The sequence below is a fragment of the Phragmitibacter flavus genome, from assembly GCF_005780165.1.
Lineage (GTDB): Bacteria > Verrucomicrobiota > Verrucomicrobiia > Verrucomicrobiales > Verrucomicrobiaceae > Phragmitibacter > Phragmitibacter flavus.
Window position 1 is genome coordinate 288,357 of the sequence record NZ_VAUV01000004.1, and the last position, 57,671, is coordinate 346,027.

Genomic DNA, 57,671 nt, shown 5'->3' on the forward strand with positions numbered 1-57,671 from the left:
GGTGGCGGTGCGTGGTAGTAGTCATCGTAGACATAGCTGCTGCGATAATAACGACGGCGCGGTGGTGGCGGTGCATCGCCGTAGTAGCGGTCATTGGCATTGCCGACGACGGAACCAGCGATGGCACCAAGAACCCCACCGATGGCGGCACCTTCAAGGCCACGACCGCTCTGGTGTCCGATGATCCCACCAGCAGCAGCTCCAGCTAGTGCCCCGCCGACACCGCCAGCGGATTCATTGGGTCCGGCATATCCGGGACCGGAAACACAGGAGCTGAGCCCCAGGGCAAGCACCAGGGAGGCGAGACAAATGGTGGAGAGGGAATTTTTCATGGCAGAAAGTCTGGGCGGAAAGAGTCAATCAAAGCTTTCGATGCCACTGACGCCAGCAGTGTTCAATCTACGACTTCAGATGCTGGATGTGAGGGCGGGCGGGATCGTGACAGAAGATTTCTGAAAAAAATCAGAAACTCCCATCACTCGGTCACGTCGTAGACTTCGATCTTCGCAGGGTGGCCCTTCACCTCAAAATGACCACACGGTGTGAACGCGCTGCGATCCCCCTCCCATCCGGCCAGGAAGGCCCCGCTGACGAGAATAGGCTTGTCCACAATGCGTGTGAGACCTTCCAGACGGAAGGCCAGATTGACGGCATCGCCAAGCGCGGTGTTAATGCCACGACCCATGGCACCGATCGCCACTTCACCAACATGCAGTCCAATGCGGCAATCGAGGGTGATGTTTTTCTGCTCTTTGAGCAATCGACGCGTCGGAGACTCAGCGTCGCGTTCGGCTTTGCGCAAGGCACGGGCGGCCTCAAGGGCACGGGCGAGGGCATCGTGTTCGACGCTGGTCCAGTAGGCAAACACGCAGTCACCAATAAATTTGTCCACCATGGCACCGGAGCGTTTCATGATGGTGTTGCAGTCGGCATACCATTCGCGCAAAAGGTCGGCCACCTCAGCAGCCCCGAGAAGGGAACTCATCGCGGTGAATCCTTTCAAATCGCCCACAAAAAGCGTGGCGGGCTGGGTGCGCATCGGCACCGGCGTGCGTTTGAGAACCTGGGTTTTGAGTCCAATGGCGGTCAGATCCTGCGTGATGGGCTTGCCGCCTTGGTCGAACAGGAAGATCGCACTGCCGAACTGGAGCCGGTCACCGGTGCGCAGGGCGCAGGCATTGGTGAGGGCGACATCGTTGACGTAGCTGCCGTTGGCGCTGCCGAGGTCGACGAGCCAGAAATGGGCACCTTCGCGACGGATGGTGGCGTGTTGACGTGAAATTCCTGCGTCGCCAAGACGGATGCTGGCCTCCTCGCTTCTGCCGATGAGGTTAAAATCGCCAAGCGGATAGGTTTCTCCGCCGGTGAGTGCTTTTAAAAGGGCTGGCATATGATGGTGACGCCTACCTTTGAACCGAAAGCGGGAGGTGAAGTCAAGACTTGGTTTTGGCTTTCTGAAATGATGGGCAAAAAGCAGGCTTCCATGCCCGCCAAATCTTGCTCGATCAATTGGCTCAAGCTCCAGGCGAGGGAGCGGCCACGGCGGGAGGATTGCCCCCTTCACCGGGCATGCCGAATCCAAGCAGCATGGCGACTTCCTCCTGCACGGCTTCGATTTCATCGAGACGCAGCTCGGGATCACGAATGATGTAAATTTCGCCACTGCGGCGATGTTCGTAAATCAGCAGGGTGCCGTCTTCGACGTATTTCACCTCTTTCTGCACCAGTTGCTTTTTGCGCTCAAGCATCAAGGCGAGGATGTAGCGCGCATGGGTGGTGTGCGGTTCATCTTCTTCGGTGAGGCGGCGTAGCAGATCCTCGGCCCCTTCACGGTTGGCAAATTCGGCCTTGGCCTTGGCTCCGGAATCCGGCTTTACATAATCGGTCTTCCAGGAGGAAAAGGGCTGACGCTCGGCCACTTCTTCGTCCCATGCTTCGAGACTGATGTCGCGACGGATAAAATCGCCGCTGGCTTTGTCGAAGTAGATGGCGGTGTGAAACGTTTCGCCCTCTTCAAAGGGGCGTTCGGTGCGGGCACAGGCGTGTGCTCGTGACTTGAGGTTCCAGGCTTGCTGCATGATGGGATGGGCGGGTTTAGTTGCTCAACGTGCCAGCAGAGATTTGAGGGAGAGCTTTGGCAGCTCGCGGTTTTGGGAACGCATCGCGAACAGCAAAATTCCGACCGTGCTAAGCAGAACGTGGGGAAGCCAAACGGCGACAACAGCAGGAAGGTGCTGGGTCTTGCCGAGATTGAGGAACAGGTTGTCAAAGAACAGCATCACAAAGAAGAACAATACGGCGCTCGTCATGCCGCCCACCAGGCCACGCCGAGAAAACACCACGGACAGAGGCGCAGCAAACAGCACCACCACAAGACACTGCCAAGGCAGCGCAAACCGGTAGAAGAAATGCGTCCAGTAAGGGGACAACTTTTCCGCCGGCTGATTCTTGTTGGCGCTCAGGTAGGAGAGCAATTCCGGAACTCCCAGGAAATCTGGCGTCAGCGCCCCGCTCATCAACATCCAGGGCGTTTCATCGATGGTCGCGGGGAGGTCTTCACGTCCGAAATTGATGCCTTCGGTGGCGAGAGGTCGCATGCCGACCAGCTTGCCATCTTTGTAGGTCGCATGAGCCCCCACATACATGGTCCACGTGCGGCTTCCCGGCCACCAGAAGGCATTGCCCCACCAGCTTTCCACCAGGTTGCCGTTGCCATCTTCCTGTCGAACTTCCACCCGGCGCAGCTTGTTGGGCGGGGTAAGATCGCGCGGGACCGTGCCCACAAACCAGGTGCGGTGCGCTTCATTGTTGCGATACATCAATCCGCGGATGCGCGCATCCTTGTTTTTGCCGCCTTCACTTTCCGCCAGCAATTGCTCCATATCCCCGGCCGCAGTGGGAGCCCACTGGTAATTGGACGCCATGCTCAGAAACGCCATGAACCCACCCACCAGATAGATCGGGCGCAGCACCTGGAGCATGCTTTTGCCGGTGCCGAGCATGGAGATCAACTCGTTGGTGCGCGACATCCGCCCCAGCACGTAAAGGGTGGACAGCAGCAGGGTGATGGGTGCCACCGTCACAAAAATCGTCGGACCAAGGCGGAGGTAATACATCAACATGTCCGTGGTGCCGATTTTGCTGTCCTGAAAATTCTGCATGTTGTCCAGAAGGTCCATCACCACCCAAAGGGTGAAAAAGGCGACCAAACAAAACACCAGCGGCTGCAGAAAGGACCGCAGCACGTAGCGCTCCATGATCTTGCAACTGGCGTAGTAGGTCATCGCCACCGGCGGTGCCAACACCAGACCGATCATCATCAGCAAATGTGCTACCGAAGCCAATCCAGAAAACTCTTCTCCAGAAACGGAGGTCACCCTCGTCTCCCACTGGGCAAAAAGCATGCTGCCCAGCACCACCGCCGCGAGATAGCCACACATCCACCAGGTGGGTCGGATCATGGCCCCCAGGTTCGGGTAAACTTGAATGATTCTGATATGGTAGATAATCCCGGCCAGCAGCGCAAAAAGCCTCAAATAGGAAAGCAGGTAGGTGGCAACCTCTGGAACCAACGATCGATCGGGTGCCCATTCCATGCCAAAAGTCGCCAGGGGATCATCCGGCGGCGGAGGCACATACGCCATGTGATAACCGCCCGCCTGCGCCAAAGCCACCATGGCCAGGGCGACCAGCATCGCATACGCCCACAACTGGGGGGAGCGACGCAGCCAGCGCACCACATGATTGCACAAATTCTGAATAAGGTTGAGAAAACGGCGCATCGAGATCAAGACAGCCGCCTTCCATAAAACCATCTGCCCCAAAAAGCAAATGGGGCTCCGGGGACCCCTCAAAAATCGCTTCATTAACAACATCTCCCGACCCGACATTCTACTGGTCATCAAACCCGCCTGCGCTTTAATGATTGAAACGAATCTCCACCCCGCTTCATGACGTTCCGCTTCCGCCTGTCTTCCATCACCATGCCCCGTTGGGAGGCGATCCTCACCCGCTGCCTGCTCGCCTGGTTGTTGTGGAATGCGCTGCCCTACGCCATTCCGCCATGGACCAGTCAGCCGCATCCCACCGGTCTCGGCCACTTTTTCGACTTCACCTGGCTGTCCACCCCCGCCAACTACGAACTGGCAAATCTTGTCTCCCGCTCCGGCATCATCCTTTTCGCCCTCGGGGTGCTGCCCGTGTTTGGCCTTTGCGGCTTTCTCGTCCTCGACATCTCGCTTCACAGCCTCGCTTCATCCCAAGGCTTTCAAGGACACGGTGCCCAAGTCAACGGCCTGCTCGCCCTCGGCCTGCTCGGCGGATACCTCTGGCACGCCGCCCAACGCTGGAAAGTCTGGAACCCGCTGCACCAGCCCCTGCTCTTCGACGCCGGAAGCGCCGCCGCCTCCGCCCTGCAAGGCGCACGGATCATGCTCGCCGCCACCTATGTGGTCTCCGGATTGAGCAAAGTCACCAAAGGCGGGATCGACTGGCCCCTGCGCGGCGATTCCTTCGTCTTGCAAATCCTCAAGGCACAGGATGAAATGCGCGCCACCCACATCCACACCGAACTTACTTCTTCAGCCGTGGCATTCGGTGAATTCCTCGCGGCCCATCCCGCCCTAGCCAGCCTCATGCTCTGCGGGGCCCTCGCTCTCGAACTCGGCGCCTTTCTCGCCCTGCTCGGACGCCGCTGGGCACTCGCCATCGGCATCGGCCTTCTTGTTTTTCACAAAAGCAACCACTGGCTCATGGGCCTCCCCTTCAAAGCCAATCAATGGGCTCTCTGGTTCCTTTTCATCATGCCCCTCCACTGGCTGGTGCAGATCCCCAAATCGCTCTATTATAAAAACAAAACCATCAGCGACCAGCACGCACCTTCCTTACTTCCCATTTGGAAGCGACTCGCCAAACATCCCGTCACCATCGCCCTTTTACTTGCCTTTTTCCTGCTCTGGCGTGGCGACTGGTATCCGTTCTCCAACTTTCCCATGTATTCAAGCCTCAAAGCCTCCACCAACTCGCTGCTGGCAACGGATCTGAATGGCAACCTCATCCCTTTCCAATCCCTCGGAACCAATGCCCCCACCGTCAAAAAAATGCTGCGCACCGAGCTCAAACTGCGGCGCGACGCCGGCGAATTCAAAAGTTACGACGACGTGCAGCCCGGCACCTACCGCGCCGCCATCGAAAAAGTCGTCGCCGCCATGATGGCCGTCCCCGGCAGTGAGTTCCAATCCCATCAAGCTTTCCGCATCGTCCGAAAAGACTATGTCGCCAAGGATGGCGAGGTCATCATCAACTCCCAGATCCTCGGCGAATTCCCGGCCGTCACCACTCCTCCCCCGCCCCAGGCCCCTGCTGCGGCACTGCCATGATCCAGTTCGCCTCCGACACCGACAGCCCACCTGACCGACCCAGCCTCGCCGCACGCATGGCCGAGGCATTCTCAGCAGACGGACTCTTCTCTGCCTCGCCGGACTTCGAATTCCGTCCGCAGCAACAACGCATGGCCAAAATCATCGGCAAAGCCCTCGAAAAATCCAAACCCGTCGTCATCGAAGCCGCCACCGGCGTCGGCAAGTCGCTCGCCTATCTGCTTCCCTCCATCATCCACGCCTTGGAGCACCACAAAAAGGCCATCATCAGCACCCACACCATCAACCTCCAGGAGCAGCTCCTCCACAAAGACCTTCCCATCCTCGCCAAGCTGCTCGACGGCAAACCCTTTCGCGCCGAACTGCTCAAAGGACGCGGCAACTACCTCTGCCCCCAGCGACTCGAACGCGCCTTCCAGGGCACACCCGACCTCTTCACCACCGCTGAACAGGCCGATCTCAAACGCATCTGGGAATGGAGTCAAACCACCAAGGACGGCACCCTCAGCGACCTCGACTTCAGCCCCAGCCCCAAAGTCTGGAGCCAGTGCTGCTCCGAAGCCCATCTCTGCACCCCCCGGCGCTGTGGTCAATCCCGCTGCTTCTACCAGGCCGCCCGCAAACGCCTCATCGAAGCTGACGTCATCGTTCTTAACCACACGCTGTTCTTCTCCCTCCTCTCCTCCTCCGAAGATCTGCTCCCCGAAGACGCCAACTTCCTCCTGCCCAACGACTTCCTCATCGTCGACGAAGCCCACACGATTGAAAACGTTGCCGCCCGGGCCTTTGGACTCCACCTCTCCGAATCCCAGCTGCGCTTCGAACTCCAGCGACTCTTCAATCCCCGCACCCGCAAAGGTTATTTCCCCCACCAAGGAGACGGACCCGGTGCCCTCGCCGTGCGTGATGCACTCGACGCCTCAGAAAACTTCTTCGGTGCCCTCCAGGCCAGCTCGCACTTTCCGCACCCCTTCTCCCGCGAGTTTCGCGTGCGCGAGCCTAATCTCATCGAAGACACCCTCTCCGTTCCCCTCGACCGCGTCATCAACCACGCCAAACATGCGGGCGATGCCGCCAAAAACGAAGCCACCCGGCTCGAACTCCACGATCTCGCCCGCCGCCTCGCCGCCGCCAAAGGCACCGTCACCACGTTTCTCGACCAAAGCGAAGAGGAAGAACACGTCTACTGGACAGAACGCCACCAAGGCAGCGAGTTTTCCAACGTCAGCATGCACAGCGCCCCCATCGACGTCAGTCCCCAGTTAAAAAACCTTTTTTTCCGTGGCGACCGGCCCTGCATCCTCACCAGCGCCACCCTCGGCACCGGCGAGAAAGAAGACCTCAGCTACTTCCGCAATCGCGTCGGCGCCGAACGCACCGTTGCCGTGAAAATCGACAGCCCCTTCGATTTCGCCAAGCAGATGCGCCTCTACCTCGCCAAAAACATCCCGCCCCCTGGCACCAAGGAACACGAAGCCGCCCTGCCCGAATGGATTGAGCACTTCCTGCACATGTCCCAAGGTCGCGCCTTCGTTCTTTTCACCAGCAACGCCCAGATGACCCGCATCGCGGAAGAAATCGAACCCTTCTGCACCAAACAAGGCTGGCAGCTCCTCGTTCAGGGCCGCGGCCTCCCCCGCCATCAGCTCCTCGCCGAATTCCGACGCGACACCCACAGCGTCCTGTTCGGCACCGAAAGCTTCTGGACCGGCGTCGACGTCCCCGGCGAAGCCCTCAGCAACGTGATCATCACCAAACTCCCCTTCGCCGTCCCCGACCATCCCCTCACCGCCGCCCGCATGGAACACATCGAGGACTCCGGCGGCAATGCCTTTGCCCAATACTCGGTTCCCGAAGCCATCCTCAAGCTCCGTCAAGGAGTGGGTCGACTCATCCGCAGCAACAAGGATCAAGGCATCTGCGCCATTCTCGACAACCGCATTCTTACCAAGCCTTATGGCCGCACCTTTCTCGCCGCCATGCCAAACTGTCCAGTCGAAGTCGTTATATTGTAAATATTTCCCGCCAAAAAACCATTAGCCTCATTGCTATAAGTTGAATCAAAAATTAACTCGACGACATTCGGGGCCTCACTCCTCCTTCGATGAAACCGTCGCTGTTTTCCGCCATCACTCTTGCTGCGGCGTTTTCCGCTCCGGCCTGTTTCGGTTTCACTATTGAACTCGATTACAGCCTCACCGACACCACCAGCGGCTTTTTCAGCAATGCCGCTGCAAAAGCTGCGGTCGATGCCGCCGCAGCCGACATCAGCGCCCTTCTCGCCCCGACCCTCCTCACCGCCATTTCCCCTGCCGGCACTCCCAACGTCGACAACATCACCGGAACTGCCGGGGGGTCATCAGCGACCGCCAACTGGTCATACGACTTCACGGATCCCGATCTCGGCGGCACCGTCACCATCGCCAGTCCCTCCCTCGCCGCCAACACCATTCGCATCTACGTCGGTGCCCAACCCCTTTCCGGCACCACCCTTGGCATGGGAGGCCCAAGCGGGGCAGGCATCGGCTTGTCGGCCTCCATATCGGGGGGCACTTTTGGGACTGCCGTCGACAATATGGAGACCCTCTCCAACACCTACATGGGTCGCGGTGCCGGGCCCACCATCGGAAGCCTGTCCGGCAGCATCGGCAGCGAATCATACACCCTTTCCTACGGCATGGCCATCGGCCAGTTGTGGTTCGACAACGATGGCAGCACCACTTGGAATTTCGACCACACCGCCACCACCTTCACTGGATCCGACCTCTACAGCGTCGCCCTTCATGAAATCCTTCACGCCATCGGCTTTGGTGAGTCCGAGACCTGGGAAGAGAATGTCATCGGAAACGAATGGCAGGGAGTCACCGTCTCCGGCATCCTGGGTGGCTCCACGGCAATCATCGACGGCAGCGGATCGCATTTGATTGAAAACCTCATGAGTTGGACCCTGGGCATCGGGGCGGGTGCCCCATCAACCTCAACCCTGCAGGAGGTGGTTATGGACCCTACCCTCACCCAGGGAACCCGCAAATACCTTACCCTGCTGGACGCCGCCATTCTTACCGACTTGGGTTATGCGACAGTCATTCCCGAACCCTCCCGTGCGCTGCTTCTTCTGTTCGGTTTTGCCCTTCTGCACACCCGCCGCCGCCGCTGAGCGTGTCTCGTCACATAGGCCTTGAGGTAAAACTTCGCGATCCGTCTTTCCGGCCGAACTAAAGTTCCAGCTGAATCCCAAGCTCGATCACCTGTCTCGAAGGCAGCTCAAAATAACCCGTTGCCGGTCTCGCCATGCGCGACAGCAACACAAACACTTTCTTCCGCCAACGCGCCATCGCCCCGCGCCCATCCGTCAGCAACAACTCGCGACTCTGGTAATAACTCACCCCACCGCGCTTGGTGATCTTTCGTTCCTGAAACACCGCAGACAGATCGCGCATCACGTTCGGCGATTCCGCGAAGCCATAGTTGAGGATCACCCGGAAGAACGACCCATGCAGTTCCACAATTTCCGTTCGTCGTTCCGCCGGAATGTAGGGTTCCTCAGCAAACTTCACGGTCAACAGCACTGCCGTGTCATGCAACACCTTGTTGTGCTTGAGATGATGCAACAACACCAGCGGCAACCCCTCGGCTGACGACGACAAAAACACCCCGATCCCCGCCACTCTTACGATACGGTCCGCCTTCAACTCGTCCACCACGTGCGACACCGGCACCAAGGCCCGCAGCACCCGCTTCATCAAAATGGCCCGTCCATCCCGCCACGTTTTCATGATCACCACCAACACCAGTGTGATCACCAGCGGGATCCACGCCCCATGCAGCAGCTTGGTCAAGCTCCCTGCCAGATACCCCAATTCCAACGTCAAAAACAGCGCCACCGGCAGCGCCGCCTTCCAAATTGGCCACAACCACAGCTTGCGCATGATCATGAACAGCAGCCCGCTCGTCAACACCATCACCGATGACACCGAAAGCCCGTAAGCTGCCGCCAGTGCCGACGACTTCTGAAACACCGCCACCAACGCCAGACAGGCTACCAGCAGCAGGAAATTCACCTGCGGCATGTAAATCTGTCCACGCACATCCGACGAGGTATGCACAATTTTCAACCTCGGCACAAACCCCAGCTGCACCGCCTGCTGCGTCAGCGAAAACACCCCAGTGATCATCGCCTGAGAAGCAATCGCCGTCGCCATCGTCGCCAGTAACACCAGCGGGATCGTCATCGACTCCGGTGCCAGCCGGAAAAACGGATGCTCAATCGCCGAAGCATCATGCAGGAGCAGCGCGCCTTGGCCCAGATAGTTCAACATCAACGCCGGATAGGCCGCAAAAAACCACGACCGGTTCATCGCCCTCCGCCCAAAATGACCAATGTCCGCAAACAATGCCTCACACCCCGTTACCGCCAGCAACACCGTCCCCATCACATGCAGCGCCTCGCCCCGTTCATAGATCAAATAGCTGACCCCATAATGCGGCGAAAACGCCCGCAATACATCTGGATGCTCCGCCACATGCACCACTCCCAAAGTGGCCAGCGTCGCAAACCACACCATCATGATCGGCCCGAAACTCACTCCAATTTTCGCGGTGCCAAACTTCTGCACCCAAAAAATCCCGATGATGATCACCGACGCCATCGCCGGAATCGCCCAATCCGGAAAATCCACCTTCAACTGCTCCAACCCCTCCACCGCCGACAATACCGAGATCGCCGGCGTGATCATCCCATCCCCATACATCATCGCCGCCGCCACCAGCACAATCATCCCCAAAATCGACACCGCCTTCCGATCCAACCCCACCTTTGACTGACGCAACAGCCCATACAACGCAAAAGTTCCGCCCTCCCCGTGAAAATCTGCCCGCGTTAAAATCAGCAGATACTTTACCGTAACGATCACCGTCAACGACCAGATCATCAACGAAACCGGCCCCAGCACCGTCAGCTCATTCCCCGGCTCAAACCGACCGTGCGCCAGACACTCCCGCAACGCATACAGCGGACTTGTGCCAATGTCCCCATACACCACACCGAGCGCAAGAAGCGCCATCGTCCAATTGGAAGCTTTGGGGTTAGACATCAGACCGCACCGCAATGGTGAGGCGCGCCATGTATGCCCTGACTACGCCAATTGGCAAGCGAATCCACATCGCGGCCACAATCTCCATTCTTCCTTCCCCGGGAGAAAGGCACCCTTTCTCCCGGTCAGTTGACGCCGTTTATCAAATTAAACCATGCTGTGCAGTCCCACCACATTGCCCTCCGTATCTTCAAAAATCCCGATGAAGCCATGTGGCGCAATGTCCATGCGACCTCGAATCACCTTGCCCCCTGCCGCCGTGATGCGCTCCAGCACGGCGTCCAGTTCGCCTTCCACATTCAGATAAATGATCGTGCCACCTGGACCCGGTTTGCATCCCTCCATCAGCGTGATCGCCCCACCGACTCCCTTGTCCTGCTCATACGCAAAAATGCCCATTCGGCAACCCTCCATCTCGGCAGGCGTCAACGACTCCGCCAGGATCGTCTCGTAAAAAGCCTTGGCGCGTTCAAAGTCGGCCACGTAAATTTCAAACCAGTTCAGTGCGTTGTTTTTCATAAGATTGAATAAGGATGTGTTTTGTTGTTTAAAGCCGCCGCGAAGAATGAACTCGCTGGCATGTCCCCATCCAACCACCCCCTGCTGACAACCCTATGTCAGGAGTGAATCAAAATTTTTTCATCCACCGGCTCGTGCCCCTCCGCCATCGATTGCGCAACCTCGCGCACCGACTCCCGCAAACCCAGCGGCCCCACCACCTCCATCCCCCTTCCAAAACTCAGCAGCCACCCCACCGTCCACTCCAGCGAATACGTCAGCATCTCCACCTGAACCCTTCCTCCGCGAATCTCCACCACCTGCAACGGCGTCCCCGGCATCTCCCGATACACGCGGTCCATCACCTGACGCTCAAAAACCACCGTCACCGGCAACGTATCCAAACCCTCCAGCACACTCTTCAGGAACTCCTTCAGCGAAAACTCCTCATGTCCCGCAAAACACTGCGGCATTACCTCCCAGCCCACCATCCGGTCCAGCCGGAAATCCCGAAAATCCTTCCGTAGCCGGCAAAACGCCACCAGATGCCAGTGATGGCCATAAAACGTCAACCCCAGCGGCTCCACCGTCCTTGAACTGATCTCCCCACGTCCTCCTGCGTCATACCTCAGCTCCACTTCCTGCCGCCGCACCACCGCCTGCTGCAACGGCATCAACGCACGATGCTCATCTTCCCGCCGCTGCGACCGCGCTCCCTGCCCCACCTGCACCACATGCTTCAGCCGGTTGAGATACTCCCTTCGCTCCCTCGGCATCACCGACTTCACCTTTAACAAAGCCGACCGCAAAGCCCCCCTCAACGACTCATCCGCCACCTGCTCCGTCACCTCGCCACTGAGAAACAGCGCCGCCGCCTCATCCTCCGTAAACATCACCGGCGGCACATGATACCCCTTCATGAGGCTGTATCCCACCCCCGCCTCCGCCACAATCGGCACCCCCGCCTCCCCCAGCGCCGCCAGATCCCGGTAAACCGTGCGCACACTGATCTCAAAATGCGCCGCCACTTGTTCCGCCGTGATGACCCGCTGCCCTTGCAGCAACAAAATCATCCCCGTCAGCCGGTCAATGCGGTTCATGTCTCCATCATCCAGCGCCAGGCTTCATTGGCAACTATTTCAGCTGACCCCGCCCTCCGAGCAGTTGCGCAGAACATCAACCCATGGCATGCTTCGTCATGAGCACGCTCACCGCCATTCTGGAACCCGATCCAGACGGAACCCTGCATCTTCCCCTTCCCGAAGACATGCGCTCTGGAAAAATTAAAATCGTGGCGACTCTCGAAATCGCCGAGCTGCAATCAAAACCATCTCCACTGGGAATGTGGAAAGGAAAGCTGGAACTTCTTCCTGGTTGGAATGAACCCCTCGAAGATCTTAAAGACTATACCAAGTGAAGCTCCTTCTGGACACCAATGCATTCCTCTGGATGACCTTGGACGCTCCAGAGCTAACCGCCCGAGCTCGCCAAACTATCGCTAACCCAGACGCTATTCACTTGATCAGCGTCGCCACCCTCTGGGAAATCGCGATCAAAGACGGATTGGGAAAGCTACGTCTTCATTCTCCCCTAGAATTAATGCTCCGCGACATCAGCCCCGCCTATGGCCTTCTGCGACTGCCCATCGAAGACGATCATTTGATCGCCTATCGCAACCTGCCGCTTCATCACCGCGACCCATTTGACCGGATCATCATCGCCCAAGCCCTCAGTGAAAACCTCGTAGTGATCAGCAGCGACGCTGCATTTGATGCCTATGGAATCACGCGGATCTGGTGAGCTATCTGAAGGTAAGATCTATCCCTTTCTCTTCGATTTCGGTTTCACCATCCCCCAAACCTTCCAAAGCACCGCCAGCGCCGCCACACTCCCCGCCACCAGCATCAACCACGGCAAATGATGTTCCACCGTGGTGCTCATCATCGGCTGCTGCTGCATCAACTCACTCAGCTGATACCGATACCGCACCTCGTTGCCATGGGCATTGAGCTGCCTGGAATTGGTCGCCACAATCGGACTCGCATACTTGGTGGTGTAATTCACAAAATTGAAATCCGGCAACCCGTTTGGCAGCGCCATTCCTCCCCCCAGCTGCCGCTCAATCACCATCCCCTTCTCGGTCTTCTCCTTCGTGAATTTCCCCGCCAGCACCACCGCCTGCGGATGCAAGGCCACCGCCTCGTTCCACGCTTCCAGCGAATCAAAACTCAAAACCATCTTCACCACCGGCTGCCGCCCCTGCCTCAACTCATGGCTCAACAGCCGCACCCCGCTCACCTTGTCGAGATGCTCCTTGATCTTCGCCGCCGTCACCTGCCCTTGGACCTCCGAAAACTTTCCGACCAACGAATCCGGCAACGTCAAAGTAATCCGCGCCTCACCGGACAAGTTCTCCTTGATCGTCATCTCCTCCTCGTAATCCAAACAGCCGCTCAGCAGCAGCACCGCAGCCAGCGAACCCAAACATGATTTTAGCGAAAAGGACATCGCCAATGGAAAAGCCGGAAACTTCGCACTTGGCAAGCCACAAATTCAGCGGACATGCGTAGAAAATCAGACAGTCCCGTCACTTTCCGCTCATGCCCACCCCGTCCTACGACGCCCAACAACGCATTACCGCCATCCGCAACGCCATGCCTGAAGGCGGCATGTTCGAGGGCAAAGAATGGGTGACCTCCCCCGAAGCGTTCCCCATCCAACCCGAGCTTCTGCAAAAAATCGAAGACCTCGGCGACGCCACCCTCGCCTTCCAACGCGCCTGCAACGACCTCTACCTCGACGGCACCGATGGCGGCACCCACGCCTGGGTCACCCAACTTCTCGACCAAGGCAAACCCGCGTCCCTCATCAAACTCGGCCGCGATCCCCTCTGGCGCAACGCCCTCCCGCGCGTCATCCGACCCGACCTCATCCTCTCCGAAACCGGCGTCAGCATCGCCGAACTCGACTCCCTCCCCGGCGGCATTGGCCTCACCGGCTGGCTAGGCCAGACCTACACCGACCTCGGCGAAGAAAACATCATCGGCGGCCCCGATGGCATGATCGAAGGTTTCAGCCGCGCCTTCCCCGGTCACGACTTCCTCATCTCGCGCGAATCCATCGGCTACCAGCCCGAAATGGCATGGCTCGCCGAACAACTCAATCAACTGGAAGGCAGCGAACGCCGTGTCCTCAACCCCTGGGAAATCGAACCCCACGAAGTCGCCGGAGCCGACCTCTACCGCTTCTTTGAGCTCTGGGACCTCGACCACGTCGAACACAGCCCCGCCCTCCTCCAAATGGCCCGAAGTGGCGAACTCCACTTCACCCCGCCTCTCAAACCTTACCTCGAAGAAAAACTCTGGCTCGCTCTCTTCTGGTCACCTGCATTGCGCGATTGGTGGTCCACCCACCTCACCCCCGCCCACCTAACCCTGCTCCAGGAATGCATCCCCTACGGCTGGGTTTTTGATCCCGTCCAACTACCACTCCACGCCGAATGGCCCCAGCTCGGCATCCAGTCCTGGAACGAACTCAAAAAATTCGGCAACAAGGAACGCGAACTCGTCCTCAAAATCAGCGGCTTCGCCGAAACCGCCTGGGGCAGCCGCGGTGTCAGCATCGGCCACGACCTCTCCGGCACCGAATGGAGCGCCGCCATCGACGATGCCCTCGCCCGTTTTCCGCAAACCCCCCACGTCCTGCAACGCTTCACCCGCGCCCGCGTCATCGCCCATCCCATGTGGAACGACGCCACCAACCAGCCCGCCAATCTGCAAGGTCGCGTCCGACTCTGCCCCTACTACTTCGTCTCCCCAGATCAGCAATCCACCTCCCTCGGCGGCATCCTCGCCACTGCCGTTCCCGCCGACAAAAAGATCCTCCACGGCATGCGCGACGCCGTCATCGTCCCCTGCAAAACCGCCTAAACGGCGTGCGAGTGCTCTTTTTCGCACAAAACACGCCCGATCAACGCAACTCCATGCTGGACGACGTTGCGCTTTTCCCCTTACAATTTATTTTCTGCGATTATGCGCCTGTTTACACGACTTTTGTGGATCTCCACCTTCCTGCTCGCCACCTACTCTTGGATGGTGGCCTTCGAGCATGGCTTTGCCTGGAACGGATTCCGCGACGGTTTCAAAACGGAATGGCGCAACGTCAGCGCCCTCATCATGGCGCAACCGCAGAGCGTGCCCGCCCCCCAGGCGCCCGCCAACCTCTGATCTGACGTTCAATCAAACTCCTCTCCACACCCATCCCCACCCTACCCATCCACTCGTAGAAACCTACCAGCCGTTTTTCTTTCCATGACCGAATCCGAACTAGCCCAGCAACAGAAAAACCTCTGGCTCAAAGGCGTCAGTGCCCTCCAGCTTAAGAACTACGACTACGCCATCAGTCTGATCCTCTCCGTCGTCAAACAGTCGCCTGAATTCCTCGAAGGCCGCAAAGTTCTGCGTCGTGCCGAAGGCGAAAAAATGCGCACCCAGAAAAAAGGCCTCTTCGGCGGCGGTCTCAGTCTGGGCGGATTCAAACTACCCACCGGCGGCAAAAAAGACCCTTGGGGTGCCATTGCTGAACTCGAAGAGGCGGTCTTCCAAAAAGATCCCTACAACATCAACGCCAACCAGGCCCTCTACGATCACGCGATGCGCCTGAACCAGACCGATCTGGCCGCGTTCGCCCTCGAAACCATCCGCGAAGGCCACCCCACCAACACCCGCAACATGCACGTGCTTGCCCAGCACTACATGGCCCACGAAGTTCCCGAAAAAGCCAGCGACGTCTACCGCAGCATCCTGAAGGTCACCCCGTCCGACATGGACGCCATCAAAGGCGAAAAAGATTCCGCCGCGAAAACTTCCATGATGCGCCAGGGCTGGCAGCAGGAAGGTGGCATGAAGAGCGCGATGAAGGACTCCAAAGAGGCCCAGCAGCTCGAAATGCTCAACCGTCAGGGCATGACCCCCGAGCAGATGGAAGCCCTTCTCGCCCAGCTCTTCGAAGAATACGAAAAAGACCAAAACAACGTCGTTGTCGTCAAACGCATTGCCGACCTCTACGACAAGATGGAGCACCACGAACACGCGCTCAGCTACTATGAATGGGCTGTCCAGCTTAACCCTGGCGACGTCACCCTCCAGGCCCGCGTCGATCAAGTCCGCAACCGCGTCGCCGACATCCAGATCCAGGCCCTGCAGACCGAAATCGACAGCAACCCTGATGCTCCTGACATCGAAGAAAAGCGTGCCAACATCCTCGCCATCAAACGCGACCGTATCGCCTCCCTCCTTGCCGAAGCCAAAAGCAAAGTCGACCGCAACCCGACCGACAAACAATACCGCTTCGACTATGCCGCCGTCCTTTATCAGGGCGAAATGTTCCGCGAAGCCATCCCTGAGCTTCAGCAGGCCAAAAGCAACCCGCACATCCGCAACAAGGCTCTCCTCATGCTCGGCAAATGTTTTGCCGCCCTCAACATGAACGACCTTGCCATCGGCGCCATGCTCGAAGCCGTCAAAGAGATCCCTGCGTTTAACAACGAGAAGAAGAACCTCCTCTACTCCCTCGGCCTCGTTTACGAAAAAGTCGGCAACGCCACCGAATACCTCAACTGCATGAAGGAAATCTACAACAACGACTACGGCTACCTCGACGTCGCCGCCCGCGTTGAATCCTCCTACGCCGCCGGTTAAGTTACATCATTAAAAGCTTTTGTTCAGCGGCTGGTGCACTGCATCAGCCGCTTTTTCGTGCCCGCACGGCACCAAAAACTTTTCTCTTCTTTACAAACAACAAAATCTTGTGAATTTTCACAAGTGCACAAAACCGAGATCCCGCGCAAAACCGTTTACCGCCTGTCGATCTACCAGCGTTGTCTCCAACAACTCAAAGACAACCATATCGACACCGTCTCGTCCGACGCTCTTGCCAAAGCCGCCGGCGTCAAATCCACCCAACTGCGCAAAGACCTCACCTACTTCGGCCAGTTCGGCACCCGCGGCCTCGGCTACAACGTCGCCGCTCTCAGCAGCGCCATCAGTGAAGTTCTCGGCAGTTCCCGACTCCAGCCCGTCATCCTCATCGGCGTCGGCAACCTCGGTTCCGCCCTGCTGCGCTACAGTGGATTTCAGAAAGAAGGATTCGAAATCGTCGCCGCGTTCGACGCCAAACCCGATCCCAAACGCCTGCACGATCCCAAGATTCCGTTGCTCGACGCCCATCGCCTCACCGGCTACATCCGTCAGCATCAAATCAAAATGGCCATCCTTACCGTCCCTGCCCAGCACGCCCAGGAAGTCGTCAACGGCATGGTTGAAGCCGGCATCCAGGCCGTCCTGAATTTCTCCCCCGTCATTCTCGAAGTCCCCAAAAGCGTCATCGTCAACAACGTCGACCTCGCCGTCGAACTTGAGAACCTCAGCTATTTCATCCGTTAATTCCTCCTTATGGACCGCCCAGCCGCCATCGCCCAAATCCGTGAAGCCGCCAAAAACATCGCCCTTCAATTCATGAAAATCCATCCCGCCCTGCGTGCCTTGGACGATGAAACCACCACCGGCGAATGCCTCAAGGCCATCCATGAAATGACCGTCCAGCTCGAACTCATCAAAAAGAAAGTCGGCAAACTCGAACGCACCGACGACAGCACCGACCTCTAACCCCAAGAAACGCGGACACTCTTGTCCGCTTCAGTGGGGAGCACACGCATCCTGCGTGTCGTTCTCGGCATCTTGCAGAGAACCCGGAGCCACCGCCCGCAGCGCCCCCATCGTCCACACGACCGGATACAACCGCTCGTGATACCACAAACGCGCAAAATACAGCCCAATCGGTGCCGCCGGAAAAACCGTCCCCCCCTCGGTGTTCTGCACCAACCACCGCGCCCCGCGCTCCACCGCCTCACCCGTCTCACCAACCGTCACTAACGCCATCACCGCATTCGCCGTCTCTTCAATCGAAGTCACCACGCCCTTCGCGCCGCCCCATCCTCCATCCGCCCCCTGAGCCGCCAGAAGAAACTCCGCCCCGCGACGCAATACCGCCATGCTCTCCGCGCTCAGCTCCACCCGACCCGCACCCGCCCCCTGCAGCACCATCGCCGTCCCATGCACCGGATTCTCCTCCTCCGGCGCGTGCTCATTGCCAAACCACAACGGCACCCACGACCCATCCGCCCGCTGCTCCCTCTGCAAATACTCCCACGCCCGATCCGTCGCCCTTCCCACCCGCTCTCTCAACTTCTCAGACAACATCCCGCCCCACAAACCCCACGCCCACAACGCATGCGAGGTCAGCTCCGGCGTGCTACGATCAAACGGCAAGGCCCCCCAACCCCGGCAAAAGGTCGGCATTCCACCATCCCGATTCTGCAGATCCAGCAACCATCCCACCGCCGCCTCCACCTTCGGCAACATCCCGCGCCTCACCTCATCCGACCCCGCCAGCTCCCAAAGCGCCACCAACGCCCCCGGCGTATCATCCGCATCCGGCACCCCCCCCGGCAAATCCGTCCAAGCCCATCCTCCCGGGGCCGCATTCGTAAACGGATGCACCACCTCATACTGCTGCCCCAACAACCAATCTTTCACCCTCTCATCCCCCTCTCCCATCGACTTCACCGCCAGCGTCGTTCCCCACGTCGCAAGATTGGTATCAATTGGCCAACTTCCATCCGCCCTCTGCGACCCGACCAAAAACCGCACCGCCTCCGGCACACACGCATGCTTCTTCTGACCCGCTGAAGCCAGCGCCATCGTCACAAAACTCGTCAACGGCGTCGCCTCCAAATAACCCCCCGTTTCCGGCTGCAATTCCTTCAACATCGGCCCCACCCGCCGCCACAAAACCGACCGCAACCATCGCAACGGATTCCACCACGCAAACGGCGCGTTCACATGCCGCGCATAGCCGATCGCAATCAACGCTGGCAACGCATAACTCACCACCGGCAACCCCACTGCCCCAAACCAGGTCCTTGGCAGTGCCGCCAGCTCAAACGGCAACGGCAACACCATCCTCCAGCCATCTCTTCCCAGCGTCCCACCAATCGCACACAACATCAAAATCGGCACCGAAAACGTCTTGTCCTTCCCATACCGAGCCACCACCGCCCTCTGGATCTCCCCCGGCTCCAACGACCCCACCCGCCCTTCAATCCAAGCACTCCCCCGCGCAATCGTCGGCCCCAACGGCCTCACCGGCTGACTCACCAACGTCTCCCCACACAGCCCCAACCGGTTCTTCATCACCAACTGCAACGCCGACCAACACAACAACGTCGTCGACAAATTGCTCCCGCTCAACGTCGTGTCCCCCCATCCCCCATCCTCGTTCTGAAACTTCATCAACCAGTCCACTCCACTTCGAATCACCGCATCGTGCGATTCCTCATCGACCAATGAAAGCGCCACCACCGCCGTTGCCGTCGCCAATGCACTGCTTGCCAGTTCCCCCTCCCAAAACCCCGCCTCATTGCGCAGCGATAGAAGATGTTCACGGGTATTAAAAATCGCCTGATCCAGCATCCCAAGACCCTAGCCCAACTCAAAAGGACCGCGAAGTTTTACTTCGCCTGATCCCCACAACCTCAGCCCCCAATTTCACCTCTCACCCTTGCGGGAGTGAGCATTGAGACTGGATGACGGGTTAAAGCTACGTAAAACATGGCCGACAGAGCAACCCCAGCGGTTGTGCAACCGCACTTTGTTCGGCCTTGGTGGTGTATCCCTGCAGTTCATTCGGGTAAAGTAAGCATACGAATCAAGCTGTGGCTACTCCAGTGCTTCCGGTCGGAAACCTGCCCGTCTCCAAGCTCGATGACTCGCCAGACGCCATCACAACGAAGCGCCACATCAACCGTAAAAAATGGACTCGCTACCCTGTTGGCTGCTTCAGTGACAATCTGCGGCACCTCACCTGCGTCCGAGTGAACCAGTCCCTGCCAAACAAAGTAGCGCCGCTCAGTGGAAGTATCATATTCCTCAAAGCGTCTGGCACACAAACCACCCTCAATCTGCCCACGATACTTCGACATTTTGGCAATGACGGCGGGAATTACCGAAAGGTCTCGAACCACGGAGCCGCCATCGGTAGAAAGAGACTTCACATAGTCCTTCAAAAAGCAACTGTCCCAACCGTGGGCTGCCAGTGCTGCAGCGACGTCGTCCGTCTCCGAAAAAATCATCGTCTCTGCGGTGAACTCCGTCAAAAGCGGATACCAACAAGGCAAGTGATGGCAAAGGGTGTATGCGGCAACGTCCGTAACGAGAGTGCCGCCAGCAGCGACAATGGCCTCGAACAGCCGAGTGTATTCTGTGGGAGTCAGCATCCAGCCTCGATACAAAACTGTCTCTCCGCTCTGAATCGCAGGCCGTGGCCGAAACGTCCCACCTTGGAAGTCCTCGAAACTGAAAATGGAAACGGGAAACCCTTCCGCCTGTGCCGCAGCAAACTCGTCTGCATAGACCTCATCGGCTACCTTCGGGCTAAACGTGTCTGCTGGATAGATGAGTCTCATTGGGATACGGTTGGTTTGCCGAATGTCGATTCCTCCCACGCCTGACCGGATTTGATCACCGGAATGACACAAAGAAGAGAGCGCCAAAGGCAATCGCCGCAGCAATCAGACCGATACCGGATGCAAAAAGGAAGGCATGCATACAACCGAGGATTCCAGTAATCAGCAATCCAATGATGGCAAGACCGGGAATGGCTGATAAATTAGGCGGTTTCTGTGGAGTCATTGTCGGTGTTGGTTAATTAAAGCCGAACGTCAAGCGTGAGGAACTGAAAAAGGCTTTAGCGACTGAAGGTTTACTCGACTCTATCGTTGACCTGCATCTGAATTCTGGAATAGCGTAACGACAGTATAAGACCAATCAGAGCAGTTAGCGCAACTATGACCGGAAGCTGAGTAACTGCGAAAACGTAAAAAGGCTCTGTCTGTGGTCCAATTCTGGATGAGTCGAAAAACGGAAGGCTTACTCCAACGATAATTACACATATCCAACTGACCTTTTGGAAGAGGCATGCTTTACATGTCGCGAATAGTGTCCCACATAGCCCCAAAACAGCCCAGACTCCCGACGCATAGAGAAGTAACGCAAGAATCAGCCGTAGAAATCTTGCATTCCTATCAGCCATGTAATCAGGAGTTCCACTAGCTCCGAGTTCTCGTAGAGCGTCGCAAAATTCCAGAATAGTTGCTGGGAGCCAAGGTAGCTTCAACAGCGCGATTGGGACCGCGAGAAGAAGCGTGAGAAGAGCGAAAAGTCGTATAGTTATCATGGCTAACGTCGAGTCCTCCTACGCCTGACCGGGGGCGAGGCTTCGATTGCGGGTTGAGGTTGTAGCGATCATGACGGCTGGAACTGAAGGCGGGTCAGGCGTTAGGAGTGACGTCTTGCTCGGCTTTGTGATCTTTGGCAACCGGGAGTTCTTCAAACGAAAGCTCAAGTCCCCAAAAACCTCCAAGTCGGTGATCTAGTGGCCTGATTCGAAGGATGGACTCATCTAGCCGAATTGCCAATGGACCGGCCAGCACAGCGATACCCCTAGGTTCTGCCTCACACATAAACCTACCCTGCCGAGATCCCGCTTCTCCGGTGACATAACCTCTTCCAGACAAGGTGCCATCGTCTGTGAATAGTTCCATTGGATGCATTGTCTTCTTTCTGCCGAACAGTTATTCTTCGACAAGTCGTAAAGCATCACGACTCGTCGGTTTACGCTTATCAATTTTAGCTGCCGCGCAGTGCGTATGCACGGAAAAACTTGCCCAGTTTTTGATTTTGTGGAAGGCCGATTGTTGAGGGCTTGGTCGATGGCGCGTGCTGGCAAGCCCTTTCCCCATTCATCCATCTCTCTACCGGAATCCCCAACTCGTAGGACCAACCCTTACCTCGTCAAATTCAGCACCTTCTCCGTTGTCCGGCAGACCACCCACCCACCATCAGCGAAACTCCCGACGCCCGCACTTCAAACAAGTCTGCAACCGATCACCCCCTTGAACCGCCACAATGATCCACACGATCAACCACAATCCCGTCATCAACGTCAGTCCAAAGTGCAGCCAATGTCGCACCGCCGGTTTTCCATGCAATGTCACATCCTCACAACCCTGACATAACCGCAGCCTCACCTGCAACGGCTTGTCAATGATCTCAAAAGGGAACCGCATATACCGTCAGCTCAACGCCTCCAGCATCCCCACCAGCTTCGCTTTCTTCTCCAGCCAGTCGGTCTCACGCTGACGATGCTCCTCCAGCACCTTCGCCGGCACCTTCGCGGCAAAATTTTCATCCGCCAGCTTCGCCTGCACCTTCGCCAGTTCGCTCTCCACTTTGGCGAGCTCCTTCGTCAAACGTTCACGCTCCGCCGACGCATCGATCAGCCCCTCCAGCGGCAAAAACAGCTCTCCCATCGTCGTGATCGCCACCGGCGTGCCTTTGCCTGGCTCGAACTTCGGATCCACGTCCAGCGGCTCCGCGTTCAACAAAATCCGCAGCACCTCCACATCATGCGCCGCCAGATCCACCGACGGCTTCAGCACAAAACGCACCTTCTTGTTGATGTTGAAGCTGCTCTTCAAACCACGCCCAAGGTTCACCACCTCATACTTGTTCGCCGCAATCTGCTCGTCTTCCGGCAACAACCCCATGTGTGCCAGCTCATCCTCATCAAACGGCTTCGGCCACGGCGCAAACATGATGCTCCTGCCGCCCTGCTCTTCCGGCATGTCTTCGGCAAACCCCATCCCATGCCAAAGCTCTTCCGTGATGAACGGCATGAACGGATGAAACAACCGCAAAGTCTGCCCAAGCACATGATCGATCACCGACAACGTGTTCGCCTTGCGCTTCGCATCCGATCCCTGCAACACCGCCTTGCTCGCCTCCACATACCAGTCGCAATACTCGCTCCAGAAGAACCGGTAAAGCGTCTGCGTCGCGTCGCTAAAACGATACTCCTCCAGCGCCAGCGTCACTTCGCGAATCGCCGCGTTCAAGCGCAACAAGATCCACTTGTCGTCGCTCGACAACAACGCGCTGTTGATCTCGCCCTCCATCTCCCCGCCCTGCATCTGACGGAAGCGCGCCGCGTTCCACAGCTTCGTGCAAAAATTCCGACCCAGCTCCACATTCTTCTCATCAAACAGAATGTCCTGCCCCAGCGGCGCACTGCGCATGATCCCAAACCGCAGCGCATCCGCCCCAAAGTTCGCGATCAAATCCAGCGGATCAGGCGAATTGCCCAGCGACTTCGACATCTTGCGACCCTGCTTGTCGCGGATGATCCCCGTGTAATACACGTTTTTGAAAGGCATCTCGCCCATGTATTCATACCCCGCCATGATCATCCGGGCCACCCAGAAAAAGATGATGTCCGGACCCGTCACCAAATCCGTCGTCGGATAAAACGCCTTCAAAGTAGGAGTTGCATCCTCCTTGGCGGATTCCATCTCCCAACCCATCGTCGCAAACGGCCACAACCAGGAACTGAACCACGTGTCCAGCACATCCGCATCCTGCACAAAACCATGATGCTCCAGATGGATCGCCTGATCCTCCTCGGTCGTCGCCACAAACAAGGTGAACGCCTGCTCCTCTTCCACCCCGCCCTTCGTTTCAAAACCAAAGCTTGGATGCGACACCTCCTCGCGATCACTCTCCCGAATCACCCGCACCACACGACCTGCCTTGGCATGACCTTCCGGCGTCCAATCCAGACCGCTCCACGCAAACAACTCGGCAGCCGTCTCAGCCGGCTTCAGCACGATCCTCTTCGACCACACCGGCACCCGATGCCCCCACCACAACTGACGCGAAATGCACCAGTCCTGCAAATTGCCCATCCAATGGTCGTAAACCTTCGCCCAGCGATCCGGATAAAACTTCATCTCGCCCTTCGCCACCACCTCACGCGACGCCTCCTGACTCGGATACTTCAAAAACCACTGCTCGCTCAATCGCGGCTCGATCGGCACCCCGCCACGCTCCGAATACCCCACCTTGTTCTGATACGGCTCTTCCTTGTCGAGCGACCCCAACTCACGCAGCATCTCCACCGCCTTCTTGCGCGCCTCAAACCGCTCCATCCCCGCGAGGTCCATGCCCGCAAGCTCATTCATCACGCCATTCGGATGCATGATGTCGATCACCTCCAACCCATGCCGGAGACCAATCTCAAAATCGTTCTTGTCATGCGCCGGCGTCACCTTCAACACCCCCGTGCCGAATTCAAAATCCACATGCTCATCACCCACAATCGGAATCGCTGCCTGATTCTCCAACGGCAACAGCCGCCGCACATGCTTCCCAATCAACTGCGCATAACGCGGATCCTTCGGATTCACCGCAATCGCCGTATCCCCTGGAATCGTCTCCGGCCGTGTGGTCGCAATCGTCAAAAACGTCCCCGGCTCCTCCACCACCTCCACTTTAAAATAATACAGGAATCCCCGCTGCTCACGCATCTCCACCTCTTCATCACTGATCGCCGTCAACGAAGCCGGACACCAGTTCACCATGCGTTTGCCACGATAAATCAGACCTTTTTTATACAGGTCCACAAACACCTTCTGCACTCCACGGGAATACTCCTCATCCATCGTGAACCGCTCCCGACTCCAGTCGCAGGACGCCCCCAGTTTTTTCAACTGCTGGATGATGATCCCGCCCTTGTCGTTCTTCCATTCCCAAATCTTCTCCACCAGTTTCTCCCGACCCAAATCATCGCGATGTTTGATCTCCCCCAGTTTTTTGAGGTTCTTCTCCACCACGTTCTGCGTCGCAATTCCCGCATGATCCGTCCCCGGCAGCCAAAGCACCTCCTTGCCCAGCATCCGCGCCCGACGCGACAAAATGTCCTGAATCGTGTTGTTCAGCACATGCCCCAAAGTGAGAATTCCCGTCACATTAGGCGGCGGAATCACGATCGAATAAGCCGGACGCTTCTCACTGACCCTCGCTGGATCCGCTTCAAAGCACTTGTCATCAAGCCAGCGTAGATACCAGCGTTCCTCCGCCTCGGCGGGTGTGTAAGTTTTGCTTAGCTCAGGCATAAAAGGGCCGCCAACATGCACTCAATCTCCACAAAAAGCAAACCCCTCAACCTTCCGTCACGATCCGGCTCCCGCGAAGTTTCACACCGCCCCCATGAACCTTCCATCACTCCACGCAACTTCCTCCCCTCCCGCGCGTTTAACGATTCATCACCATGAACCATCACCCGTTCGCCTCCTCCCTTCTCCGCGCTGCCTTGAATCGTCGCCGGTTCCTATCCCGACTCGCCCTCGGCACCGCCTTCTTCACCACCCCCGGTGCCTTTGCTGAGGCCCTCACCCTGACCCCGCGTCAAACCGAGGGCCCCTTTTATCCCGACAAACTGCCGCTCGATACCGACAACGACCTCGTCATCCTCAAAGATTCCACCACCCCCGCCATCGGTGAAATCACCTGGCTCAGCGGCCGCGTCCTCAACGAAAAAGGCCAGCCCATCAACAACGCCCTCGTTGAAATCTGGCAGTGCGACAACAACGGCGTCTACCTCCACAGCCGCAGCGGCGGCGGCACCGCCCCGCAGGACAAAAACTTCCAGGGCTACGGCAAATTCCAAACCAACAAAAACGGCGAATATCTCTTTCGCACCATCAAACCCGTCCCCTACACCGGCCGCACCCCGCACATTCATATCAAAGTCAAAAGTGCTGCGGACAAGGAACTTCTCACCACCCAATGCTACGTCAAAGGGGTTGCCCAGAACGAACGCGACGGCATTTGGAAACGCCTCGACAAAGCCCAGCGCGATTCCGTGACCGTCGATTTCTTTCCCAAACCCGAATCCAAAACCGGCGAACTGCTCGCCAGCTTTAACATCGTCCTCGGCCAAACCCCCGCCGAGTAAACCACCTCACGACCCTTTCAAATACTGCACCCAGGCTTTGGCCGTCGCTTCACCGGGAAGCCAGGTGGCATCCCGTTTCTTGCCATGAAAACTGCCCATCGCATTCGTTTCAAAAGTTTCAGGATCACCCAACCAACCATCCGCGAGCGACATCTTCTGCAGGCCCGATCCTGATCCCGATCTGGCCGCACTACCAAATCCCAACCCACCGCCGGACGCAGGCAGACGCAACGCGATCACATCCTGCAGAAACGCGATCGCCAGAGGTTTGGTGTTGCCGGTCGAATGCCCCTCCGTCGGATGCAAAGCCAGTGTCCAGGCCGCCCGATTGGACTTGCCTTCTTCAAAATACTTCACGGCGGTATCCACCCAATCTGGCTTGTCCGTTTTGCCCACGCAAACCAGCCAGGGAATGTCCGCCTTCTCACGCATCCAGCTCCCCGGACCCCACGTGCCTTTGATCGACGCAATGGCCACCACGCGCTTATGGTGGAACTGACTGTATCGCTCCGCCGTGTTGGACCCCGCCGACGTTCCCCAAAACGCCAGTGGAGGATCTTTCAAATAAGCATGCCCATTGGCCGCAGCCAGCGCATTCACCGCTTCATTAAGGACCTTGGCCGTCGACCCGTCTGGATCGCCTTGATATTTGCCACCGGGATCCTGCTGAAGCTGGCAACCCACCAGCGCAAAGCCTGTGCGAGCCGCAAACGCCTGCCATTCCGCATCCGCCACACTGTTCCGCGCATCCCCGTTGCGACCCGGAATGATCACCAACACACCCCGCAACGTTTTCGTTTCAGGCGGTGACCACCAGCGAAAAGTGGCAACGTCCAGATGAGGATTCGGCTTGGGACCAGCGTCCCATTCAGGACTTTGCGCCCTAACTTCGAATGACGCAGCCAAAACAAGGCCGGCAAAGATGATGGTTGGAACCTTCATAAAAATCGATGCGGAAAACTATGACCCTCTCAACAAACACTCGTGCTGACTGAATAGGCCGATTCATTTGCATGCTAGATTCGCCAAATAAGTTTGGACAGGTTTTTCTTGTCAGCTCCCTAAAAAACAATGCCCATCACCTCATGCCCCCACCGGATGCCACACCGTCTTGAACTCAATCCCCTGACGGATCGCATCCACCGATTGCATCCCCACATCCCCCCAATCAATCCCCTCTTCAGCCTTCTTCAAAAACACCCGCTTCACACTTTCCGCCGCTCCCATGCGTATGGCCTCACGTTCCGTCGCGATCACCGCCCCGCTCAACACCCGCAAGTGCTCATGCATGGCAAACGTCGGAATCAACTCAGGTCGGAAACCCGTCAACAGATTCACCACCCCGCCGGGTAGATCGCTCGTCGCCAGCATTTCCCCCAACACAATCGCCGGATAAGGCCGTGCTGACGAAGCCAAAGCCACCGCCGTATTGCCACTGACGATCATTGGCACTACCAGGGACACCAACGCCAGCAACGGCGATTCATCCGGCGCAATGATCCCCACTACCCCGGTCGGCTCCGTCACGGTGAAATTGAAGTGCGATGAAGCGACCGGATTCACACTGCCCAACACCTGCTCATACTTGTCCGTCCAACCCGCATAATAAACGATCCGATCAATCGACACCTGCACCTCTTCCTTCGCCAGCTCGAGCGACGATCCATCCAACGCAATCGCCGCCGCCAGTTCCCCTGATCTCGCCTCCATCATCTCCGCAAGCCGATACAAGATCTGCCCCCGATTGTAGCCACTGCGTTTCGCCCATCCAGGACCCGCCTTCGCCGCCGCCTCCACCGCATTGCGCAGATCCTTGCGCGTGCACTGCGGGATGTTGGCGATAAATCCCCCCTCCTTGTCATGCAATGGAAACACCCGCCCGCTCTCCGAACGAATAAAAGCTCCACCGACATAACACTTCGGCGTTTTGGTAATAGGTAAACGGGACATAGAAAAGTTTGGCGAATTTTTAACCACAGATGGACACAGATAAACACAGATAAGAGAGGGTTAACATGACTCGCTCCCACTCCAGTTTGGGTTTGTAGAAATTAATGATCAAACCCACCCGTAACTTGGTAATGCGCAGGTAATTCAACATCTGCCCTCGTTCGTGGTTGGTGATGCGATCAATTACCGTGGTGTCTACCACCACAGAGTTATCTACAATCAGGTCAGGGATAAACTCCCCCACGGTGAAACCCTTGTAGATCAAATCAAATTTTCGCTGCTGATCAATGGCCGCCTCCTTCAACCTCAACTCCACGATCATCGCCCTCTCATAGGGTTTCTCATGCAACCCGTGCCCCATCTCATTCAACACCTCAAATGCACAACCAATGATCAGATGCGTCAACTCCTTGTGCTCACCGTCATTAAATCTGTGTTTATCTGTGTCCATCTGTGGTTGAAAAAATTCACTCACCCAACCACCAAATAGTCCAACAACCCTTGTTTCCCGCCCTCTCTGCCGAACCCGCTCTCCTTATACCCACCAAACGGCGATCCCGGATCGAACTTGTTATACGTATTCGCCCACACCACCCCAGCTTTCAGCTCCGAGGCCAGCTTCAATATTTTCGAACCTTTGTCCGTCCACACCCCCGCCGACAAACCATAACTCGAATTGTTCGCTTTCTCCACCGCCTCATCCACCGTTCGAAACGTCAACACACTCAAGACCGGCCCAAAGATCTCCTCGTTCGCGACCCGATGACTCTGTGTCACTCCCGTCAGCAAAGTCGGCTTGAAATAAAACCCCTGCTCCGGAAGCGCACACTCTGGCTGATACATCCCTGCCCCTTCTTCCACTCCACTTTCCACTAACGCTTTGATCCTCTCCAGTTGCTCACTCGAATTGATCGCTCCCACATCGGTGTTCTTGTCCATCGGATCTCCCACCCGCAACGTCGCCAGTCTCCGCTTCAACTTTTCCACCACCACCTCTGCGACGCCCTCCTGCACCAGTAAACGCGATCCCGCGCAACAGACGTGCCCCTGATTAAAAAAGATCCCGTTCACAATCCCCTCCACCGCCTGATCCAACGGCGCATCATCCAAAACGATATTCGCCCCCTTGCCACCCAACTCCATCGTCATTTTTTTGTCCGTCGCCGCCAGCGACTTCATGATCCCCTTGCCCACCTCGGTCGACCCGGTAAATGCCACCTTCTTCGTCAACTTGTGCGTCATGATCGCCGACCCCGCATCGCCAAATCCGCTGACGATGTTCACCACCCCGGGCGGTAATTCCGCCTCCTGCAAAAGCGTGGCAAACTTCATTGCGGTGATGCTTGTTGTCTCCGCCGGCTTGATCACCACACAATTTCCCGCCGCCAATGCCGGAGCGATCTTCCATGCCAGCATCAACAAGGGGAAATTCCAAGGAATGACCTGTCCGACAACACCATGCGGCGTCACCTTTCTTCCTGGCGCCAGATACTCCAGCTTGTCCGTCCAACCCGCATGATAAAAAAAATGCGCCGCCGCCATCGGCACATCAAAGTCCCGCGATTCCTTGATCGGCTTTCCCCCATCCATCGTTTCCGCCACCGCAAACTCCCGCGACCGATCCTGCAACAACCTCGCGATGCGATAGAGATACTTTCCCCGCTCCGCCGCAGCGAGCTTGCTCCATGTCTTGTCATAAGCCCCTTGCGCCGCTTCACAAGCCTCATCCACATCCCGCGCATCCGCCTGCGCAATCGAAGCCAGTTTCAACCCCGTCGCCGGATTGATGGAATCAAAATATTGTTTGGAACGCGGTTTAACAGACTTGCCACCAATGAACAAATCATAACTCTCCTGTAACTTCGGGCTCGCCGTTTCTGGCGCCGGATCATACTCCCATAAATTACCAAAGATCAGTTCACGAGCACCCTTAGTTTTGGATTTGGTCGCAGTGGACATAAGAATAAACAAATACAATCAACCACAGATGGACACAGATACACACAGATGAGTTTCTACTAACTTCATCATTCCCTCATATCTGTGTTTATCTGTGTCCATCTGTGGTTTTCTTCAGTAACCCTCCGTCGCATCACTAAACGCATAGGGTGCCTGATACGCTCCCGTTCTCTGCGCCTCAAGCTGCCTCAACAAATCATTCAACAACGACGACGCCCCAAAACGATACCTCGTGTTGCTCAGCCACGCATCGCCGAGCGTCTCTTTCACCGCCACCAAAAACTGCAGCGCCTGTTTCGCTGAACGAATCCCCCCCGCCGGTTTCATCGCAATCTCCACGCCGGTTGCCAGATAGAAATCACGGATCGCCTCAATCATCACCTGATTGTTTCCCAAGGTCGCATTCGCTGAGGTCTTGCCCGTGCTGGTCTTGATAAAATCGCCATCACGCAAAACCCGCATCGCCAGGAAACTTGCCGCGCGGATGTTGTCATAAGTCTCCAGCTCGCTCGTCTCCAAAATCACCTTCAACGTTGCCGCTCCGCAAGCCTCACGCACTTTGCCAATCTCATCCTGCACCAGGTCCAGCTCTCCACACAAAAACGCGCCACGATTGATCACCATGTCAATCTCATCCGCCCCATCCTCCACCGCCGTCCTCACCTCCTCCAACCTTGTCTTGAGCGGTGCCTGACCCGACGGAAACGCCGTCGCCACCGATGCCACCTTTACCGACGTTCCGCTCACGATTTTCTTCGCGTGCCTCACCATCGATGGATACACACACACCGCTGCCGTCGCAGGAACATCCTCCCGATCCATCGGTCGCAAAGCTTTGCGACACAATGACTCCACCTTCCCGGGGGTGTCTTTTCCTTCCAGCGTGGTGAGATCGATCATCGTCACCGCCAGATTCAACCCGAATAACTTTGCTCCTTTCTTCAGACTCCGCGTCGTGAACTTCGCCACCCGTTCCTCCACGCCCACCGCGTCGACCGTGCCAACTTCACTCAGCAGTTTTTGAATCGCAGTCATCGGAGTGGAAATGGAATTGATCACTTAACCCACCCAGAGAATTCCCACGGCATCGACCGTGATGTTCTTCTTCAGTGGCACCAACTTGGCCGTCTCCAGCACCAGCGTGTTGGTGTCATAGGTATCAATGATCTTTTGTTTCTCCTCGCTAAACTGTTTGTCCAACGCCCGGATTTGTTCTTCGAGCTGGGCTGCCTCTTCTTCCGCACTGCCCACATCCTTCGACTCACGCCAGGCACTGCCCACCTTGTTCATCGTGGTCGCACTCACCAATCCCCCTCGACTTTTGCGACCAAACAGCGATCCCAGCACCGTCGCCCCGACCGTCATAACGGTCGACCAGCGCGCGCTGCTTGCCTGTGACTTCTGCGTCTCCACTTTCTGCATCGCGCGCGTGTATTTGGTTTTTAATGCCTCCACCTGCTTGCCCATCTTCGTGCGCAACTCCTCCACCGCCTGATCCCTCAACTCCCGTGCCGTCTGCGACACGCGAATCCGGAAATCATTCGCTGCTTCTCCAAAATTCGAGTAGGCATTCAACAGCGGGCTATAAGTCACCTCCGCCTGGTAGTTTGCATAAACCCAATCCACAAATGGACGCGATTGCGCCTTGTAGACCTGATCTTTCAACAACGCATTCGGCAGCGTTTCAAAACTCGCATCCTCTACCGGATCTTTGTCCAGTTTTGCCAGTTCGGTTTCGCGATTCAACTCCACAGACGTGTCCCAGTCGATCTTCGCATCTGCCGTATCAATGGGATTCGCCACGGTCACATTGACCCGCGAATTGATCTTCTTCTTTTCATCAATGAAGAGAACGGTCGCCGAGCGCAACAACGCCGGTCGATAAGTTACCCTGCGTGAGTCGGTCGGAAGAAAATACTCCACGGCTGAAGCTGGTAGCTTTGGCCGGAATGCCGCACCGCCCGCTGCGATTTCTTCCTCATCTTCGGAACGGGTCCCCGGTGGCAGAAACGCCGCGTCTTCTTCATCAACCTCGACTTCGTCCGCTACCACCTTCGACTTCCTCCTGCGCGTCGATTTCGCCGCCCCACTCGACGCCTTGGCTTTGGCGAACTTGAACTGATCCCGCTTCGGATCCATCACCTCTTTGATCTGATTGCGGCTCAGCGGGCCCCTCAAATAAGTCATGATCCAGCGCACACTGAACACCACCGGACCATCCTCATGCACGTTGTTCATCAGAAACACCCGGCTGCCCAAGTTCGCCAGCAATCGCTCGATGTCCGCGCGTTTGAAACTCACATTCTGACTGCTTGCCGCCCCTTCCAGACCATCCAGCACGCGCATCTTGTCGCGTTCCGTCTGCAAACGACCCAGCCACCAGGTGCCAATGTTCGACAGCGCCTTGTAATCTAGATCCACCGGGTTCTGCGTCGCCAGCAAAACGCCCAAGCCGAACGCACGCGCCTGCTTCAAAAGAATCATCATTGGCTTCTTGCTCGGCGGATTCGCGGTTGGCGGCAGATAGCCGAAAATCTCGTCCATATACAGAATGGCCCGCAAACTGGTCGTGCCACTCTGTGCGCGCATCCAGCTCAAGACCTGGTTCAGCAGCAGGCTCACAAAAAACATGCGCTGCTCATCGCTCAAATGAGCGATGGAAAAAATGCTCACCCGGGGTTTGCCTTCGGGCGTGTAAAGCATCTGCTGCATGTCCAGCGGCACCCCTTCCAGCCAGCTCGAAAAACTCGGCGACGCAATCAGGTTGTTCAGCTTCATCGCCAGCTCGATGCGCTTCTTCTCCGAGAGAAACTCATCCACCGCCACCACCCCGATTTTGTTGAACGGCGGCTGCTGCACCATCTGCACCAGCGACTCCAAAGTCACCCCGCGCCCTTTGCTCCAGCACGCACTAAAAATGTTCGCCAGCAAGATGTGCTCCGGCGACTGCATCGGATCCCCATCCACCCCGGCAAGACTCAACAAACTCGTCGCACAGCTCTCCACGCGCTCGTGAAAAATTTCGGCATCTTCCAACACCTCTTCGGATGGTGCATCCAGCGATGCCACAATGCTCACCGGAATGCCCGCACTGCTGCCCGGCGTGAACACATTGACATCAATCCGGTCGCGCAACTTACGAATCCGCTCCGCCGACTGACCCCAATCGCCCAATCCCTTGCTCCACATCGCCGCCTGTCCCGCGGCAAATTCGTCCACCGTTTTGCCTTTCTTGCGGGCATCCTCCTCATTCACCCATGGCTTGAACTCCTCAGCGCTCAGATTGGGAAACTGCAGCAGAAAGTTGGCGATGTCCCCTTTTGGATCGATTGCGATGACCGGAATCCCGTCCATCGCCGCTTCCTCAAGCAGCGCCATGCACAGGCCCGTCTTGCCGGAGCCTGTCATTCCAAGAACCACGCCGTGGGTCACCAGATCTTTTGAATCATACAGGATCAGATCATCCTGAAGCTTTTTCGTTTCGATGTCGTAGCCACGACCGAGATAAAATGAACCTGGCAGCTCGTAGGATTCCGGGGTGATTTCCATGGGTAATCAAGAATGGTTGGCCTGGAGCAATGAACTGACCTCGCCCGCAGTTCTGACTGTTTACCCATAAACTCACCCAAACACAAGAAAAGGCGCGTGAAGAATCCACGCGCCTTTAAAATCTGAATTTAGCGACCTGACTGGCAGTCTTTGAGTCGATATGTCCCGCGCCTTAAATTACAGCGCCTGGACTTTGCTCAGGATGGCACCTTTCGACTGCACACCCACGATCGTGTCTTTCTGCACACCGTCCTTAAAGAACACCAGCATCGGGATCGAACGCACATTGAACTGGGCGGCAAGATTGGAAGCCTCGTCGACATTCACCTTGGCGATCTTGACCTTGCCCGCCTGTTCGGTGGCGAGCTCTTCAAGGATTGGGGTAAGCATCCGACAGGGTCCGCACCATTCGGCCCAAAAATCGACCACCACAGGAATGGTGGAGTTCGTGACTTCCTCGGCAAAATTTTCTTCAGTGAGGGTAATGAGATTTTCGCTGGCCATAGATGCTTTCTAGTTGTGAAGAATGATTACGTGACACCGTGGCAGCCGGACGTGCGGAATCAACCAAAATCCTCGCCCCTTCTTCATCGGAATTGACATGGGTTCATCCCCATTCCCCGCACAAAAAAAGCCACACAGCCCGGGGCTGTGTGACTTTTTAGAAATGATTCGGATGAGGTTACCTGCTCAGCAGCCAAGCTGCACAAGCCGGTTACGCCTTTGACCGGCCTTCTTAGGCAATCTCAGCACCGCCTTCGGCTCTTTCGCCGGCAGCAGGCTTGTTCATCGAGAAACGGAAACGGATTTTACCACGTTTGGCAGCAGCACGGGCCTTGCGACGGGTTTTTTCAACCGGGGTCTCGAAAGCGCGCAGACGACGAACTTCTTCAAGAATACCTTCTGACTCAAGTTTGGTTTTGAGGCGTTTGAGGGCGCGGTCGACGGGCTCTCCTTTTTTGACTTGAATCTCTGGCATGGTGGCTTGGGTTGACTTTGGTTGGGCTTGAAACGAAAGGAAAAATTGAAAATTGGGCTGGTAAAGTTGCCCATCAATTGGCTTCGTCAACTAAAATTGCAGTTTCCCTTCTTTTCCCATCCATGCGTCTTGTTTTTCTCGCCACCGGTGACATCGGACTTCCCTCCCTTGAAGCCCTCATCGCCTCCAAAGATCACGAACTGGTGGCCGTTGTCACCCAGCCCGACAAACCGGTGGGACGCAAACTGGTGCTCACGCCGCCTCAAATCAAAGTGCGCGCGCTCGAAGCCGGACTCCCCGTTCTCCAACCCGAAAAGATCCGCCTCGAACTCGACGCCCTCAAAGCTCTCAACGCCGATGTTTTTGTGGTCGTCGCCTATGGACAACTGCTGCCTGCGAGCGTGTTGAACATCCCCCGGTTGGCCTGCCTGAACATCCATGCCTCTCTTCTGCCGCGGCATCGCGGTGCCTCACCCATCCAGGCCGCCATCCGCGAAGGAGATTTCGCCTCCGGCATCACCATCATGTGGATGGATGAAGGCCTCGACACGGGCCCCATTCTTCTTCAACACGAAACCGTGCTGCAGCCCGATGACACCGGAGGTAGCTTGCACGACCGCCTCGCCGCCATGGCCCCAGCCGCCCTCGCCGAGGCCCTCGCACTCATCAGCAGTGGCAACGCTCCGAAGATTGCCCAAGACCACGATCTCTCCACCCACAGTCGCAAACTCGAACGCGCCCACGGGAAAATCGACTGGTCGCTCGATGCCCTCCGACTAGAGCGGCTCATCCGAGCTTATCAACCCTGGCCCGGCACTTATTGTCTCATTCCGACCAAAAACGGCGTTCAGGCCACTTTGAAAATCCACAGTGCCCACGTCGTCGAACACAGCGACGCCTGCCCCATCGGCGGCACCATCCTTTCCACCGACGGTCATCTTCTCATGGCCTGCGGCAGCGGCGTCCTAGAACTCAGGGAAGTGCAACTTGAAGGCCGCAAACGCATGCCCGCCGCCGAATTCGTCCGTGGTCAAGGCTTGCGCGCCGGTGACGTGTTGAGTTGAAGCAATTCCGGAAAGGGACCGCGAAGTTTCACTTCGCTTAACTCACCAACTTCAGAGCGAAGTAAAACTTCGCGGTCCTTTCAGCGTCTCCACAACCCCCTTCACACTGACTCGCATACACAAAAAAAGCCCGCTTTCATCAAGCAGGCCTTTTCTAAAATGAGTCTTCTCGAACGAGTCGAAAGAGAATTAAGCGGTCACCACTTCAGCAGCGTCCACATTGATGCGACGTCCACCTTTGTCGAAACGCACCTGACCGTCCACCAAGGAGTAGATCGTGAAGTCTTTTCCGAGGCCGACGTTCTTGCCTGGGGTCCATTTGGTGCCACGCTGACGGCAAATGATGTTGCCGGCGATGACGATTTCAGAACCGAATTTTTTGATGCCGAGGCGTTTGCTTTGGCTGTCGCGACCGTTTTTAACGGAACCTTGTCCTTTTTTGTGAGCCATGAGGAGATCTCCTTAAAAAATATGTGCAGTAGCTGCTTTGCGCTGCGGGTTAGGCGTTGATGCTGGTGATTCGGATGTGCGTCAATTGCTGACGGTGACCTTTGGTCTTGTGGTAGCCTTTGCGGCGTTTGAATTTGAAAGCGGTCACTTTAGGAGCGCGGAATTGTTTCAACACTTCAGCCACCACGGTCGCGCCACTGATGAAAGGAGCGCCAATGTTGAGGGTGTCGCCTTCGCCAGCTGCCAGAACTTGGTCAAAAGTCAAAGAAGCACCCTGCTCACCTTCGAGCTTTTCGATTTCCAAATGTTCGCCCACGGAAACTTTGTATTGTTTCCCGCCGGTTTTGATGACTGCGTATGCCATAAGACTAAAAATTGATCGGTTAAGATGCCCTGCCTTGGTAAGAAAGGGCCGGTAAACTGACACAGTGTTGGGGGAGAGCAACCTATTTTTAAAATAATTGCCTCTGCCCCAGCTTAACCGAAGGCAAACCTACTATTTTGCACCCGCCAGGACTGGCTCAACCGCCGCTTTCACCGGCTGCACAGGCGCGGCGGCGGTCGGTGATAGTTTTTTGTAAACGCCGAAGTCCTGATAAAAAAACCGCTTGGCGATCCAATACATCCAGTGTTTTTCCGGCACCTGCTCCTCCTCGACCCATTGACTCGGACGCGGGCTCATCCGATCCAGCTCGGCCACCGCACTCTGACGAATCGTCGTATCTTTCGCGCCATGCTTCTGCGCCAGTTCCTTCACCAAATCCGGACGCTCCAACACGATGCAACCGCGCGTGTGTCTCGCCGCCGTCTCACGAAAATCGGCGAGGAAGGCACTATTCGTGAAGGTCTCATACAAACCGCGCTTGTCCTTGATGTCCTCCGTCGCGAATTGAATGATCGGACAAGGCTCGATGTGCCCGCCCGGACTGACGTGGTGACTGATCCCCGTCGCCATCGGACACAAGGCCTGCCCCGCATGATCGTAATAGGCGTCGACAATCGCAATCGGCTTTTTCGCCCGCATGTTGACCACAAACCGGCGCACTTTTTTGATCTGTTCAGGACTCAGCGCCAGGTTGGCATTGATCTTCGGTCCCACCGGACGGTAGGTGTGAAACCAAGTGTAATGCACGCCCATGTCGATGAGCTTGTCGAGCCACGACTCCGTCAGCAAATCATCCACATTGCTCTGACAAAGACTGGTCGCCACGCCAGTGAGGAGCTTCTCGTCGAGGCAATTCTGCAATCCCCGCAACGTGCGGTTCAGAACATTTTTATTGCCGCGCCGTTCATCGCTCACCGTCGAAGTGCCTTCAATGCTCACCAGCGGCGTCGCATTGCCAAGCTGCCGCAGCGATTTCGCGGTTTTCTCGGTAATCATCTGCCCATTGGTAAAGACTTGGAAATAACAATCCGGATGCTGCGCCAGCAAATCGAGCAATTCCGGGTGCATGAACGGTTCTCCGCCAAGAATGCCAAAAAACGAATTCCCATGTTCACGGGCGTCATTGATCGTGCGATTTAATGTATCGAGATCAATCGCCGTGCGCGGTGCCTCGACATCCACCCAGCACCCCTGGCATCGCAAATTGCAGGAGTTCAGGATGCTCACATAAAGAAACGGCGGAAAATAAATCCCCTTTTTCATGCGCTGCCGAAACAGCAAAACCGACCGCGCCCCTTTGAATCCAAAGTTCCAAGCGACTTTCGCCAGGCACTGCGGGTCCACTGTCGTCAGCATTCGGTTGGTGAGGGAAAAAATCATAAAGCGACTCTAAACAATAACGCCGCCCGGCGTGAAGTGATACAGCAGATTTGTGATGTCGCCGGAATCGACTGAATTCTCATCTGTGTTCATTTGCGGCCCTTAACCTCTTCAAATTGCAGACAAATTCGCATTCGCCATTCCCCAAAGTAGAAGGCTCGTCCCGAGCCTTTCATCCAAACGGCAAGGGCCGGGACGGCCCTTCTAATTTCAACCACGCATAGTCTCAATGCCCCTCATCATCGCCATAACCCGCTTCCTGCATCTTCCGAATCGTCTCCTCCAGCAGCGCCAAATACCCCTGCCCATCCATCGATTCCTCCTCCGGTTCTCCCCGCGCCGCATACAACCAGCCCACCACATACGGATCCTTTTTCACAATGCACGCGTCCGCCTGCAGCTCCGGATTGGTGCTCGCAAAGCTCCCATTCATCACACAATACACATCGCTCGCGGCCTTGAACCCTTCGACGCTGCCGATATTTTGACCCGACTCAATCGTGTCGCCTTCCTTCACCGAAAACTCACTGTCCACCAATTCACCCAACATCCGCGTGGCAAATTTGGTGAACCCCACCCGCCACAGCCCCGGTTCGCCTTCCACCGGTGCCATCCAATAATGACTCGGCGAATAACGGTAGTGCTCCGGAAAACGGGCGGAAAAGCGGGCGTGTTTGAAGCGAAGAAAATTCATGGAGGAGACAAAAGACAAAAGACTTGAAGACACAAGAAACGGATCACAAAGTCACCGTTTCAGGTCTTTTGTCATTTGTCTTCAAGTCTTCTGTCCATTTTTTATTTTATGCAAATCATCGCCACTCCTCTCGCTCCGGCCGCTGTGGGTCCCTATTCCCAAGCCGTTCGCACCGGCAATTTGTTGTTCTGCTCCGGCCAGATCCCGATCAATCCGACCTCCGGCAAGATCGAAGCCGAAGACGTGGAAGCCCAGGCACGCCAGGTGATCTCCAACATCAAAGGTCTGCTCGGCAGCGAAGGATTGAGCATCCAGAACGTGGTGAAATCCACCATGTTCCTTCAGGACATGGGCGACTTCGCCAAAGTGAACGCCATCTACGAAGAAGGCTACGAAGGCCACAAGCCCGCGCGTTCCACCATCCAGGTTGCCAAACTTCCCCTCGGTGCCCTCGTCGAAATCGAAGTGATCGCCGAATACCCTTGATCGGAATCGCAGCGCGGAAGCTCTCGTCCGCATCGTCTGCCACTCCAGCGGGCAAGTTGCCCGCGGTCTCTGCTCACTCCAGGATATTGTCGCGCACCACCAAATCCGGTGACGTGTCCTCGGTCCCGATCCCGGTCAGATGATTCCCGCTCACCGTATTGCCGGTGATGGTCCCCGCGCAACCTTCCGCCACGAAAATGCCGTGCTGGGCGTTCATCGTGCAGGTGTTTGAGGTGACCTCCGGTTTAAATCCTTTGCCGAAGACCGTGATGCCATGACCGCCATTGGCAGAACTCTTGTTGTCGCTCAACCGCAAAACTCCATCCGCAGCGCCTGTGGCAAAGATGCCAAACAGCTTGTTTTTTTCGACGATATTGGCTTCCGCCACACTGTCATTCGACGCTCCGTCAAACACCAGACCCGCCTCCTTGCACTCGCGCAATGTCGACCCGCGAATGCTGCCCAAGGCACCGTTCAAAACGGAAATGCCCACCAGATTGTTTTCACAAGTCGCGCCTTGAACCGTGATCGAAACCCCGTCCCCATCCGCAGCAAGACCCGCTTCCACGTTGCCTTTCGCCACCGTGCCATCACCAAAAGTGGCCGAGGCTGCATCCACCACAATCGCGCCGGAACCGCCGTTGCCCTCAAATACACACTGCGCAAACGTCGGTGCCGTGCCGATGAATCGCACCGCCGCTCCGCTGCCGCCGTTCTTGCGCAACTCACAACCCGTCACCTGCGCCGTGGCACCGCTCTCCAGCACCAGCCCATGACCCACGTTGTTGCGGAACACACATTTTTTTAGCTCCACCTGCCCGGTGCCAGTCACGACCACTCCGTCGCCCACGCCCTTCTCTACGGTGCAGTCGCTCAACACCACACTGCTCGCTTTCAGATAAACGACCGGCCAGGTTTTCTCATCGGACACCTCCAACCCGGTATGCTGAAACACCAAACCGCTGATGCTGACATCGCGACACCCTTCCGCCAACAGTGCAGGGCCACTCTCGCCATCCGCCTGCACAATCACCTTGCCAGCGGTGGCCGCCTTCAGTTTCACGCCATTCTGGAGGCGCACCTGCTCATCGTAAATTCCGTCGGGTATGGAGATCGTCTCGCCCGGCTTGGCCGTTCTTATGGCGTTTTGAATGGTGGTGAAAACAGGCGCAGCGGGCGCTGGCTCGGGCTCGGGCACCGGGTCCGGCGTTGGTTTCGGCGGTGTGGGCACGTCAGGCTTGGTTTCCACCATCGGTTTCGGATCAACTGGAACCGGAACTGGCTCTGGGTCAGGGGTTGGCTCAGGCTCAGGCGTCGGTTGGGGATCTTCCTCCACCTTCTTCGGCAGATCCTTGACCACCTCCTGCTTGCCTTTGAAAAACGGGGTGTTGTGATAAATCCACCATCCCGAGGCTCCCAGCGCCCCCACCGCAAGCATCAACATCACCAAAGCCACCCACAACCAAACCATCCCACTGCCACCTTGGGCTTCGTTCTCGACGGAGGGAGTTTTCGACTTCGTTTCCGCTTCAGTCGGTTTAGCAGCAACAACTTCTTTCGGAACCGGTGGAGGTGCGATCACTGGCTGAGATACGGATCCCGCTTCCACCTCCTTCGGCAACGCTGGCGGACGACGCGCCACTGGCATCGTTCCCACCACGGCCTCAAGCCCCAGCAGCGCCGCGATCTCCCCCGCATCCGCCGGACGCTTGGCCGGATCTTTATCCAAACACGCCAGCAACGTCTCCTCCCAAATCGGCGGGATCACCTCCAAATCCGTCAGTCCAAACTCCGCCCGCCGCTCTGTTGCACTCACCGCCGCTTCATGGCGCAATTGAAGCCCAATGTTGCCACTGTGAAACGGGGGTTTGCCCGTCAGCAATTCATAGATCGTGCTCGCAAAAGCATACAAATCATCGGTAATCTCCGGCTTGCGACCATCCGCCTGCTGCGGACTCATATAGGCAAGCGTTCCCGTCGAATTGCCCACCGCCAGCGTCGCGCGGTTGATCGCATCCGTGATGCTTCGTGCGATCCCAAAATCGGTCACCTTCAAATCCCCGGCGCGATCCACCATCAAGTTCGCCGGCTTCAGATCCCGATGAATCACCCCCACGCTGTGATGCGCATAACCCAACGCCGCCAACAGCTGCGCCACCCATTTTTCGATCTCGCGAACTTCAAAAATCCGCTTCGGCTGCTTCGCACGCAAACCCGCCAGACTCTCCCCGTCAATGAATTCCATGCTAATCGCCGCATTCTCCTCATCCAAGAGGAAATCATACGTCTTCACGATGTGCGGATGCCCCAAAAGCAAACCCTTGCGCGTCTCGTCCTTTAGCTCCTCCACCGCCACTTCGTCATAGCGGATCAACTGCGGTGCAAACTTCAACGCCACCTCGCGCTTGAGCCGCTCATCCAGCGCCAGCCAGACCACACCCATCCCGCCGCGACCCAGCAACTTTTGCAGCATGAACCGGTCAAACACCCGGTCACCCTTCTGGTGGCCCCGCATGGTGGGGCCAAAATCGATGTCGTCGAGATTGATGGGAGGCACTTCGTCAGCCATGACAGGAACAGCCCCGCATTGTCGGAGAAACCCGTCCGAATGCAAACAACCGTTGCAATGGATCACTCCGGCTGAAGGCGAAGGCCAACCCCAGCCTTTGTCAGGCGTCACGATCTGCAAAAAAATTCACGCACATTTGCACGATTCTAGTATGCTGGACCCGTCATGAGCGACACCACCAGGACTCCAGGGGCCAACGATCCCAATTTTGTCACCAAATGGGACGTCGTGAACCGCGCCAAAGGCGGCGGGCACGATCGCGACTCCGCCAGCGCCCTCGAAGAGCTCTGCCGCATCTACCGCCACCCGCTCTACGTCGCCCTGCGCTTCAAACATCAATACAGTCACCACGACGCCGAAGACCTCGCGCAAACCTTCATCGCCTGGCTCATCCACGGCGGTTACCTCACCCGCGCCGACCCCGAAAAAGGCCGCTTCCGCTCCTTCCTCCTCAGCTATCTCGACAACTTTGTCGCCAATCACCGTCGTAAAATTCACGCTCAAAAACGCGGTGCCGGTGCCATCCACGTCCCTGCGGATTTCCCCACCGAAACCAACGGCTTCGGCGTCGTCCCCAAGGACGAAAACACTCCAGACCGCGAATTCGACCGCGCCTGGACACTCGCCACCTTCCGCGAAGCCCTCGACCGGCTCCGCGCCAAATTCGCCGAAGAAGGCAAATCTGAAGAATTCGACATCCTCCAGGAGTTCCTGCTGCGTAAACGAGACAAGGGCGACAGCTACGCCGATGCCGCCGCCCGCCTCGGCATCAACGAAGTCGCCATGCGCCAGCGCGTCTCCCGTTTTGGCCGCAAATTCCGTCAAACGCTGGAAGACATCATCCGTCCCATGGTCGCCGAAAACGAACTGGATGACGAAATGAGTTACCTCTGGCGCTGCTTCGAAAAATAGACCTGCTTCGCTTCCAACCAAATTCATGTTCGCTCCAAGGATCAACGCCCTCCCCCGGCGTTTGCTCCCCGCACTCGCGGGTCTGTGGCTGACGACCGCCGCTGCCACCGCTTCTCAGGTCGAAGCGACCGCGCCCGCTCCCATCACCATCGATCAACTCCGTGATGTCCAGCAACGCGTCCAGACCGCGCTCAAGTCCGCCGAAAAGACGCTCGTTTCCATCGAATGCGGCACCGGCACCGCCAGCGGCGTCATCGTCAGTCCCGACGGACTCGTGCTCACCGCCGCCCATGTCACCACCGAAGTCGGCAAAAAATACAAAGTCACTTTGCCGAACGGACGCAATGTCGAAGGCACCTCCCTCGGTCTCGACACCGCCACCGACGCCGCCATGCTGCAACTCCCGGCCCCCGCCAAGGAGTGGCCCTACGCCAGCATCGATCGCGAAACCCACCGCCTCAAACCCGGTGCCTGGTGCTTCGCCATCGGCCATCCCGGCGGCTACAACAAATCCCGCGGTCACGTCCTGCGCATCGGCCGACTCGTCAAAATTTCCGCCAACATGATCCAAAGCGACTGCGTCCTGATGGCCGGCGATTCCGGCGGACCGCTGTTCAATCTCGACGGCGAAATCATCGGCATCCACAGCCAGATCTGGCAGGGTCGCGAACAAAATCTCCACGTCGGCATGTCCCCCTTCCTGCGTTCTTGGGACGCCATGAAACGCGGCGAAACCATCCGCGTCTGGGCCCAGGGCAGTGGTGGCTGGATCGGCCTCGGCAACGTTGCCAAACCCGACGGACTCGTCATTCAGGAAGTGGTCGCCAACTCCCCCGCCGCCCTCGCCCAGCTGCAAACCGGCGACCGCATCCTCACCATCAACAACCAGCCGGTCACCGTCCCTGCCGACTTCTCCACCGCGATCCGACGCCGCGCCGCCGGGGAAATCGTCACCCTGCAGATCCAACGCGACGGCCAGTTGCGAACCGTCGACATCAAACTGCAACCCCGACCGGAGCCTTGAACTGATGGCCCATAAAAAACTCATCTCTGCCCTCGCGTTTTTTTCGGTGGCGCTCATCGCGCTGCCGGTTGCAGCCGATGTGCTTCCACCCCAGCAACGCACCAACGGCAGCGCCACCCTCCAGCCCCTTGAACCCCTGCGCCAAAGCGCCAGCTCCAGCCGCGTCGCCATCGGCCAATCCCGCGACGCCACCCTCAGCGGCGTGTTCGTCGCCGAGGACGGCTACATCCTCACCAAAGCCAGCGAAGCCGAACAGTTCAAACCGTGGAAAATCTTCTTGGAAGACGGCACCGACCTCGACGCCCGCCTGGTCAAACGCGATCAAAAGCTCGATCTCCTCCTCCTCAAAATCGAACGCCAGGGCTTGAAAGCCATCGAGTGGAGCCAGACCATCGCCACCCAGGCCGGCGACTGGCTTTGCTCCCTCACCGATAGCGGCCGCCAGATCCGCCTCGGCGTCCTCAGCGCCAAAAGCCGCAACATTCCCGACTCCGGCGTCGTCCTCGGCGTGTTGATGGGACCCAACGAAGACGAAGATGGTGTCCTTATTGAAGAAGTCGCCGAAGACAGCCCCGCCCAGCTCGCTGGATTGAAGCCCGCCGACCTCGTCATCTCCATCGACGGCGAACCCGTCACCACCAACAAGATGCTCAATCAAATGGTCAACTCCCGCCTCGCTGGCGACGTCGTCAAACTGCGTTACCTGCGCGAAGGCAATCCCGGTGAATGTGAAGTCCGCCTCGCCAGCCGCAGCCGCGTGATGATGAACTGGGGTGGCGAAGATTTTGCCAACGGCGGCACCTCCGTCCGCACCGACAATTTCCCTAAGATCCTTCAACACGAAATCCCCCTCCAGCCCGCCGACATGGGCAGCGCCCTCTACAATCTCGACGGCCAGGCCATCGGCCTCAACATCGCCCGCGTCGACCGCGTCACCACCTACGCCCTACCCGCCGACCTGTTCAGCGAGGACCTGCAAAGTTGGATAAAGGAAGACCGGGAACGGGAGTTGCCAGTGGGCAGTAGGCAGTAGGCAGTCGTCTGCGATTACATTTGCACGGGCCAGCAAAAAGGACCGCGAAGTTTTACTTCGCATCAACGCTACACCTTGGCATTTTACCCCCGCCTCCCAATTCCGACTGCCCACTCCCATGTCCTCAATCGCCCGCAAAAATCTCGTTAAAAAACTCGCTCCAAAATCGCTGGCCATCCTCCACGCCAACGACGTCTACCCCACCAACGCTGACGGCACCCTGCCCTTCATTCAAAACAGTGACCTCTTCTACCTCACCGGCATCGACCAGGAAGAAACCATCCTCATCCTCGCCCCTGACGCGCCCGACAAGAAACTCCGCGAACTGCTTTTCCTGCGCGAGACGAACGAGCACATCGCCATTTGGGAGGGGGAGCGCCTCAGCAAGGAGGAAGCCTCGCGCATCAGCGGCATCCCGATGGAAAACATCCACTGGCTCGACCAGTTCGACCGTCATTATCACGCCCTCATCCGTCAGGCCGATCACGTCTATCTCAACACCAACGAACACGCCCGTGCTGTGGTCGAAGTCGAAACCCGCGACACCCGCTTCATCCGCCGCTGCCAGCGCGAATACCCCCTTCACCGCTACGAACGCCTCGCCCCGCTTCTGCAATCCCTGCGCATCATCAAAAGTGTTGCCGAAATCGCGGTGATCAAACAAGCCATCGCCGTCACCGAATCCGCCTTTCGCCGAGTTCTGAATTTCGTCAAACCGGGTGTCATGGAAAACGAAGTCGAAGCCGAGATCATCCACGAATTCATCCGCAGCGGTGCCCAGGGACACGCCTTTTCCCCGATCATCGCCAGCGGCAAAAACGCCTGCGTGCTCCACTACGTGCAAAACAATCGACGTTGCGAAGCCGACACCCTTTTGCTCCTCGATTTCGGTGCACGATTTGGAGGCTACAATGCCGACCTCACCCGCACCATTCCCGTCAGCGGTCGCTTTACCAAACGTCAACGCGAAGTCTACAATGCCGTTCTGACCGTCCATCGCGCCGCCAGAAAACTTCTCAAACCCGGCGTGCTCCTGCGCGAATACCAGGAACAGGTTGGCCTCGCCATGCAGGAGGAACTCATCAAACTAAAACTCCTCGACCGCGCCGCCGTCAAAAAACAGGACAAGGACAAGCCCCTCTACAAAAAATATTTCATGCACGGCACCAGTCATCATCTTGGCCTTGATGTCCACGATGTTGGCGACCCCATGCAACGCGTCGCCCCCGGCATGGTGTTCACTATCGAGCCCGGCATCTACATCCGCGAAGAAGGCCTCGGCATCCGTCTGGAAAACGACGTCCTCATCACCAAAACTGGCAACGCCGACCTCATGCCCACCATCCCCATCGATCCCGACGAGATCGAATCGCTCATGCAAACCACCAAAGTCCGTCGCTGATATCCTTGGATCTCGAAACTCTGGCAAAAAGCCTGGAACCCCGACAGTCAGTTAGCATGGATAAATTGGCAATTCTACTTTTTGCCAAACAGGGTTGTCTTTTCATCAAAATCTTGCACGATGAATCATTAAATCGGCCCCTGCCGATGATTTCACGATTTTCCTCGTATGAAAAACAGCCCAGCCTCCCTACTCCGCCTGCTCTGTCTTCCGCTCGTCTGCGTCGGACTCGCCGCCGCTCCTGCAGTCGACCTCAAGAACCTGCGCCCCGACAGCACCGAGGCCATCGGTGGAAAATTCGCTGACAAAAAAGCCGAAGGAACCCTGCGCGTGCTCATCGTCGGAGCTGGCAGTTCCCACAACTTCCCCAAATATTTCATCGGCACGGACTCCGAGACCCTCAACGCCCAGCCCGGTCTGGAGACGGCCGCCACCCTGAACGCAGCTGAAGCTCTCGCTTTGCTCCCCTCCGCTGACGTGCTGGTCTTCAGCGGAAATGATGGATCTTTCGGATCGCTCACCTTCCAGAAAGCTCTCAACGAATTTGCCGATGCTGGCAAAGGAATCGTCCTCGTGCATGCTGCCGCATGGTCACACCCTTGGACAGGCTACAACCAAAGATTCGTCGCCGGTGCCTCGAGAGGCCACGGCTATGGCGAATTTGAAGTCACCGTCAAACAAGCAGAACATCCCGTCATGCAAGGCGTGCCAGCCTCCTTCAAAATCACCGACGAGAGCTACCACCATGAATTCCTGCCCGGTGCGCAAGTTGAAATCCTCGCTGAAAATGCCCCCGACGACAAAACTCGAAAACCCCACGCCAGCGTCTGGGTCGTCAAGGATCCAAAAACCCGGATCGTCTGCATCACCCACGGCCATGCCGAGGAAGCACACGCCAATCCCGCCTATCAAACGATCCTGACAAACGCCGTCCGCTGGGTCGCTGGGCGCTGAACCTGCGAGCCTGGGTCACTGAGGCAATTGATCCCGCGCCTGCGGCCCGGCCATTCCACCATGCTGGTTGCCATGGACGTCGCGGAGAGGCAGATCTTGTGCCCGGCTGGAATCAACAAAAACACCACGTCACATCACGATGGTGTGCCATCCGAAGATTGCTTTTCCTGGCCATCAATGATCGACTGCATGGAGTCCGAATTTGTTCATGCACGTCAAAATTTGTCTTCTCGTCATTGCATCGCTGCTGTCTGTCCCGCCAGCGGTGGAGGAGAGATTCCGTTTCGAGCGTCCACTTATGGGCACGCGTTTCATCGTGGTCGTTTATGCGAATGATCAAACCGTTGCCGCAAACGCCGCCAACACCGCTTTTGAACTGGCCGAAAATCTGAACGCCGTCGTCTCCGACTACCTTCCCGACAGCGAACTCGCGTCGCTCACCTCAAAACCCATCGACACCCCCATTTCCCTTTCACCGTTGCTCTACGGCTTGCTCGATCATTCACGCCGCATCGCCGAAGCCACCGACGGAGCCTTCGATCCGACCCTGGGTTCCCTCACCAAACTCTGGCGCGAGACCCGCGACCATCGCTGCCTGCCCGATCCCGAAAGACTTAGAACGGCCCAAGCCAGCGTCGGATGGCGTCACTTCTCCCTCGATCCAACCACCCGCACCATCACCCTGCACCGGCAAAACATGGCTTTTGATCTTGGCGGCATGGCAAAAGGTTATGCCGCCGACCTCATGCTCGGATCCCTCGCCTCAAACGGCATCACCAAAGCCATGATCGCCGCCGGGGGCGACATCCGACTCGGCGATCCACCACCAGGTCGCGCAGGCTGGCGCGTGGCCTTGCAGACCTTCGACCTCGCTCGTCACGATGAAGTCGTTACGCTTTCGAATGCCGCCGTTTCCACCTCCGGCGACCTTCATCAATCCGTAGAAATCGACGGCATCCGCTACTCCCACATTCTCGATCCCCACACCGGTCTCGGCCTGACCCGGCGGATCGCCGCCATCGCGATCGCCGACGAAGCGAAACTCAGTGATCCCTTCGCCACCGCCGCCAGCGTGCTTGGGCCGGACGCTGGCGAAAAGCTGCGGACTTTCCCCGGACTGCGCGAACTCAAATGGCGAACTCCGCAAGATTCCCTCACCCAAACCCTTAAAAATACTCCACGCAACTCGCGATCCACTCCATGAAAAGCAACCGCAGAAACTTCCTTCAACATTCCCTCCTGGGCACCACCGGTTTGGGCTTGGGCATGAGCATCGCCTCCACCACCGAAGTGACCGCCGCTGCGGTGCCTGGTGCTGCCGAACTCGAGATCAACGAACAAGTCGATGTGCTGGTGGTCGGCGGCGGGACGGCGGGAACCATTGCCGCCATCCAGGCCGGTCGCGCCGGGGCGAGCGTTTTGCTGGTGGAGCGACACAGTCAACTTGGCGGCACGATGACCACGGGAGGCGTCGCTTTTCCGGGACTTTTCGATGCCTGGGGCAAACAGGTCATCGCCGGCATCGGCTGGGAGCTGGTCAAAGAAAGCGTGGAACTCGATCAGGGCACGTTTCCGGATTTCGCGAAAGTCCCGCAGCGTCACTGGCACAATCAGGTTTTCACCAACCAGTTCCTCTACGCCATCCTGTCCGAGGAGAAGTGCGAAAAAGCGGGCGTCAAAATCGCCTATTACGAATTCCCACAATCAGTTACCAAAACCGACAGCGGCTGGCAGGTCGATTGCGTCGGCTTCGGCACCAAACGTCGGGTGAACTGCAAACAAATCATCGACTGCACCGGCGGCGCTGAAGTCGTCGGACTGCTGGGACTGCCGCGCTTGAAGGAGGAAGAACGCCAGCCCGGCTCCTACCTTTACATGAGAGGCGAAGCTCACGAGCCGGGGCGGAATCAGATTCACCGGCTCTACGTCCACGGCGCCGATTCCACCAACTCCCGCACCGTCACCCACGCCAATCTCACCGGACGGAAAACCATCCTCGCCGAGTTGCGTGAAAAAGGCGGCAGGCTCATGCACCTGCAACCAGAAACCGGCTTCCGCGAAAGCTATCGCATCGAAGGCGAAACGATCGTGACCGTCAACGACTACCGCTCCGGTAAAAAGTTCGATGACGCCATCTGCTACGCTTTCTATCCGGTCGATCTCCACACCAAAACCGGCGTGAAACCCGAGCCTCTCAAACCCGGCACCATCGCCACTGTTCCGTTGCGCGCTCTGATCCCCAAGGGCAGCCGCAATCTCATGGTCGCCGGACGTAGTGTCAGCAGCGACCGCCTGGCGAACTCCGGATTGCGCGTTCAAGCCCCATGCATGGGCATGGGTCAGGCCGCCGGTGCCGCCGCCACCCTCGCGGCAAAGTCGGGAACGACTCCGCTGGAAGTGCCGCTCAAGGACATTCACGACCTGCTTCGCACCCACGGTGCGATCATCCCCGGCGATGTCTAAATACAGCTCAAAGCCCCAGCTCGGCACGCTGCGTCGGCGCGTCGTTTCATTGCTCACCGCCCTGACTTTTCTGGTCCTCGCGGTGACGGGAGTAATCGCCTTCATCCAGCCTTTTTCCATTGGAATCATCGGACTGCACGCACTGATGGGCTTTATCTTCATCGGGCTAATCGCGCTCCACATCCTCAACAATAGCCGCCCGCTGAAAAGCTACCTGCACAGCCGGGCATTGTGGGTCACCCTCGCCGTCACCGTTGTCCTCACCCTGCTTTTCTGGCTACAACCTCCGCCCGTGAAAACCGTGCTCGGCTGGAGCGGCAACCTCGGTCCGGCGATGGAGCGCTTCGAAATGAACGAAGACGAGATGGTTTTCGATTACCGCCCTTCTCCAGAATACAAAATGCGGCTTACCGTCAAAACCGGTCCCTCCTATCACACCAACCCGCCGCCGCAGGTCGCGATCTGGCTGGAGAACCAGGGCGGATATCACATCAAAACCCTTCTCGCACCCGCCAACAATACTGGCGAACTCCCTTACTGGGCCTTCAAACATGCAGGCTGGGAAAAAGCGAAGCGCGACGCCGAGAAACTCGGCGAGATCGATGCCGTTTCATCCCCGACTCCAAACGGCTCCTTCGACCCTGCCGATTACGTCCTCCCCGCCGCTGCGAAAGACTCCACTCCCTACAGTTTGCTATTAGAAATCAACCAGCCAGGGGACAATCAGCCCTCCCTCGTCCATACCGTCGAAATCGACAACCGTCTGCCTCGAACCTTTCAACTGCTGGAACTGCGAGGTTATCCCAAACGTGAAGCCGATGGTGAAAAGGAAACCTGGGGACTTTATTTCGTCGATGAGTCATTCACCTCTGCCCTCGACCTTATCGACAGCGCCCTGCTGACCATCCAGCGTAGGATCAGTTCTGAACAAGCAATCGATTAGCCCACGCATTCTCCCTCGCGATTCATTGCCAAAACACGTAGTTCCGCGCGCAGCGCTGTGGACTGCTGCGGCCTGCCGCCGCCGTTCCCCAACCGGCCTGCCGGTTTGTTCCCCCGCAGCGCAGCAGGCTGCTCCCTCGACAGCGGCGGCAAGCCGCAGCACTCCAGGACGACTGCGTGTAAGCCACGCCATGCTTGGGTTCACTCAGGGTCCACTTTTTTCTTCTGCTTTAGCAACCAACCAAAGGGAGCCCACATCTGCCGGAAATACCCATCTGGCATCGGCTCACAAATCCCAAAATTCTCGGGGTAGCGGCCTTTCGGCATGTAATAAGTGCCAAAAATGATGTCCCACACCGGCAATAATCCGGCAAAATTTTTGTCCCATGCCTCACGTTCCCTCGAATGATGCCAGCGGTGAAATACCGGCGAAGCCAGCACGCTGCGAAACGGCCCCAGATCCCAGTTCACATTCGCGTGAATAAAGATCGAATAAAAAGTCAGCACCGGCGCCGTGCTCAACGTCACCAACGGATCATACCCCATCAACAACACCGGCGTCACCTGCGCCAGTTTGTTGATCAGATCATTCACCGGATGCACCCTCAAGCTCGCCAGCCAGTCCAGATCCTCCGAACTGTGATGCACTGCATGAAACGGCCACCACCGTCCGCGATGGAAAAGCCGATGGATCCAGTAAGACGCGAAATCGACCAGCAGATAAATCTGGATCGCCTGCAACCAGCCCGGCTGGCGGCTTAAAGGACCAAAGCCGTCATAAGTTCCCAGCTTCAACACATCGACTGAAGTTACCCCGGAAATAATCAAGATGCTTAGCGGGACAATGAGCATCAGCCGCACCAGAGGTTTGGTCGCAAGGATCGTCATGAACCAATACACCACATCCGTTTTCCAGCCCCTTCTCCACAAGGGTTGCACGCGATTTCGACCACGCCCCAGCACCCGCTCAATCAAAAAAAAGATCGCAAAGAAAATCAGCAGCACGACCAGCACACCAACAAAAGTTTGATCCGGTTTCATAAGGGCGTCCGATTACTTCACTTCACTCCACTCCCCTCCAAAACCCGTCTCCACTCTAAAAGTTCCTTCGATTTTACAATTCTCGCAATCCAATTGATTGATGGAACGCCGAACTGGAATAGTATTAGCTGTTTTTATCGAACCAAAAATCAAGCCGACTCCGCCATGAAAGCCGTCTCCAAAGAGATCTACAACCGGATCGACAACGATTTGTATAATGCTCCGGAAGATCCGTGGTGGTCTGGAAATAGCGCACTGTCCCTGTTGAAGACAACCGTCAATCCGCTGCGCGTTGGCTATTTCAAGCGCAAGCTGTTTCAAGAGATGAACATCGATCCCACGGGGAAAACCGCGTTGGAAGTGGGTTCTGGCGGCGGCATTCTTACGGAGGAGATCGCCGGGATGGGGTTTATCACCACAGGCATTGATCCATCAGAAAACTCTGTGGCGGTTGCTCGCGACCATGCCCAACAAAGCGGTCTGGACATTCGCTACGACGTTGGCAGCGGCGAAGCCCTTCCTTATGCGGACGCCTCATTTGACGTGGTGTTTTGCTGCGACGTGCTGGAACATGTCACCGACCTGCCCAAGGTGATTGAGGAAATCACCCGCGTGTTGAAGCCCGGCGGCGTGTTCGCCTTCGACACCATCAACCGCACCTTCGTCAGCAAACTGGTCGCCATCAAAATCTGGCAGGAATGGAAACGCTGGGCCTTCATGCCCGCCAATCTCCACGTTTGGGAAATGTTCATCAAACCCGCCGAGCTAAAAGCAGTGATGGAAGCAAAAGGACTCACAGTGAAAGAATTTCGAGGTTCGAAACCTTCGGCGTCCATTCCGACCATGCTCAAATACCTGCGCAAACGAGCCAAGGGCGAATGGACCTTCAAACAACTAAGCGAAAAATTCCTGCTAATCGAAGACAAGGACATGAACATCCTCTACATGGGCCTGTCCGTGAAGCCGTAGCCCTACTTATGCAGAGTCACCCTGCATCCGAGTCACTTCGGCCTGATAAGCTTGGATCAGGTCAACCAGCTGGGATTGAAACGTGTCCTGGGCGGAAAAAAGATCACCCACTTGTTTGGCAAACTCTTTCTGTTTAAGTTCATCTCCCACCGTGAGCATCATCTCAGCGAGACGCTCCAATGTGGCACGGGAATGGAAATCCATGTCTTTCAACAGGGTGAGCACCTTGACCGATCCTTCCAGACCCGCAGGGGCTGATTGGGGAGCTTCTGAGGCGGTGGCGTTCTCATCGACCTCACCGGGAGCCGTTGTCTCAGCCTCGTCGCTGTGATGCTTTTTTTCCTTTTCCTGGCTTACTTTTTTGTCGTGGGCGGCGTTACGAGGATCTGACATAAATTTTTCTAGATGAGGCGCGTGAGCCTTAGGTTTTTTGAAAACAAGCGCGTGGTTGCAGCCTGCCTTTTCTTTGACTCTGACTCTGCTGGATCGCGCACCGGATCAATAACGGCCTCGTTTATCGGCACCTTCCGCCTCATAGCTTCTCGTAAACCTCCGTCGTTTCCTCCAGATCTCCCATGTCGCTGCCCGTTTCACAAGCCTCGATCCATGCCCGCACAAGAATCTTGCTGGTGTCGCTGCAAGCCTGTAACCCGTAGGAATAAGGTCGAATTCCGGAAACGTGCGGAAAGGCGATGTCGAAGAGGCGGGGATGCGGCTCCCCTTTTTCATCAATGATCCGATAGCTGCTGTCGATGGCCAGCCCGCCAATCTGATAGCCCGTCCGATTTCCATCTCGAACAATGAGCTCCTTTTTCTCCTGCTTGATTTCGTCTGCCTCTTGCGGATCAGCAAACTCCGCCACTGCCAGGCTCACCAATCCGCCCTCCACCAAACTCGGAAACGGATAATCCTCCAACCCCAACTCTTTCTGCCCGCTGCTATCAATGAACAATCGATACTCCGCCGTGCTTTTTTCTCCTTCCTCTGATTCAATCTCAATCGAAGTTTTTCCCTTTGCCTCCTGCTTTTTTGGCACCGAAACCTTGCCTGACACCATCTCAATTTTGCCCGCATCGCGCAACGCCAGAATGATATCTCCAGAAGGCAGCGGCATGGCGGCGATCACATTCATCTGGAATGGCATCAGTTGCGATTGAAGCAACAGATGATCCTCCGCCGGCAACAATTCGGCGTGGAAGTTGAGGGTATACATGAGGTCATCAATCACCTCCTTCCAATGGATGGGCCGATGCTGAAGAACCGATTCCCGGGCCTCAACCATCTCGATCCGCATGCCTTCAAATGCATCCGAGTATTCATGCTTGTCGGACATCTTTTCGATGAACTCCTTCAACCCAAATTCGGCCCGCTGTAGATCTTTCACCACCTCAGGAAGTTCGTCCTTTTCAAACGCCTCCATCAACGCAGGCCGGCAGACCGTGTCAAAATATCGACCAATCCTCAGATACCCATCATCATCGACCAGGCCCAACATCTCGTCCCGATTGGTATGACGGTAGATCTCACGAAACGGCTCCTCCTGATCAAATTGAAGGTGAGGCAACGTCCCGTTGGAGGAATGCAAGACCACCTTAAAATGCTCCGCGTCAGGATGGGGTCGATAACTCAACTTGCCCGATTTCTTGACGAACTCCCCATGCCGATGAGCCAGTGAAGAAACCACATCAAATGCGCTCAACGACGCGCCCAATATTCCCACCGGGAAATCATGAAAAGCATTCTCTTCAGGGAACAGTTTGAAGATCGGCCACGGTGAAGCATAAAACCCTTGCTCGGGACGATCCTTACCAATCCAGCGATGGCCCGTCGCAATGATCACTTGGTCAGCTTCATGAGCTACTCCTGATTTCGTCACCACTCTTACCCTGCCGACCTCAGGCAGATCCTGAATATCGGTCACCTCACACCCGGAGTGCTTCCTGATCGTCATGCCACTTTGAGTCATGCGATCAAGAATTCCCCGATACTGATCACAAAGATAACCGCCCAAAGCCAGCCGACTATAAACCTCGCTGTCACTAATCTCGTCTTTGTTGATCCCCCATCCCTCCAGCATCTCCCGGGGCTGCAACCTCAACCAATCCGCAAAGCTGATTTCCAACGGCGGAATTTCTTCCGATGAAATGTTCGAGAGGTTGTGGCGCTCGGTCGTCTCCGGACTGTAAGGCATCCCAATTCCCATCACCTTGCTTTTCTCAAAGATGGAAATGACCTCAAAGTGCTCCTTAAAAAAATCCTTCTCATCCAACAGATGTTTGAGCAGGTAAATGGATGAAGGCCCGCTGCCAATGATTGCGATGTGCCGTCGTGATTTCATAAACTGGCGGCCGGGAAATAAGATCGCCCCATGCCAAGTCAGAATACGCAGTTGCCAATATTCGTGGCTTTGTCCATCCGCGTGATTTTGCGAATAACGGAACCAGCCTTCACCGCCGCCGCGATTTTTTCCCAAAAGCCATTGCCGCCGCCTCATGGATGATTCCTCGCCTGACTCCGTTTCTGAAAATCCTCCCATCTCCTCCAACCACCTGGAATGGACGGACGCCAGGGTTATCCACATCTACGTGTCGTCGGGCCACGACTATTGGGGCAAACAAGGCGAAGGTCGCATGCAACACGGCATTCAGGAAGTATCGGAAATCGAATGCGTGAGAGACAAGGGATTAAAGGGAGATCGCTATTTTGGTTATCGTCCCAATTTTAAAGGTCAGGTCACCTTCTTCGATATGGCGGTGGTGGACGAGGTTCGTGAATCGTTCAAGCTGAAGCGCCTTCCCGCTTCCGTGTTTCGAAGGAATGTCATCGTAGAGGGGATGGATCTTCGCGCGTGTTTAGGTAATCGGTTCTTCCTCCAAGGCATTGAATTTGAGGGCAGCCAAGAATGCAAACCCTGCCACTGGATGGACCGCGCCATCGCTCCCGGCGTCCAAGACTATCTCGCAAAACAGTTTCGCGGCGGCTTGCGGGCCAAGGTGCTGAGCACCGGAAACCTCCACCGCAATGGCTGAACACGCACTTATTTTTGGGACGTGTCACTTCGGACAATTTGAACCGCCAGTCCTATCCCTCCGATCATCGCAAAGATGAACAGGATCATGCCAACGCCGGGATAACCAAGGATGCGAAATTCGGTATCGACCCGCATCATCAAGGATGCGCTGACAATCATCGCCGCCAGGATCAGCCCGAGAGTGATTCGATTGGCGATCTTCTGAAAACTCGTAGTCAAGAGGTTCTCATTGATGGAGTCGACCTTGATGCGAACCTTGTTGGTGGCGACCAGTTCGATGAATTGATTCAATCGATTCGGCAACTGCTCCACCAGTTCCTTGGCATCCAGCAACACCGACAACAAATTGGCCGGAGCCAGACTCTGTTTGGTTCGATCATGAAGAATCTTGGCCGCATTGCGACGAATCGAGTCGTTCGGATTAAACTGGGGCGACAACGTCCTGCCCACCAAGTCGAGGTTGAGCAGAGTTTTGCCAAGCAGCGTCAGTTGCGGAGGAACGCTCAAGCCACAGTCCGCAGAAATCCGCTGCACATCCATCACCACCTTGCCAATCTCCAAATTTTCCAGCGGCCTTTCTTTTTGAAGCATTACCAGCTCCGCGATGCGGTTGCGGAATTGTTGTTCATCAAAATCTTCATCCGGCGTGCCCATCTTCACCGCCGTCTCTGCCGCGCGTTCCCCATTGCCTTCACTGATGGCCAGAAGCAGTTTGAGCAAATGGGTCTGAATCGCGCCCTCCAGCCGTCCGACCATGCCGAGATCTAACAACGCGATGCGATGATCCTGAGTAAGAAAGACGTTTCCGGGATGCGGGTCCGCATGGAAAAATCCCACCACCAAAATCTGATGCAGATAAGCCCGGAAAAGATCTTCAGCCAACTGATCCCCTTCGAGCTCCAGGCGCACCAACCGGCTCATCTTGGTGATCTTCACACCGCTCACGTATTCCATCGTCAGCACCCGGCCACTTGAATAATCTTCAATCGGCTGCGGCACCATGATGGTGTCGAACTCTGCCAGCGCGGCCTTCATCGTTTTAAGGTTCGCCAGCTCCAGCCGGTAGTCGAGTTCCTGCAACAATGCCTTGCGCAGCTCGCTCACAATATTGCTGAAGTGGTAGCGTTTGCCCACCTCGGTGTGAAGATCCAGAAACTCTGCCAGTTCTGTCATCGCTTCAAGGTCATCGGACACTAACTCCCGAGCTCCCGGCCGCTGCACTTTGACAACAACGCGTTGACCGCTGCGAAGCACGGCATGGTGCACCTGACCTAGAGACGCAGTCGCGAACGGCACAGGATCAAACTCCTGAAAAGCCTTGTTGAGCCGCACCCCGATCTCCACCGAAATGATGTCCTGAACATTCTCAACGGGAACCGGATCAGCACTGTCCTGCAACCGCGACAACGCCTGCATGTAAGCGGCGGGAATGAGGTCGGCACGGGTGGAAAGCAACTGGCCTAGTTTGATGTAGGTCGGCCCCAGCTTCTCCAAGTCCTTGGCAAAATCATCCGCTTCCAACGGCACCGGCGGCGCGACGGCATGAGGCAGCGGATCATCCACAATAGGTGCCTTTTGCACCAGATCCCCATGCCCGTATTTGTAGAACAAGGCGATGAGATCGCGATAACGTTTGAGACTGCTGGGACGAAGCGAAAGAGTCATGTGGGAGATGAAGTTGAAGATGACTGCGAAAGCCTTCGCCTCCGCATGAGTGAATCGGAGCGCAGGGAAAAGTCGGACGGTTTTTGTTCGTTGTGGGCTTTGAATAAATCGTCACGAGCCTGGCTGGGCTGCGGAAGTTTCGTCAGCCGACTCCACCGCGCCTTTGCGCTGAAGCCAGCGGGCCGCCATCACACAAAGGGATGCCCAAACGAGACCGGCACACCAACCAGCGAGAACATCCGTCGGATAATGCACGCCGAGATAGATTCGACTGATCCCGATCAAAACACTCAGAGCAACCGCCCCCACAAGGTAATAAGCTTTTTCATACGGATTGCGCGTCGTCCTCGCGAGAAGTGCTCCCAAGGTCAAATAGGTGACGGCTGCCAGCATCGAATGTCCGCTGGGGAACGAGGGCGAGGTCACCGTCGTCAGGTGTTCGACCACGGAAGGCCGCTCCCGATCGAAGAGGTTTTTCAGTGTCGTGGAAATGAAACCACCCCCAACGACCGATGCCAGGACGAGCCACATCAACGCATGTTTGCCACGCAACCAAAAGAAGCCGAGCACGGCGATGGTGACTAGCGTGATGATCGTGCCGCCGCCAAGCGCGGTGATGTCACGGGTCGCCTCTGGAAGCCAGTGTGGTCCAACCGGCAGTGTGTTGTCGCCAGCAACGCGAAACATCAAAAGCACCTTTTCATCAAATGGCCGACTGTCGTTGTCGACAATTTCATCGGCCAGCTCCGCAAAGCCCCAGACGCCGCTGATCACGCACAAGAGAGCGAGCAACAAGGTCCGTTCGGGAAAGGGAATTTTGCGCAGAAGACTGAAAAGAGAATTCATGGATGATATCGAGAAGGAGGCTGATCAAAAAATCTGGACGTCTTC

The 57,671-nt window shown here is 56.8% G+C and carries 54 protein-coding genes (1 of these 54 only partly in view); 23 read left to right on the forward strand and 31 right to left on the reverse strand.

Going from position 1 to position 57,671, the window contains the following annotated elements:
- From FEM03_RS06360 to FEM03_RS06375, 4 genes are all read right to left on the reverse strand, one after another.
- Positions 1-332, reverse strand: partial view of a glycine zipper domain-containing protein gene (locus FEM03_RS06360; RefSeq protein ID WP_138085352.1) — the 5' portion only. The gene continues 67 nt to the left of window position 1, outside the view; 332 of the gene's 399 nt are visible here — the first part of the coding sequence; its start codon is at positions 330-332; its stop codon lies beyond the left edge, outside the window.
- 143 nt (positions 333-475) lie between these two features.
- Positions 476-1,390 (reverse strand): adenylate/guanylate cyclase domain-containing protein, encoded by a 915-nt coding sequence (locus FEM03_RS06365; RefSeq protein ID WP_166442674.1) that lies wholly within the window; start codon positions 1,388-1,390, stop codon positions 476-478.
- A gap of 124 nt (positions 1,391-1,514) precedes the next feature.
- Positions 1,515-2,078 (reverse strand): hypothetical protein, encoded by a 564-nt coding sequence (locus FEM03_RS06370; protein ID WP_138085354.1) that lies wholly within the window; start codon positions 2,076-2,078, stop codon positions 1,515-1,517.
- Positions 2,079-2,102: 24 nt separating this feature from the next.
- Positions 2,103-3,782 carry an LptF/LptG family permease gene (locus FEM03_RS06375; protein ID WP_166442675.1) on the reverse strand — a complete coding sequence of 560 codons (1,680 nt, stop codon included), beginning with the start codon at positions 3,780-3,782 and terminating at the stop codon, positions 2,103-2,105.
- Between the two features lie 168 nt (positions 3,783-3,950).
- Here FEM03_RS06375 and FEM03_RS06380 point away from each other — a divergent pair, with 168 nt between their 5' ends.
- From FEM03_RS06380 to FEM03_RS06390, 3 genes are all read left to right on the forward strand, one after another.
- Complete coding sequence (locus tag FEM03_RS06380) at positions 3,951-5,378, forward strand: hypothetical protein (protein ID WP_166442676.1); 1,428 nt, start codon at positions 3,951-3,953, stop codon at positions 5,376-5,378.
- Positions 5,375-7,393: an ATP-dependent DNA helicase gene (locus FEM03_RS06385; RefSeq protein WP_138085357.1), complete on the forward strand. Its 2,019-nt coding sequence runs from the start codon at positions 5,375-5,377 to the stop codon at positions 7,391-7,393. The genes FEM03_RS06380 and FEM03_RS06385 overlap by 4 nt, the downstream gene beginning before the upstream one ends.
- 89 nt (positions 7,394-7,482) lie before the next feature.
- Positions 7,483-8,535, forward strand: a complete 1,053-nt coding sequence (locus FEM03_RS06390; protein WP_138085358.1) for a PEP-CTERM sorting domain-containing protein — start codon at positions 7,483-7,485, stop codon at positions 8,533-8,535.
- A gap of 58 nt (positions 8,536-8,593) precedes the next feature.
- Here FEM03_RS06390 and FEM03_RS06395 read toward each other — a convergent pair whose 3' ends face one another.
- The 3 genes from FEM03_RS06395 to FEM03_RS06405 form a co-directional block, all read right to left on the reverse strand.
- A complete protein-coding gene (locus FEM03_RS06395) occupies positions 8,594-10,441 on the reverse strand; it encodes a potassium transporter Kup (RefSeq protein ID WP_240772686.1) in 1,848 nt (615 codons plus the stop codon).
- 177 nt (positions 10,442-10,618) lie between these two features.
- Positions 10,619-10,990 (reverse strand): VOC family protein, encoded by a 372-nt coding sequence (locus FEM03_RS06400; RefSeq protein WP_138085359.1) that lies wholly within the window; start codon positions 10,988-10,990, stop codon positions 10,619-10,621.
- Between the two features lie 98 nt (positions 10,991-11,088).
- Positions 11,089-12,069, reverse strand: a complete 981-nt coding sequence (locus tag FEM03_RS06405) for a helix-turn-helix transcriptional regulator (protein WP_138085360.1) — start codon at positions 12,067-12,069, stop codon at positions 11,089-11,091.
- A gap of 98 nt (positions 12,070-12,167) precedes the next feature.
- On the opposite strand from FEM03_RS06405, the gene FEM03_RS06410 reads away from it, so the two are divergent.
- Positions 12,168-12,386, forward strand: a complete 219-nt coding sequence (locus FEM03_RS06410) for a hypothetical protein (protein ID WP_138085361.1) — start codon at positions 12,168-12,170, stop codon at positions 12,384-12,386.
- Complete coding sequence (locus tag FEM03_RS06415) at positions 12,383-12,769, forward strand: type II toxin-antitoxin system VapC family toxin (protein WP_138085362.1); 387 nt, start codon at positions 12,383-12,385, stop codon at positions 12,767-12,769. Before FEM03_RS06410 ends, FEM03_RS06415 begins: the two co-directional genes overlap by 4 nt.
- 18 nt (positions 12,770-12,787) lie before the next feature.
- Here the strand turns inward: FEM03_RS06415 and FEM03_RS06420 are convergent, their stop codons facing one another.
- Positions 12,788-13,477 carry a hypothetical protein gene (locus FEM03_RS06420; protein ID WP_138085363.1) on the reverse strand — a complete coding sequence of 230 codons (690 nt, stop codon included), beginning with the start codon at positions 13,475-13,477 and terminating at the stop codon, positions 12,788-12,790.
- Positions 13,478-13,569: 92 nt separating this feature from the next.
- On the opposite strand from FEM03_RS06420, the gene FEM03_RS06425 reads away from it, so the two are divergent.
- From FEM03_RS06425 to FEM03_RS06445, 5 genes are all read left to right on the forward strand, one after another.
- Positions 13,570-14,898, forward strand: a complete 1,329-nt coding sequence (locus FEM03_RS06425) for a hypothetical protein (protein ID WP_138085364.1) — start codon at positions 13,570-13,572, stop codon at positions 14,896-14,898.
- A gap of 102 nt (positions 14,899-15,000) precedes the next feature.
- Positions 15,001-15,195: a hypothetical protein gene (locus tag FEM03_RS06430; RefSeq protein WP_138085365.1), complete on the forward strand. Its 195-nt coding sequence runs from the start codon at positions 15,001-15,003 to the stop codon at positions 15,193-15,195.
- 84 nt (positions 15,196-15,279) lie between these two features.
- A complete protein-coding gene (locus FEM03_RS06435; protein ID WP_138085366.1) occupies positions 15,280-16,668 on the forward strand; it encodes a tetratricopeptide repeat protein in 1,389 nt (462 codons plus the stop codon).
- A 123-nt stretch (positions 16,669-16,791) separates the two neighbouring features.
- Positions 16,792-17,412 (forward strand): redox-sensing transcriptional repressor Rex, encoded by a 621-nt coding sequence (locus tag FEM03_RS06440; protein WP_138085367.1) that lies wholly within the window; start codon positions 16,792-16,794, stop codon positions 17,410-17,412.
- Between the two features lie 9 nt (positions 17,413-17,421).
- Positions 17,422-17,634: a hypothetical protein gene (locus FEM03_RS06445; protein ID WP_138085368.1), complete on the forward strand. Its 213-nt coding sequence runs from the start codon at positions 17,422-17,424 to the stop codon at positions 17,632-17,634.
- A gap of 30 nt (positions 17,635-17,664) precedes the next feature.
- On the opposite strand, the gene FEM03_RS06450 is transcribed toward FEM03_RS06445, so the two are convergent.
- The 5 genes from FEM03_RS06450 to FEM03_RS06465 form a co-directional block, all read right to left on the reverse strand.
- Complete coding sequence (locus tag FEM03_RS06450; protein ID WP_138085369.1) at positions 17,665-19,500, reverse strand: prenyltransferase/squalene oxidase repeat-containing protein; 1,836 nt, start codon at positions 19,498-19,500, stop codon at positions 17,665-17,667.
- Between the two features lie 209 nt (positions 19,501-19,709).
- Positions 19,710-20,492 (reverse strand): ATP-grasp domain-containing protein, encoded by a 783-nt coding sequence (locus FEM03_RS06455; protein ID WP_138085370.1) that lies wholly within the window; start codon positions 20,490-20,492, stop codon positions 19,710-19,712.
- 55 nt (positions 20,493-20,547) lie between these two features.
- Entirely contained in the window at positions 20,548-20,718 is a 171-nt protein-coding gene (locus FEM03_RS24315) for a hypothetical protein (RefSeq protein ID WP_166442677.1), read from the reverse strand.
- A 1,208-nt stretch (positions 20,719-21,926) separates the two neighbouring features.
- Entirely contained in the window at positions 21,927-22,154 is a 228-nt protein-coding gene (locus tag FEM03_RS06460; protein ID WP_138085371.1) for a hypothetical protein, read from the reverse strand.
- Positions 22,155-22,160: 6 nt separating this feature from the next.
- Positions 22,161-25,037, reverse strand: a complete 2,877-nt coding sequence (locus tag FEM03_RS06465) for a valine--tRNA ligase (RefSeq protein WP_138085372.1) — start codon at positions 25,035-25,037, stop codon at positions 22,161-22,163.
- Positions 25,038-25,192: 155 nt separating this feature from the next.
- Between FEM03_RS06465 and FEM03_RS06470 the strand changes: the two genes are divergently transcribed.
- Positions 25,193-25,879, forward strand: coding sequence for a dioxygenase family protein (locus FEM03_RS06470; RefSeq protein ID WP_138085373.1), 687 nt, complete (start codon positions 25,193-25,195; stop codon positions 25,877-25,879).
- A 6-nt stretch (positions 25,880-25,885) separates the two neighbouring features.
- Here FEM03_RS06470 and FEM03_RS06475 read toward each other — a convergent pair whose 3' ends face one another.
- The 8 genes from FEM03_RS06475 to rpsU form a co-directional block, all read right to left on the reverse strand.
- A complete protein-coding gene (locus tag FEM03_RS06475; RefSeq protein ID WP_138085374.1) occupies positions 25,886-26,821 on the reverse strand; it encodes a hypothetical protein in 936 nt (311 codons plus the stop codon).
- A 141-nt stretch (positions 26,822-26,962) separates the two neighbouring features.
- Entirely contained in the window at positions 26,963-27,829 is an 867-nt protein-coding gene (locus tag FEM03_RS06480; RefSeq protein WP_138085375.1) for an aldehyde dehydrogenase family protein, read from the reverse strand.
- 19 nt (positions 27,830-27,848) lie between these two features.
- Positions 27,849-28,280: a GxxExxY protein gene (locus tag FEM03_RS06485; protein ID WP_138085376.1), complete on the reverse strand. Its 432-nt coding sequence runs from the start codon at positions 28,278-28,280 to the stop codon at positions 27,849-27,851.
- 20 nt (positions 28,281-28,300) lie between these two features.
- A complete protein-coding gene (locus FEM03_RS06490) occupies positions 28,301-29,788 on the reverse strand; it encodes an aldehyde dehydrogenase family protein (RefSeq protein ID WP_138085377.1) in 1,488 nt (495 codons plus the stop codon).
- 114 nt (positions 29,789-29,902) lie between these two features.
- A complete protein-coding gene (deoC, locus tag FEM03_RS06495; protein ID WP_138085378.1) occupies positions 29,903-30,823 on the reverse strand; it encodes a deoxyribose-phosphate aldolase in 921 nt (306 codons plus the stop codon).
- 24 nt (positions 30,824-30,847) lie between these two features.
- A complete protein-coding gene (locus tag FEM03_RS06500; protein ID WP_138085379.1) occupies positions 30,848-33,337 on the reverse strand; it encodes an ATP-binding protein in 2,490 nt (829 codons plus the stop codon).
- Between the two features lie 177 nt (positions 33,338-33,514).
- Positions 33,515-33,841 carry a thioredoxin gene (gene trxA / locus FEM03_RS06505; protein ID WP_138085380.1) on the reverse strand — a complete coding sequence of 109 codons (327 nt, stop codon included), beginning with the start codon at positions 33,839-33,841 and terminating at the stop codon, positions 33,515-33,517.
- Positions 33,842-34,073: 232 nt separating this feature from the next.
- A complete protein-coding gene (gene rpsU / locus FEM03_RS06510) occupies positions 34,074-34,316 on the reverse strand; it encodes a 30S ribosomal protein S21 (RefSeq protein ID WP_138085381.1) in 243 nt (80 codons plus the stop codon).
- A 122-nt stretch (positions 34,317-34,438) separates the two neighbouring features.
- On the opposite strand from rpsU, the gene fmt reads away from it, so the two are divergent.
- Positions 34,439-35,380: a methionyl-tRNA formyltransferase gene (fmt, locus tag FEM03_RS06515; protein WP_138085382.1), complete on the forward strand. Its 942-nt coding sequence runs from the start codon at positions 34,439-34,441 to the stop codon at positions 35,378-35,380.
- A 189-nt stretch (positions 35,381-35,569) separates the two neighbouring features.
- On the opposite strand, the gene rpmA is transcribed toward fmt, so the two are convergent.
- From rpmA to FEM03_RS06535, 4 genes are all read right to left on the reverse strand, one after another.
- Positions 35,570-35,830: a 50S ribosomal protein L27 gene (gene rpmA / locus FEM03_RS06520; protein WP_138085383.1), complete on the reverse strand. Its 261-nt coding sequence runs from the start codon at positions 35,828-35,830 to the stop codon at positions 35,570-35,572.
- Between the two features lie 49 nt (positions 35,831-35,879).
- Positions 35,880-36,194, reverse strand: a complete 315-nt coding sequence (gene rplU / locus FEM03_RS06525; RefSeq protein WP_138085384.1) for a 50S ribosomal protein L21 — start codon at positions 36,192-36,194, stop codon at positions 35,880-35,882.
- A 132-nt stretch (positions 36,195-36,326) separates the two neighbouring features.
- On the reverse strand, positions 36,327-37,595 hold the full coding sequence (locus tag FEM03_RS06530) for a radical SAM/SPASM domain-containing protein (RefSeq protein WP_138085385.1): 1,269 nt from the start codon (positions 37,593-37,595) through the stop codon (positions 36,327-36,329).
- 226 nt (positions 37,596-37,821) lie between these two features.
- Positions 37,822-38,289, reverse strand: a complete 468-nt coding sequence (locus FEM03_RS06535; RefSeq protein WP_138085386.1) for a glycine cleavage system H family protein — start codon at positions 38,287-38,289, stop codon at positions 37,822-37,824.
- Between the two features lie 108 nt (positions 38,290-38,397).
- On the opposite strand from FEM03_RS06535, the gene FEM03_RS06540 reads away from it, so the two are divergent.
- Positions 38,398-38,775, forward strand: a complete 378-nt coding sequence (locus FEM03_RS06540; RefSeq protein ID WP_138085387.1) for a RidA family protein — start codon at positions 38,398-38,400, stop codon at positions 38,773-38,775.
- 73 nt (positions 38,776-38,848) lie between these two features.
- Here the strand turns inward: FEM03_RS06540 and FEM03_RS06545 are convergent, their stop codons facing one another.
- The gene (locus FEM03_RS06545; RefSeq protein WP_138085388.1) at positions 38,849-41,344 is read right to left on the reverse strand and encodes a protein kinase domain-containing protein; all 2,496 of its coding nucleotides are present in this window, start codon (positions 41,342-41,344) and stop codon (positions 38,849-38,851) included.
- 165 nt (positions 41,345-41,509) lie between these two features.
- On the opposite strand from FEM03_RS06545, the gene FEM03_RS06550 reads away from it, so the two are divergent.
- From FEM03_RS06550 to FEM03_RS06585, 8 genes are all read left to right on the forward strand, one after another.
- Positions 41,510-42,256 (forward strand): RNA polymerase sigma factor, encoded by a 747-nt coding sequence (locus FEM03_RS06550; protein ID WP_138085389.1) that lies wholly within the window; start codon positions 41,510-41,512, stop codon positions 42,254-42,256.
- A gap of 25 nt (positions 42,257-42,281) precedes the next feature.
- A complete protein-coding gene (locus FEM03_RS06555; RefSeq protein WP_138085390.1) occupies positions 42,282-43,280 on the forward strand; it encodes a S1C family serine protease in 999 nt (332 codons plus the stop codon).
- A gap of 4 nt (positions 43,281-43,284) precedes the next feature.
- On the forward strand, positions 43,285-44,313 hold the full coding sequence (locus tag FEM03_RS06560; RefSeq protein ID WP_138085391.1) for a S1C family serine protease: 1,029 nt from the start codon (positions 43,285-43,287) through the stop codon (positions 44,311-44,313).
- A gap of 118 nt (positions 44,314-44,431) precedes the next feature.
- Positions 44,432-45,715, forward strand: coding sequence for an aminopeptidase P N-terminal domain-containing protein (locus FEM03_RS06565; RefSeq protein WP_138085392.1), 1,284 nt, complete (start codon positions 44,432-44,434; stop codon positions 45,713-45,715).
- A gap of 168 nt (positions 45,716-45,883) precedes the next feature.
- On the forward strand, positions 45,884-46,669 hold the full coding sequence (locus FEM03_RS06570) for a ThuA domain-containing protein (protein WP_138085393.1): 786 nt from the start codon (positions 45,884-45,886) through the stop codon (positions 46,667-46,669).
- Between the two features lie 208 nt (positions 46,670-46,877).
- Complete coding sequence (locus FEM03_RS06575; protein WP_138085394.1) at positions 46,878-47,873, forward strand: FAD:protein FMN transferase; 996 nt, start codon at positions 46,878-46,880, stop codon at positions 47,871-47,873.
- On the forward strand, positions 47,870-49,132 hold the full coding sequence (locus FEM03_RS06580) for an FAD-dependent oxidoreductase (RefSeq protein WP_138085395.1): 1,263 nt from the start codon (positions 47,870-47,872) through the stop codon (positions 49,130-49,132). Before FEM03_RS06575 ends, FEM03_RS06580 begins: the two co-directional genes overlap by 4 nt.
- Positions 49,125-50,075 carry a hypothetical protein gene (locus tag FEM03_RS06585; RefSeq protein ID WP_138085396.1) on the forward strand — a complete coding sequence of 317 codons (951 nt, stop codon included), beginning with the start codon at positions 49,125-49,127 and terminating at the stop codon, positions 50,073-50,075. Before FEM03_RS06580 ends, FEM03_RS06585 begins: the two co-directional genes overlap by 8 nt.
- Before the next feature lie 200 nt (positions 50,076-50,275).
- On the opposite strand, the gene FEM03_RS06590 is transcribed toward FEM03_RS06585, so the two are convergent.
- The gene (locus tag FEM03_RS06590; RefSeq protein ID WP_138085397.1) at positions 50,276-51,115 is read right to left on the reverse strand and encodes a sterol desaturase family protein; all 840 of its coding nucleotides are present in this window, start codon (positions 51,113-51,115) and stop codon (positions 50,276-50,278) included.
- A gap of 165 nt (positions 51,116-51,280) precedes the next feature.
- On the opposite strand from FEM03_RS06590, the gene ubiG reads away from it, so the two are divergent.
- Positions 51,281-52,084: a bifunctional 2-polyprenyl-6-hydroxyphenol methylase/3-demethylubiquinol 3-O-methyltransferase UbiG gene (gene ubiG / locus FEM03_RS06595; RefSeq protein ID WP_138085398.1), complete on the forward strand. Its 804-nt coding sequence runs from the start codon at positions 51,281-51,283 to the stop codon at positions 52,082-52,084.
- Between the two features lie 6 nt (positions 52,085-52,090).
- On the opposite strand, the gene FEM03_RS06600 is transcribed toward ubiG, so the two are convergent.
- Positions 52,091-52,477, reverse strand: coding sequence for a hypothetical protein (locus FEM03_RS06600; RefSeq protein ID WP_138085399.1), 387 nt, complete (start codon positions 52,475-52,477; stop codon positions 52,091-52,093).
- A 139-nt stretch (positions 52,478-52,616) separates the two neighbouring features.
- Positions 52,617-54,422 carry an FAD/NAD(P)-binding protein gene (locus tag FEM03_RS06605; protein ID WP_138085400.1) on the reverse strand — a complete coding sequence of 602 codons (1,806 nt, stop codon included), beginning with the start codon at positions 54,420-54,422 and terminating at the stop codon, positions 52,617-52,619.
- 154 nt (positions 54,423-54,576) lie between these two features.
- Between FEM03_RS06605 and FEM03_RS06610 the strand changes: the two genes are divergently transcribed.
- Complete coding sequence (locus FEM03_RS06610; RefSeq protein ID WP_206170898.1) at positions 54,577-55,113, forward strand: MOSC domain-containing protein; 537 nt, start codon at positions 54,577-54,579, stop codon at positions 55,111-55,113.
- Positions 55,114-55,121: 8 nt separating this feature from the next.
- Here FEM03_RS06610 and FEM03_RS06615 read toward each other — a convergent pair whose 3' ends face one another.
- Both FEM03_RS06615 and FEM03_RS06620 read right to left on the reverse strand, forming a co-directional pair.
- Complete coding sequence (locus FEM03_RS06615) at positions 55,122-56,780, reverse strand: ABC1 kinase family protein (protein ID WP_138085401.1); 1,659 nt, start codon at positions 56,778-56,780, stop codon at positions 55,122-55,124.
- 111 nt (positions 56,781-56,891) lie between these two features.
- Complete coding sequence (locus tag FEM03_RS06620) at positions 56,892-57,626, reverse strand: phosphatase PAP2 family protein (RefSeq protein WP_206170899.1); 735 nt, start codon at positions 57,624-57,626, stop codon at positions 56,892-56,894.
- Positions 57,627-57,671 lie beyond the last annotated feature (45 nt).

Excerpts from the sequence above, each read along its gene's own strand:
- FEM03_RS06365 (WP_166442674.1), bottom strand. The coding sequence starts at position 1,390 with ATGCCAGCCCTTTTAAAAGCACTCACCGGCGGAGAAACCTATCCGCTT.
- FEM03_RS06370 (WP_138085354.1), bottom strand. The coding sequence starts at position 2,078 with ATGCAGCAAGCCTGGAACCTCAAGTCACGAGCACACGCCTGTGCCCGC.
- FEM03_RS06375 (WP_166442675.1), bottom strand. The coding sequence starts at position 3,782 with ATGCGCCGTTTTCTCAACCTTATTCAGAATTTGTGCAATCATGTGGTG.
- FEM03_RS06380 (WP_166442676.1), top strand. The coding sequence starts at position 3,951 with ATGACGTTCCGCTTCCGCCTGTCTTCCATCACCATGCCCCGTTGGGAG.
- FEM03_RS06385 (WP_138085357.1), top strand. The coding sequence starts at position 5,375 with ATGATCCAGTTCGCCTCCGACACCGACAGCCCACCTGACCGACCCAGC.
- FEM03_RS06390 (WP_138085358.1), top strand. The coding sequence starts at position 7,483 with ATGAAACCGTCGCTGTTTTCCGCCATCACTCTTGCTGCGGCGTTTTCC.
- FEM03_RS06395 (WP_240772686.1), bottom strand. The coding sequence starts at position 10,441 with ATGGCGCTTCTTGCGCTCGGTGTGGTGTATGGGGACATTGGCACAAGT.
- FEM03_RS06400 (WP_138085359.1), bottom strand. The coding sequence starts at position 10,990 with ATGAAAAACAACGCACTGAACTGGTTTGAAATTTACGTGGCCGACTTT.
- FEM03_RS06405 (WP_138085360.1), bottom strand. The coding sequence starts at position 12,069 with ATGAACCGCATTGACCGGCTGACGGGGATGATTTTGTTGCTGCAAGGG.
- FEM03_RS06410 (WP_138085361.1), top strand. The coding sequence starts at position 12,168 with ATGAGCACGCTCACCGCCATTCTGGAACCCGATCCAGACGGAACCCTG.
- FEM03_RS06420 (WP_138085363.1), bottom strand. The coding sequence starts at position 13,477 with ATGTCCTTTTCGCTAAAATCATGTTTGGGTTCGCTGGCTGCGGTGCTG.
- FEM03_RS06425 (WP_138085364.1), top strand. The coding sequence starts at position 13,570 with ATGCCCACCCCGTCCTACGACGCCCAACAACGCATTACCGCCATCCGC.
- FEM03_RS06430 (WP_138085365.1), top strand. The coding sequence starts at position 15,001 with ATGCGCCTGTTTACACGACTTTTGTGGATCTCCACCTTCCTGCTCGCC.
- FEM03_RS06435 (WP_138085366.1), top strand. The coding sequence starts at position 15,280 with ATGACCGAATCCGAACTAGCCCAGCAACAGAAAAACCTCTGGCTCAAA.
- FEM03_RS06445 (WP_138085368.1), top strand. The coding sequence starts at position 17,422 with ATGGACCGCCCAGCCGCCATCGCCCAAATCCGTGAAGCCGCCAAAAAC.
- FEM03_RS06450 (WP_138085369.1), bottom strand. The coding sequence starts at position 19,500 with ATGCTGGATCAGGCGATTTTTAATACCCGTGAACATCTTCTATCGCTG.
- FEM03_RS06455 (WP_138085370.1), bottom strand. The coding sequence starts at position 20,492 with ATGAGACTCATCTATCCAGCAGACACGTTTAGCCCGAAGGTAGCCGAT.
- FEM03_RS24315 (WP_166442677.1), bottom strand. The coding sequence starts at position 20,718 with ATGACTCCACAGAAACCGCCTAATTTATCAGCCATTCCCGGTCTTGCC.
- FEM03_RS06460 (WP_138085371.1), bottom strand. The coding sequence starts at position 22,154 with ATGCGGTTCCCTTTTGAGATCATTGACAAGCCGTTGCAGGTGAGGCTG.
- FEM03_RS06465 (WP_138085372.1), bottom strand. The coding sequence starts at position 25,037 with ATGCCTGAGCTAAGCAAAACTTACACACCCGCCGAGGCGGAGGAACGC.
- FEM03_RS06470 (WP_138085373.1), top strand. The coding sequence starts at position 25,193 with ATGAACCATCACCCGTTCGCCTCCTCCCTTCTCCGCGCTGCCTTGAAT.
- FEM03_RS06475 (WP_138085374.1), bottom strand. The coding sequence starts at position 26,821 with ATGAAGGTTCCAACCATCATCTTTGCCGGCCTTGTTTTGGCTGCGTCA.
- FEM03_RS06480 (WP_138085375.1), bottom strand. The coding sequence starts at position 27,829 with ATGTCCCGTTTACCTATTACCAAAACGCCGAAGTGTTATGTCGGTGGA.
- FEM03_RS06485 (WP_138085376.1), bottom strand. The coding sequence starts at position 28,280 with ATGGACACAGATAAACACAGATTTAATGACGGTGAGCACAAGGAGTTG.
- FEM03_RS06490 (WP_138085377.1), bottom strand. The coding sequence starts at position 29,788 with ATGTCCACTGCGACCAAATCCAAAACTAAGGGTGCTCGTGAACTGATC.
- deoC (WP_138085378.1), bottom strand. The coding sequence starts at position 30,823 with ATGACTGCGATTCAAAAACTGCTGAGTGAAGTTGGCACGGTCGACGCG.
- FEM03_RS06500 (WP_138085379.1), bottom strand. The coding sequence starts at position 33,337 with ATGGAAATCACCCCGGAATCCTACGAGCTGCCAGGTTCATTTTATCTC.
- trxA (WP_138085380.1), bottom strand. The coding sequence starts at position 33,841 with ATGGCCAGCGAAAATCTCATTACCCTCACTGAAGAAAATTTTGCCGAG.
- rpsU (WP_138085381.1), bottom strand. The coding sequence starts at position 34,316 with ATGCCAGAGATTCAAGTCAAAAAAGGAGAGCCCGTCGACCGCGCCCTC.
- fmt (WP_138085382.1), top strand. The coding sequence starts at position 34,439 with ATGCGTCTTGTTTTTCTCGCCACCGGTGACATCGGACTTCCCTCCCTT.
- rpmA (WP_138085383.1), bottom strand. The coding sequence starts at position 35,830 with ATGGCTCACAAAAAAGGACAAGGTTCCGTTAAAAACGGTCGCGACAGC.
- rplU (WP_138085384.1), bottom strand. The coding sequence starts at position 36,194 with ATGGCATACGCAGTCATCAAAACCGGCGGGAAACAATACAAAGTTTCC.
- FEM03_RS06530 (WP_138085385.1), bottom strand. The coding sequence starts at position 37,595 with ATGATTTTTTCCCTCACCAACCGAATGCTGACGACAGTGGACCCGCAG.
- FEM03_RS06535 (WP_138085386.1), bottom strand. The coding sequence starts at position 38,289 with ATGAATTTTCTTCGCTTCAAACACGCCCGCTTTTCCGCCCGTTTTCCG.
- FEM03_RS06540 (WP_138085387.1), top strand. The coding sequence starts at position 38,398 with ATGCAAATCATCGCCACTCCTCTCGCTCCGGCCGCTGTGGGTCCCTAT.
- FEM03_RS06545 (WP_138085388.1), bottom strand. The coding sequence starts at position 41,344 with ATGGCTGACGAAGTGCCTCCCATCAATCTCGACGACATCGATTTTGGC.
- FEM03_RS06550 (WP_138085389.1), top strand. The coding sequence starts at position 41,510 with ATGAGCGACACCACCAGGACTCCAGGGGCCAACGATCCCAATTTTGTC.
- FEM03_RS06555 (WP_138085390.1), top strand. The coding sequence starts at position 42,282 with ATGTTCGCTCCAAGGATCAACGCCCTCCCCCGGCGTTTGCTCCCCGCA.
- FEM03_RS06560 (WP_138085391.1), top strand. The coding sequence starts at position 43,285 with ATGGCCCATAAAAAACTCATCTCTGCCCTCGCGTTTTTTTCGGTGGCG.
- FEM03_RS06565 (WP_138085392.1), top strand. The coding sequence starts at position 44,432 with ATGTCCTCAATCGCCCGCAAAAATCTCGTTAAAAAACTCGCTCCAAAA.
- FEM03_RS06570 (WP_138085393.1), top strand. The coding sequence starts at position 45,884 with ATGAAAAACAGCCCAGCCTCCCTACTCCGCCTGCTCTGTCTTCCGCTC.
- FEM03_RS06575 (WP_138085394.1), top strand. The coding sequence starts at position 46,878 with ATGCACGTCAAAATTTGTCTTCTCGTCATTGCATCGCTGCTGTCTGTC.
- FEM03_RS06580 (WP_138085395.1), top strand. The coding sequence starts at position 47,870 with ATGAAAAGCAACCGCAGAAACTTCCTTCAACATTCCCTCCTGGGCACC.
- FEM03_RS06585 (WP_138085396.1), top strand. The coding sequence starts at position 49,125 with ATGTCTAAATACAGCTCAAAGCCCCAGCTCGGCACGCTGCGTCGGCGC.
- FEM03_RS06590 (WP_138085397.1), bottom strand. The coding sequence starts at position 51,115 with ATGAAACCGGATCAAACTTTTGTTGGTGTGCTGGTCGTGCTGCTGATT.
- ubiG (WP_138085398.1), top strand. The coding sequence starts at position 51,281 with ATGAAAGCCGTCTCCAAAGAGATCTACAACCGGATCGACAACGATTTG.
- FEM03_RS06600 (WP_138085399.1), bottom strand. The coding sequence starts at position 52,477 with ATGTCAGATCCTCGTAACGCCGCCCACGACAAAAAAGTAAGCCAGGAA.
- FEM03_RS06605 (WP_138085400.1), bottom strand. The coding sequence starts at position 54,422 with ATGAAATCACGACGGCACATCGCAATCATTGGCAGCGGGCCTTCATCC.
- FEM03_RS06610 (WP_206170898.1), top strand. The coding sequence starts at position 54,577 with ATGGATGATTCCTCGCCTGACTCCGTTTCTGAAAATCCTCCCATCTCC.
- FEM03_RS06615 (WP_138085401.1), bottom strand. The coding sequence starts at position 56,780 with ATGACTCTTTCGCTTCGTCCCAGCAGTCTCAAACGTTATCGCGATCTC.
- FEM03_RS06620 (WP_206170899.1), bottom strand. The coding sequence starts at position 57,626 with ATGAATTCTCTTTTCAGTCTTCTGCGCAAAATTCCCTTTCCCGAACGG.